Origin of the sequence: Nocardiopsis eucommiae (assembly GCF_965344335.1) — a bacterium.
Taxonomy (GTDB): Bacteria; Actinomycetota; Actinomycetes; order Streptosporangiales; family Streptosporangiaceae; genus Nocardiopsis; species Nocardiopsis eucommiae.
This window is the reverse complement of record NZ_CBDRIY010000002.1, coordinates 112,240-167,397: the sequence shown is the minus strand read 5'-3', so window position 1 is coordinate 167,397 and position 55,158 is coordinate 112,240. Positions and strand designations below refer to the sequence as shown.

Genomic DNA, 55,158 nt, shown 5'->3' with positions numbered 1-55,158 from the left:
TCCGAGGGTGTACCTCTCGGACGGACGGGTGGTGCACGACCACCCGCTGGCCGGAGTGCTCTCCGAGGCGGGAGGGCTCGGCGCCTCGCAGCCCGCCGAGAGCGCGGGATCCCGCCCCGACCCCCGGCCCGACGGTGACGGGCGACTCCTCACCGACCTCGGGGTGACCGAGGACGAGCTCGCGGACCTGTCCGTGGGCGGCGGTGTCCTGCCCGGTGACGTGATCGCGATCATCGCGGAACGTTCGGGGTTCGCCGACGTCCTCGACCCGATGAGGCTGTGACCGGGTGACCGGCCTGCCCGAACTCGACCGGCACGTGGTCGACGAGGCGATGCTGGCCGCCCTGGCCGAGGCCGAGCTGGCCCTGGCCACCGACGACGTCCCGGTCGGCGCCGTGGTGCTCGGGCCCGACGGCGCCGTGCTCGGTCGGGGCCACAACGAACGCGAGGCCACCGGAGACCCGACCGGCCACGCCGAGGTGCTCGCGCTGCGCGCGGCAGCCGAGGCGCACGGCGAGTGGCGCCTGTCCGGGTGCACCCTCGTGGTCACCCTGGAGCCCTGCGTGATGTGCGCCGGGGCCACGGTGCTCTCCCGGGTGGACCGGTTGGTCTACGGCGCGCGCGACGCGAAGGCGGGCGCGGTGGGATCGATGTGGGACCTGGTCCGGGACCCGCGCCAGAACCACCGTCCCGAAGTCGTTCCACCCGATCTGATCAGCCGCGACATCGCTGACCGGTGCTCGGATCTGCTGATCGGGTTTTTCGCACGGCGCCGCGTCCGGTAGAGTACCTCTCGGTGGATTCGCCTAGTGGCCGATGGCGCCCGCCTCGAAAGCGGGTAAGGGGCAACCCTTCGAGGGTTCAAATCCCTCATCCACCGCCACCAGCCGCCCCCGGCACAGCCGGGGGCGGCTTTTTGGTGCGCCCGTCCTTCGCGCACACCGGACGGCTCGTGCGCCCTGCGCTTCGTGCGGGCGCTCGCCTAGGGGACCGGATCGCCCTCGGGGCCGGGGCCGGTCAGGTCCGCGATGGCCCCGTCCAGCCAGGTCACCCAGAAGAGCTCCAGGTCGATGCCGCCCCGGAGCACCAGCCCCTGGACCCGGTCCCGTTCGGTCCCGTGCCCGCGCGCGGCGTCGCGCCGCTGGAACTCCCGGTACTCCGCCAGACGGGCGGCGTGCAGCGCACGGTGGCGGCGCAGCTCCTCGACCAGGTCGGCGCCGACCCCCACGACCCCCGCCGCGCGCAGGCGCAGCATCAGCGGGTCGCGGAGGGCGCGCGGCTCCTCCTGCTCGCCGACCCAGCGCCCCAGCTCCTCCCGGCCCGGGACCAGCACCTCGTACTCCTTGCGCTGGCCCCGGGTGGGCGAGTCCGTCGGCAGCGCCCGGATGAACCCCGCCTTCTCCAGCTTGCCCAGCTCCCGGTAGATCTGCTGGTGGGTGGCGGACCAGAAGTACCCGATGGAGCGGTCGAAGCGCCGGGTGAGTTCCAGTCCGGAGGAGGGTTTCTCCAGCAGGGCGGTCAGGATCGCGTGGGGCAGGGACATGAGCGCATTCTAGGTAGGGGGCTACAGGGCGGCGGCCAGCTCGGTGCCCTGCTTGATGGCGCGCTTGGCGTCCAGTTCGGCGGCCACGTCGGCGCCGCCGATCAGGTGCACGGCGCGACCGGCGGCGGTGAGCTCGTCGGCCAGGTCGCGGCGCGGGTCCTGACCGGCGCACAGCACCACGGTGTCGACGGCGAGCACGCGCTCCTCACCGTCCACGGTCACGTGCAGGCCCTCGTCGTCGATGCGTCGGTAGTCGACGCCCGCGACCATCTCCACGCCCCTGTGGCGCAGCTCCAGGCGGTGGATCCAGCCGGTGGTCTTTCCCAGGCCCTTGCCGACCTTCGAGGTCTTGCGCTGGAGCAGGTGCACGGTGCGCGGCGGGGCGGTCCGCTGGGCCGTGCCCAGGCCGCCGCGCTCCCGGTACTCGGTGTCCACGCCCCACTGGCGGAAGAACGTCTCGGGGTCCTGGCTCGCGCCCTCCCCGCCGTCGGTGAGGAACTCCGCCACATCGAAGCCGATGCCGCCCGCGCCGATGATCGCGACCCGTTCACCGACCTCGGCGCCGCCGCGCAGCACGTCCACGTAGCTCACCACGCTGGGGTGGTCCGCGCCCGGGATGGCGGGGGTGCGCGGGGTGACGCCGGTGGCGATCACGACCTCGTCGTACCCGTCGAGGTCGGCGGCGGTCACGGTGGTGTCCAGGTGCACGTCCACGCCGTGCTTGTCCAGCTGGACGCGGAAGTAGCGGAGGGTCTCGTCGAACTCCTCCTTGCCGGGCACGCGGCGGGCCATGTTGAGCTGGCCGCCGATCCGCGAGGCGGCGTCGAAGAGGGTGACGGTGTGGCCGACCTCGGCCGCGGAGACGGAGAAGGCGAGGCCGGCGGGGCCGGCGCCGACCACGGCCACGTTCCTGCGGGTCCGGGTGGGGGAGAGGACCAGCTCCGTCTCGTGGCAGGCGCGCGGGTTGACCAGGCACGAGGTGATCTTCAGGTTGAACGTGTGGTCCAGGCAGGCCTGGTTGCAGCCGATGCAGGTGTTGATCTCCTCGGCCCGGCCCGCCTCGGCCTTGGCCACGAAGGCGGCGTCGGCGAGCATCGGGCGGGCCAGCGAGACCATGTCGGCCTGGCCCTCCGCGATGATCCGTTCCGCGACCTCGGGGGTGTTGATGCGGTTGACCGCCACCAGCGGGACGGTCAGCTCCTTCTTGAGGCGCTGCGTGATCCACGTGTAGGCGCCGCGCGGCACGGAGGTGGCGATGGTGGGGACCCGGGCCTCGTGCCAGCCGATGCCGGTGTTGATGATGTCGGCGCCCGCGGTCTCGATCCGCCTGCCGAGTTCGACCACCTCGTCGTAGGTGGAGCCGTCGGGGACGAGGTCGAGCATGGACAGCCGGTAGACGAGGACGAACTCCGCGCCCACCCGCTCGCGGACCCGGCGGACGATCTCCAGGGGGAGGCGGACGCGGTTGTCGAAGGAGCCGCCCCAGCGGTCCTCGCGCTTGTTGGTGGCGGGCGCGATGAACTGGTTGATGAGGTAGCCCTCGGAGCCCATGACCTCGACGCCGTCGTACCCGGCGCGTTGGGCGAGCTCGGCGCAGCGGGCGAAGTCCTCGATGGTGCGCTCGATCTCGTCCTCGGTGAGGGCGTGCGGCACGAAGGGGCTGATGGGGGCCTGGAGGGCGCTGGCGGAGACGGACTCCTCGCTGAAGGCGTAGCGGCCGGTGTGGAGGATCTGCATGGCGATCCGGCCGCCCTCGCGGTGCACGGCCTCGGTGATGAGGCGGTGCTGGGCGACCTCGTCGTCGTTGGTGAGTTTGGCGCTGCCGGTGAAGGTGGCGCCCTCGGGGTTGGGGGCGATGCCGCCGGTGACGATGAGGCCGACGCCGCCGCGCGCGCGTTCGGCGTAGAAGGCGGCCATCCTCTCGAAGCCGTGGGGGGCCTCCTCCAGGCCGACGTGCATGGAGCCCATGATCACGCGGTTCCTGAGGGTGGTGAAGCCCAGGTCCAGGGGTTCCAGAAGGTGGGGGTACTCGCTCATGACCTCTCCTCGCGGCGTGCCTCCGGCCGGTGTCCTGCCGGCCCGCCTTTATTATGCAACAAGTTGCACAAAGAAGCGCGAGGCACCCCGGGCCACCGCCGCCCGGGGCTCAGACCACCACGGGCAGGGGGACCGGGCGCTTTGCGGTGCGGCCGTCCCCGGAGGAGCGCCCCCGCAGCCGACGCACGACCCACGGGCCGAGGAACGACCCCAGCCACCGCACCTCCGACGCGGCCGAGCGGAACACGCCGGGAACCGAACGCTCCGGCAGCGGGTCGGCCCAGCTCTCGTCGCTCCCCGGGATGCCGAGCGCGTGCGCCACCGCCCCGGCGATCCTCCGGTGCCCCTCGGGGGAGCAGTGCAGCCGGTCGACCCCCCACAGGCGGCGGTCCGTGGCCACCTCGTACGCGGCGGTGTCCGCCACCGCGACCCCGTGCCGACCAGCAGCCTCCCGGACCCGCTCGTTGAAGTCCAGCACCCGCGGCACCAGGGGTCGGGCGAGCGGGGCGATGCGGGCGATGTCCGGGAAGGTCAGCGTGGCCACCCGCGCGCCGACCCCGGTGAGCTCCGCGAACATCGTCTCCAGGTGGCCCACCACCTCGTCCGCGTCGTACCCGGGCCGGATGAGGTCGTTGACCCCGGCGAAGACCGTCGCCACGTCCGGACGCAGCTCCAGGGCGTCCTTCAGCTGGCCCTCGTGCACCTGCCGGGCCAGACGGCCGCGCACCGCGAGGTTGGCGTAGTCCACCCGCGCCCCGGTCGCGGCCAGGTGCTCGGCGAACCGGTCCGCCCACCCCCGGTACCCGGACTCCTCGTCGCCGTCCCCGATCCCCTCGGTCTGGCTGTCCCCGAGGGCGACGTACCGCAGATTCCCGTCCAACCTCATGTCCCGCACCTTTCCTGGGTGTCAGCGAACAATACTCAACAAAGCGACTATTCACCTTGTTCACCACCCGGCTTCGGGTCAACCCCTCGAACCGGTCCGGATTCGGCATGGCCGCGACCACGAGCGTGGCGGTCCGGCACTTCCGGCCGGGGCGCTCCTAGCGTGGGCCGGGGGCGACACGTCCGGCCCCCGGTCGCGCCGTGCCCCGGGAGGGTCCCTTGAGCAGGAACACCGTCGCCGAACAGCTGGTCCGCACCCTGGTCGCGGCGGGGGTGACCCGCATCTACGGCGTCGTGGGCGACAGCCTCAACCCGGTGGTGGACGCCGTCCACACCACCGACGGCATCGAGTGGGTGCACGTCCGCAACGAGGAGGCGGCGGCGTTCGCGGCGGCGGCCCAGGCCCAGATCGACGGGAAGCTGGCCGTCTGCGCGGGGTCCTGCGGCCCCGGCAACACCCACCTCGTGCAGGGCCTCTACGACGCCCAGCGCAGCGGAGCCCCCGTGCTCGCGCTGGCCTCCCACATCCCCTCGCGCCAGATCGGCACCGGCTTCTTCCAGGAGACCCACCCCGAGCGGCTCTTCGGTGACGTCACCGAGTTCCGCGAACTGGTCTCCCACCCGGACCAGATGCCCCGGCTGGCCCGGATCGCCGTCCAGCACGCCCTGGGCACCCCCGGCGTGGCCGTGCTCGTCCTGCCCGGCGACATCGCCGGACGCAGGGCGACGGGCCCCGCCGACACCAGCCCCGTCGCCGCCGGACGGGCCACCGCCTGGCCCAGTGAGGACGACGTCCGCGAACTGGCCCGGCGGATCAACGAGGCGGACACGGTCGCCCTGTTCTGCGGCGCCGGGGTACGCGACGCCCACGAGGAGGTCATGGCGCTCGCCCGGCGGGTCAACGCGCCGGTGGGCCACACACTGCGCGGCAAGGAGTGGATCCAGTACGACAACCCGTACGACGTCGGCATGATCGGCCTCCTCGGCTACGGGGCCTGCTACGACGCCCTCCAGGAAGCCGACCTCACGGTGCTGCTCGGGTGCGACTTCCCCTACGACGACTTCCTGCCCAAGGACAACGTGGTCCAGGTGGACCACGACCCGCGCAGGCTCGGCCGCCGTGTCCCGCTCCGACTCGGCGTGCAGGGGGACGTCGCGGCGACCCTGCGGGCGGTGCGCCCCTCGGTCCGGTCCAAGGAGGACGACACCTTCCTCAGGGACGTCCTCCGTCGCCACGAGCGCGCCCTGACCAAGGTCGTGGACGCCTACACGAAGAACATCGAGCACCACACCCCGATCCACCCCGAGTACGTGGCGAGCGTCCTCGACGCCCTGGCCCCGGACGACACCGTCTTCACCGTCGACACCGGCATGAACAACGTGTGGGCCGCCCGGTACCTCACCCCGAACGGCCGCCGCAGGGTGATCGGCTCCTTCACCCACGGCACCATGGCCAACGCCCTGCCGCACGCCGTCGGCGCCGCCTACGCCGCGCCCGACCGCAAGGTGGTGTCACTGTCCGGGGACGGCGGCCTGAGCATGCTCCTCGGCGAGCTCATCACCGTCCATCAGCACGACCTCCCGATCACGACGGTGGTGTTCAACAACTCCTCGCTCGGCATGGTCCGGCTGGAGATGATGGTGGACGGGATGCCCGCCTTCGAGACCGACCACGCGCCCGTCGACTACTCGCGGATCGCGGAGGCCATCGGTATGCGGGCGATCCGGGTCGAGGACCCCCGGGACGTCCACGACGCCCTGCGGGACGCGCTGGCCGCCCACGTGCCCGTGCTGGTGGACGTGGTCACCGACCCCAACGCGCTGTCGATGCCCTCCCGGATCACCGCCGACCAGGTCACCGGCTTCGCCCTCTCGGCGGGCCGCACGGTCCTGCGCGGCGGGGTGGGGTCGATGATCGACCTCGCCCGCTCCAACCTGCGCAACATCCCCCGGCCCTAGCCGATCCGTCGACTCGTCGACGCATCGCCCTGTCGACATGGCGCCGAGTCAACCGTCCCGGCTCTGGAAGGCCCTCCGGTAGGCCTGGGGGCTCGTGCCCACCACCGCGCGGAACCGCTCGCGGAACGCGGTGGGGGAGCCGAACCCCGCCTGGGCGGCGATCCGGTCCACCGAGTGGCGGGTGGACTCCAACAGGAACTGGGCCCGACGCACCCGGGCCCGGTACAGCCACCGCAGCGGCGTGGTCCCGGTCTGCTCACGGAACCGGCGGCTCAGGGTCCGGGTGCTCACCCCGGCGTGCGCGGCGACGTCCGCCAGGGTGAGATCGCGCCCCGAGTTCTCCTCCAACCACCGCAGCAGCGGCTCCCAGGCGGCGCCGTCCGGGACGGGCGGGGTCTCGTGGACGACGAACTGCGCCTGGCCGCCCTCGCGTTCCAAGGGCGTCACCGAGAGCCGTGCCGTGTCCGCCGCCACCGCCGACCCGTGGTCGGAGCGGACCATGTGCAGACACAGGTCCAGCCCCGCCGCCGCCCCGGCCGAGGTGAGGAACTGCCCGTTGTCCACGTAGAGGACGCCGGGGTCGACGGTCACCTCCGGATGGCGCTCGGCCAGGGCGTCCGCGCCGCGCCAGTGCGTGGTGGCCCGCAGTCCGTCCAGCAGACCGGTGGAGGCCAGCACGAAGGCTCCCGTGCAGATGGAGGCGATCCTGGTCCCGTTCGCGGCGGCGGCGCGCAGGGCGTCCAGCAGGGCGGGCGACGGGGCCGCGAGGGGGTCCTCCGTTCCGGGCACGACCACGGTGTCCGCCTCGGCCAGCGCCTCCAGGCCCCGGTCCGCGCGCAGGCGGAAGGGACCGGCGCCGACCTCCGGCTCGGGCGCGCAGACCAGGACCCGGTAGGCGGGCCCGCCTCCGGGCAGACGGGTGCGCGAGAACACCTCGACGGGCGTGGTCAGGTCGAAGCCGATCACTCCGTCGAAGGCGGTGACCACCACGGTGTGCATGCCAGGGAGCCTACTGGCTGGAATCCGTTGGAAGGTGTCCGTCCAGCCACTGTCACCGCGCCCCGGCCTTCCGTAGCTTCGTGCCGACGGCCTCCGAAAGGGGGAGGCCCGACCACACGAGGGGAGGACGATGCTGGCCCAGGTCGTGCTGTTCGACGGGTTCGACCCGCTGGACGTGATCGCGCCGTTCGAGGTCCTGTACGCGGGCGGGGCCGCCAGCGGCGGCGCGCTGACGGTGGAACTGGTCTCCGCCGAGGGCGCTCGGGAGGTACCGAGCGGGAACGGAGTGTCGCTCCGGGCCACCGCGCGCCTGGACCCCGGGCGTGCCGACGTGATCGTGGTGCCGGGAGCGGTGGGGAGCGTTCCCGACCCGGACACGGTGGACGACGAGCCCGACCCGGACTCGATTCCGGTACTCCTCGGAAACGCCCTCACCACCGAACTCCCGGTGCTGCTCGGTGCCGCCGTGGCACGGGAGGACACGCTCGTGACGGCCGTGTGCGGTGGCTCCCTGCTGCTGGCCATGGCCGGGCTGACCGAGGGCCGCGCGGCCACCACCCACCACCTGGGCCTGGACCTGTTGGACGCCACCGGCACCACGGCGGTGGACGCCAGGGTCGTGGACGACGGGGACCTGGTCACCGCCGCCGGGGTCACCTCGGGGCTGGACCTGGGCATCCACCTCCTCGAACGCGAGCTGGGACCCCGGATCGCCCACGCGGTGGAGAGGCTCTTCTCCCACGAACGACGCGGCGTGGTCTGGCGGGCCGAGGGGCCCGTCCCCGTGTCCTGACCGGCCCGCGCACCACCCATCACCACCGGAAGGAAGAACAGTGTCGGTTGCCGGAACCTGGGACCTGACCATCAGCACGCCGATCGGGCGGATCAGCCCGAGGATGCGCCTCACCGAAAGGGGAGGGGAGCTCAGCGGGGTCGCTTGGAACGAGGGGGAGGAGCCGGGCGAGCTGGTCGGCCTCACTCTGGAAGGTGACCTGCTCACGTGGCGGCAGGCGGTCACCCGGCCCCTGCGGCTCGATCTCGTCTTCGCGCTGACCGTCGACGGCGACCGGATGACGGGTACCTCGAAGGCGGGGCGTCTGCCCGCGTCGAGGGTCGTCGCCCGGCGTGTGGGCTGAGCCGGGGAGCGTGGAAACGACGAAGGCCCCGACCGGTCTCCCGGTCGGGGCCCTCGCTCCTGTGGCGGAGGATAGGGGATTCGAACCCCTGAGAGGTTGCCCTCAACACGCTTTCCAAGCGTGCGCCCTAGGCCACTAGGCGAATCCTCCGTGGACAACTCTACAGGCTTCGCGACACTGCTTCGAACGGCTTTCGGGCCGCCCGGAGGAGGGGCCCGGCGCGGGTTGCGGGGGTCCCGGGTTCGGATACACTCGGGGCAGACCCCTCGTGCGGCGTCACCCTACGAACCTCCCCAGGGCCGGAAGGCAGCAAGGATAAGTGGGCTCTGGCGGGTGCGCGGGGGGTCCTTTCTTGTTTCCGGGGGTACCTCGCCCCAGCGCCGCCCCCTTCCCGGTTTCCCCGACCAGGTGCGAGTTGTCTCCGCCAGCGGGTTGAATGGGACCGAGGCAGGGACACAGGGGAGTGATCACACCGTGAGCATCGCGCTGTACCGCAAGTACCGTCCCGCGACGTTCGGTGAGGTGCGCGGTCAGGAACACGTGACCGACCCGCTGCGCCAGGCGTTGCGCAGCGGACGTATCAACCACGCCTATCTCTTCAGCGGCCCGCGCGGCTGCGGCAAGACCACCAGCGCGCGCATCCTGGCCCGCTCCCTCAACTGTGAGCAGGGTCCGACCCCCGACCCGTGCGGCACCTGCGACTCCTGCGTGGCGCTCGCTCCCGACGGCGGCGGCAGCATCGACGTGATCGAGATCGACGCCGCCTCCCACGGTGGTGTCGACGACGCCCGCGACCTGCGGGAACGCGCGTTCTTCTCGCCGGTCAACTCGCGCTACAAGATCTACATCATCGACGAGGCGCACATGGTGACCCGCGAGGGTTTCAACGCGCTCCTCAAGCTGGTGGAGGAACCCCCGCCGCACCTGAAGTTCGTGTTCGCCACGACCGAACCCGAGAAGGTCATCGGCACGATCCGCTCGCGGACCCACCACTACCCCTTCCGGCTCATCCCGCCGAGCACCCTCAGGGAGCTCATGGAGGACCTCCTCAAGCAGGAGGAGGTCGCCTACGACCCGTCCGCGCTGCCGCTGGTCGTGCGCGCGGGCGCCGGTTCGGCCCGTGACACCCTCTCGGTCCTGGACCAGCTCATCGCCGGTTCGGACGAGGGCGGCATCACCCGTGAGGGCGCCGTCTCCCTGCTCGGCTACACGGACTCCAGCCTGCTCGGGGAGATGGTCGACGCCCTGGGCGCCCGCGACGGGGCCGCCGCGTTCGGTCTGGTGGACCGGGTCGTGGAGGGCGGGCACGACCCGCGTCGTTTCACCACGGACCTGCTGGAGCGCTTCCGTGACCTCGTGGTCCTGGCGGCCGTGCCGGACGCCCTGGACAAGGGCCTGGTGAACGTCTCGCCGGAGTCCGTGGAGCAGATGAAGGACCAGGCCGCCAGGTTGGGCCCGGCCACGCTGTCCCGGTCCGCCGAGATCCTCAACCAGGGGCTGACCGAGATGCGCGGCGCGACCGCGCCTCGGCTGCTGCTGGAGCTCATGTGCTCCCGCATCCTGCTGCCCGCCACCGACGGTGACCAGGGCACGGCGCTGCTGGCCCGTGTGGAGCAGATGGAGCGTCGGCTGGCCTCCGGTGCGGTGGCCCCGGCCGCTCCCGCGCCGGTGGCACCCGCGCCCGCACCCACGCCAGCGCCAGTGCCGCAGGCAGCTCCGGCCCCCGCGCCGCAGGCCGCACCCGAACCCGCTCCCGAGGCACCCGCGCGCGCCAGTACTCCCGAACCCGCTCCCGAGGCACCCGCGCGCGCCAGTACTCCCGAACCCGCTCCGAGCCCGGCGCCGCAGGCCCCCCGGACCTCCCGGGCCGCGACCGGCGAGCCCGCTGGCTGGGACGCCCCGCCGCGCGGCGCCCCCCAACCGGCCCCGCAGCGTCAGGCCCCCGCCGGTGGCGGCGGGCTCGACCTGGGCCGGGTCCAGGGCGCCTGGCCCCAGATCCTGGAGGCGGTCAAGGGTCGCCGCCGGTTCACCTGGATGGTGCTGGCCGGCGGCGACGTCCAGCCGGTCGGGGTCGAGGGCAACAGCGTGCTGCTGCGCTTCAACAAGCCCAACGAGGCCAAGGGGTTCAGCAACAGCGGCAGCGACCAGGTGGTGGCCGGTGCCATTCAGCAGGTCCTCGGGATCGAGGTCCGGGTGGCCCCCGCCAGTGGTGGGGCGGCGCAGGCCTCCCCCCAGCGTCGGGCCGAACCCGCACCGGCCCCGGCGCCCTCCCCGAAGGCGGAGGGCGAGCCCCCCGGTTGGGACGCGCCGCCCCCGGTCTCCCGGCCCGAACCGGCCCCCGCACCGGAGGCCCCGCGACCCGACGTGGCGGCTGGACCGCCGCCGGACCGTATCGTCACCGGTCTCCAGGAGCCGCCGCCCGACCCCTACGAGGACGGTGCCTCGGCCCCGCCGCCGGACGACGGCGGCTTCGGCCGCCCCGCCCAGCGTGCTCCGGAGCGGGCGCCCGAGCCGAGCCGTCCGGCGCCCGCCGGTCCCGCCCCGAAGCCCCAGGGGAACACGGGAGGTTCCGCCGGTGCCTCGGTTTCCCCAGGTGGTGGTGCCGCGCTCATCGAGACCGAGCTCGGCGGCAAGCTGCTCGAGGAGATCGAGCACGGCGGCGAGAGCTAGGCCGGGGGCTGGTCAGGGGCGCAGTCCCCGCAGGACGGTGTCCACGAGCCGGTCCGCGTACTCGTGGGTGATCGGCGCGGTGCGCAGCAGCCACCGGTGGTTGACGGGGCCGTTGAGCAGCTCCACGACGAGGTCGAGGTCGACGTCCGTGGCGAGCTGCCCGGCGGCCTGTCCGGAGCGCAGCCGTTCCTTGACCGCCTCTCCGTTGGGACGGACGAGCTGTTCGGTGACGGCTCGGGCGAACTCCTCGTCGTGTTGGACCTCCGCGGTGAAGGCCCGGGTGGTCCGGTCCATCGCGGGGTCGTTGAACTCGTCGATGGTGGCGCGGAGTACGGTCTTGAGGTCGGCGGCGAGGTCGCCGGTGTCGGGCAGCGGTTGCCCGGCCTCGGCTCCGGTCAGCCGGGTGAAGACCTCGAAGACGACGGCGGCCTTGGACGGCCACCAGCGGTAGATGGTCTGCTTGCCCACCCGGGCGCGGGCGGCGATGGCCTCCATGGTGAGTCTGGAGTAGCCGACCTCACCCAGCAGCTCCTCGGCGGCGTCGACGATGGCGTTCTGCGCGCGCTGGCTGCGGCGGCGGGGGTCCGGGGCCCGTCGGCTCTGTTCATCGGTGTTGTCGGCCATGTCTCCACGGTAACGCTCCAAAATGACGAGACGTATCGTCTTGGCACGGGTAGCATCAGGGGTGACGGCTAAGACGAGACGATGCGTCTCGCTGCCTGATGACGAGAGGAGTCAACGGCATGGCCAAGAACAGTGACAACCTCCTCGGGATGGGTGGTCAGCGCACCACCGTCTCCCGTTCCACGCTCCGTGGCGGCCAGGGCGGGGGCAAGGGCGGGCCCAGCGCCACCGCGCGTGAGCAGAAGCAGGAACTCCTGCGCAGGCTCCGCGAGAAGCACTCCACCCCCGAGACCGGGGACGCCGAAGGCCAGGCGTGACCGCTCGGCGTCGGCCCCCCGCCTGAGGGAACGGCGGAGGGCCGACCCGGCTCAGGTCGGACCGGCCGGCCAGGACCGCCCGTCCGGTGTGTCCAACCACACCCGCTGCCCGCCGTCGGCTCCCACCACGAGGCCGAACCGGTCCGGCCCGGGTTTCCCCAGGTCGGACCAGGTGGCGAGGGCCTCCTCCACCTCGTCCCAGATGCTCCTGGGGCCACCCTGCTCGATCATCCACGAGGTGCCGTAGGGGTAGACCCGCACCCACGAGTCCCCCCGCACGTCGCACAGCCACATGCCCGAGCCCGTGCCGATCCACCGCCGCCGCATCCGCCAGTCGGGGACCATCACCGAGACCGCGAAGGCCGAGGCGAAGGCGAGCATCGGTGCGACGGGGTCGACCTGGGTGAGCCGGTACTCGTCCGGCTGCTGACCGGCGTCCCGGGCCGGGCGGGGAGACGTGTACGGGGTGCGCAGCGGCACGAAACCCACGCCCCCGTGGAACCGGCCCACCGCCCTGGCCCCGGACGTCCCCGCCACCGTCTCGGTCCGTTCGAGGCGCATGAGCACCCCGGCGCTCTCCAACAGTCCCCACGGGCACACGACCAGTCCGTCGTCGGTGAGCTGCTCCAGCCAGGCGCCGGGCACGCGGCGCACCCCGCACGCGCTGACGATCCGGTCGAAGGGCGCCGCCTCCGCGTACCCGCCGTACCCGTCGGCCAGGCGTGTGTCGGGGGAGAGGCCCGCGTCGTGGAGCGCGCCCCGGGCCGCGCCGAGCAGTCGTTCGTCGATCTCCAGCGAGGTCACCGCGCCGTCACCGAGCCGGTGGGCGAGCAGCGCCGTGTTCCATCCCGTCCCCGTGCCGACCTCCAGCACCCGCTGCCCGTTCGCGAGCCCGGCCAGCTCCAGCATGCGCGCGAGCACCGTGGGCGCGGAACTGCACGAGGTGGCCGGGCCCCGGCCGTCTCCGTGCCGTGCCGCCACCTCCGGACCCTCGACCCGGGTGACGATGGCGTCGTCCGCGTAGACGGCGGCCAACCAGCGGTCCGGGTTCCCGGAGGCGTCCAGGGCGCTGCCGTTCGCCGCGAGCGCGCCGTGCTCCGGGATGAACAGGTGGCGGGGCACGGAGCGGAAGGCGTCGACGAGTGCGGCGTCGGTCAGCGTGCCGTCCGCGATTATCGCCTCGATCAGAGCCGAGTTGCGCTCTCTGGCGGTCAACACGTCCTCAGTCCCCTGGTGGTCCGGCTGTCTCGGTCGGGGCGCGGCCGCCGGAGCGGCCGACCAGCCCCGTCGAACATCCTTTCAACCCAGAGTGACTCGTGCGCTACTCTTCGCTCCCTTGCCTGGTGAAATCAGGTCAACGGTGCGACCAAGCGCGCGTTGTCCCGACGCGTGTCCGCCTGGTCGTGCGTGGGGTAGTCCACGTAGCCCCGGGGACCGGACGTGTAGTGGAAGTTCCTCTCCCTGATCACCGACCACGGCGCCCCGGCCGCGAGCCGCTCCACCACGTCCGGGTTGGAGATGTAGGGGCGGCCCACCGACACGAGGTCGGCGCGCCCTCCGGCCACGAGCGCGGCGGCGCTCTCCGGGGTGGTCGCCTCGTGCTCCCCGGTGTTGCCCACCAGCGTTCCGGGCCAGTCCCGCCGAGCCTCTGCCAGCGCGGGGTGCACCGGGTCGGCGGTGACGTGCAGGTAGGCGAGGCCGAGCGGAGCCACCTGGCGCAGCAGCTCCCGGTAGACCGGGGCGGGGTCGCGTTCCACCATCTCGAACTGGCTGTTGCCGGGGGAGAGCCGCAGCCCCACCCTGTCCGCGCCGACGGCGTCCGCGACCGCCTCGGTGACCTCCACGGGGAACCGGATCCGCCCGGTGACCCCGCCGCCGTACGCGTCCATGCGCTGGTTGGTGTTGTCAGCCAGGAACTGGTGCGGCAGGTACCCGTTGGCCCCGTGGATCTCGACCCCGTCGAACCCGGCCCGCACCGCCGCGCGCGCCGCCTCGGCGTACGCGGCCACGGTACGGCCGATCTCCCGGAGGGTCAGCGCGCGTGGGGCGACCGGAGCCACCTTGCCGTCCAGCGTGTGGACGGGGTCCGTTCGCGGAACGACCGAGGGGGCGCCCGGGGTCCCGCCGTCGGGGCGGTTGGCCGGGTGGCCGCCTCGCCCGGCGTGCATGATCTGGGCGAAGACGCGTCCGCCCGAGGCGTGCACGGCGTCGGTGACCCGCCGCCACCCCTCGACCTGCGCCTCCGAGTACAGGCCCGGTTCGGTGAGGTACTGCTGGCCGTCGACGCTGGGCGAGATCCCCTCGGAGACGATCAGGCCCGCGCTGGCCCGCTGGGCGTAGTAGGTGGCCATGAGGTCGCCGGGCACGCCGTTCCGGTCGGCGCGCAGACGGGTCATCGGGGCCATGACCACCCGGTTGGGCAGGTGCAGCGACCCGAGGTCGTAGGGGTCCAGGAGCGGGTTTCCGTGGGTCTTCGCGGTGTCCATGCGAGGAGCGTAGAATCTGACACCCGTGTGAGGTTCAAGCGTTCGTGGCCAGGGTCACAGGAGACGACGGGAGGCGCCCGTGCGCATCGGAGAGCTGTCCGCGCGGAGCGGGGTGAGCCCCCGTTCGCTGCGCTACTACGAGGAGCGTGGCCTGCTCGCCTCGACACGCACCGCGGGCGGGCACCGCGAGTACGGCGAGGACGCCGTGGAGCGGGTGGACCGCGTCCAGTGCCTGCTCGGGGCCGGGCTCTCGACCGAGGTGATCCGTGAGCTGCTGCCCTGCGTGTACGCGCGGGAGCGCGGCGAGCCCGCCCCGGACCTGCTCGACTGGCTCCGGCGCGAACGGGACCGGGTCACCGGGGCGATCCGGGGGCTGGAGCGCACCCGCGAGGCCCTGGACCAGGTGATCGAGGACTCCCGCGTCTCCCCGCCCGACGTCCGGGCGAACGGCTCCGGGGCCGCCGCGGGTGACCGGGCCGCCGGTGCGCGCGGCGGGGGCGCCGACGGACGTGGCCGGGGTGCCCCGGTCGGACCGGTTACCCTCACAGGCAAGTGACACGAAGCTATGAACAGCACCACGTGTGTGGCGAGGAGACGGCCGTGAACCCTGGCGGAATGGACATGCAGGCCCTGCTCCAGCAGGCCCAGCAGATGCAGCAGCAGCTGGCACAGGCCCAGCAGGCCCTGGAGGAGGCCGAGGTCGTGGGCACCTCCGGCGGCGGCCTGGTCAAGGTCAAGCTGAGCGGGCGGGGCCAGGTCGAGGACATCACCGTCGACCCGAAGGCGGTGGACCCCACCGACGCGGAGGAGACCGCGCAGACCGTCGCGGACCTGGTCCTGGCGGCCATCCGTGACGCCGAGGCCCAGGTCGAGCGCCTCCAGCAGGAGAAGATGGGCCCGCTGGCCGAGGGCCTGGGCGGCGGCGGGATGCCCGGCGGGATGCCCGGCCTCCCCGGCTTCTAGCCTCAGGTGCCTCCGGGGCCCGCGGGTTCCCGGAGACCTCACGGTCGCCGTGCCGCCGCTCCGGTACCGCCCTTCGGTACGGGAGCGGCGACGGACCGCCGCGCGGCTTTTCGGCGACGCGGTCGGGGGACGGTCGCGAGAGGTCACCGCCCCCCGATACGGTGGGGGGAGGGGCAGGAGTGGCCCCACCGGGCCCCTGCCCGGTTCCGACCGAGTGGGTAGGCATGTACGAGGGCGCGGTTCAGAATCTGATCGACGAGCTGGGGCGACTGCCCGGCGTCGGTCCGAAGAGCGCGCAACGCATCGCCTTCCACCTGCTGTCCGCGGAACACGCGGACGTCAAGCGCCTGGTCAACTCACTCGTCGAGGTCAAGGAGCGGGTGCGCTTCTGCTCGATCTGCGGCAACGTCGCAGAGGAGACCGAGTGCCGCATCTGCCGTGACGCCCGCCGCGACGCCGCCGTCATCTGTGTCGTCGAGGAGTCCAAGGACGTCGTCGCCATCGAACGCACCCGCGAGTTCCGCGGGCGCTACCACGTGCTCGGGGGCGCCATCAGCCCCATCGAGGGAGTGGGCCCCGACGACCTCCGGGTCAAGGAGCTCATGACCCGTCTGGCCGACGGCCAGATCACCGAGCTGATCCTGGCGACCGACCCGAACCTGGAAGGGGAGGCCACCGCGACCTACCTGGCGCGGCTGGTCAAACCCATGGGCCTGAAAGTCACCCGGCTCGCCAGCGGACTCCCCGTCGGCGGCGACCTCGAGTACGCCGACGAGGTCACTCTGGGGCGTGCCTTCGAGGGCCGCCGCAGCCTCGAGTTCTAGCTCACACTTCGCCGTAATCGGGCGGAAATATGAGTAACCTCCGCTCTGGCGGGTAACCCGATCGCCGGTGTGTCAAGACGCCACGCCCTCCCCTCCGCAGGTCGGAAGGGGTGCCTTGGTCGTCGCTGGCTACACTTTGTTGTTCATTGTCTTGATCCCAACTCCTCAGGAGCATCGATCGTGGCCCTAATCGTGCAGAAGTACGGTGGGTCTTCCGTGGCTGACGCGGAAGCCATCAAGCGAGTAGCCCAAAGGATCGTGGCTCAGAAAAAGGCGGGACATGACGTCGTGGTCGTGGTCTCGGCCATGGGCGACACGACCGACGAACTGCTGGACCTGGCCGAACAGGTCTCCCCGATGCCCCCCGCCCGCGAGCTCGACATGCTCGTCACCGCGGGTGAGCGCATGTCGATGGCCCTCGTGGCGATGGCCATCGAGAACCTGGGCTACGAGGCCCGTTCCTTCACCGGCTCCCAGGCCGGGGTCATCACCACGTCGTTGCACGGCAACGCCAAGATCATCGACGTGACCCCCGGCCGTATCCAGGAGGCCATCGGCGAGGGCTCGATCTGCATCGTGGCCGGGTTCCAGGGCGTCTCCCAGGACACCAAGGACATCACCTCCCTGGGCCGTGGCGGTTCCGACACCACCGCCGTCGCTCTCGCTGGCGCGCTGAACGCCGACGCCTGCGAGATCTACAGCGACGTGGACGGCGTGTTCACCGCCGATCCGCGCGTCGTTCCCTCCGCGCAGCGCATCCCGCAGATCTCCTACGAGGAGATGCTGGAGATGGCCGCCAGCGGCACGAAGATCCTGCACCTGCGCTGCGTCGAGTACGCGCGCCAGTACAACATTCCCCTGCACGTCCGTTCGTCGTTCAGCCAGAAGCCCGGGACGTGGATCGTCTCGGAAGTCGAGGAAAGCGAAGGCATGGAACAGCCGATCATCTCCGGGGTCTCCCACGACCGGAGCGAAGCCAAGATCACCGTCGTCGGCGTCCCCGACAAGGTCGGTGAGGCCGCGACGATCTTCAAGTCGCTCGCGGACGCCGAGATCAACATCGACATGATCGTGCAGAACGTGTCGGCGGTCTCCACCTCCCGCACGGACATCTCGTTCACCGTCCCCAAGGACTTCGGCAAGGAGGCGGTCGGCGCCCTGAAGAAGGTCCAGGAGAAGGTCGGCTACGACTCCCTGCGCTACGACGACAAGATCGGCAAGGTCTCCCTGATCGGTGCGGGCATGCGCTCGTACCCGGGCGTCACCGCGCGGTTCTTCGACGCGATCGCCTCCTCCGGCACCAACGTCGAGATGATCTCCACCTCGGAGATCCGCATCTCGGTCATCGTCGAGGAGGACCAGGTCGACGCGGCGGTCCAGGCCGCGCACAGCGAGTTCCAGCTCGACGCCGACCAGGTCGAGGCTGTCGTCTACGGAGGTACCGGCCGATGAGCAACCGTCTTCCCACCCTGGCCATCGTCGGTGCCACCGGCGCCGTCGGCACCGTCATGCTCGACATCCTCACCCAGCGTGAGAACGTGTGGGGCGAGATCCGGCTGGTCGCCTCCGCGCGCAGCGCGGGCAAGGTCCTGAGCGTGCGCGGCGAGGACGTCGTCGTGCAGGCGCTGGCCCCCGAGGTCTTCGACGGCGTGGACGTCGCCATGTTCGACGTGCCGGACGAGGTGTCCAAGGAGTGGGCGCCGATCGCCGCGGCCCGTGGCGCGGTGGCCGTCGACAACTCCGGCGCGTTCCGCCTGGACTCCGACGTCCCGCTGGTGGTTCCCGAGGTCAACGCGGACCAGGTGCGCAACCGCCCGCGCGGCATCATCTCGAACCCGAACTGCACCACCCTCTCGATGATCGTGGCGATCGGTGCGCTGCACCGGACCTACGGCGTCAGGGAGCTGGTGGTCTCCTCCTACCAGGCCGCCTCCGGAGCCGGCCAGGAGGGCATCGACGTCCTGCGCGACCAGATGGCCAAGGCGGGCGGTGACCGCACCCTTGGTGACAGCTCGGGTGACATGCGCGCGGCCGTCGACGAGCTCGGCCCCTTCCCGGCGCCGCTGGCCTACAACGTCGTGCCGTGGGCGGGTTCGCTCAAGGACGACGGCTGGTCGTCCGAGGAGCTGAAGGTCCGCAACGAGTCCCGCAAGATCCTGGGGCTGCCGGACCTGAAGGTCTCCGCGACCTGCGTGCGCGTGCCGGTCATCACCACCCACTCGCTGGTGGTCCACGCGTCCTTCGACAGCGAGGTCGCCGCCGACGACGCCCGCAAGCTGCTGGCCGGCGCCGAGGGCGTCAAGGTCGTGGACGACCCCGCCAAGGGCGAGTTCCCGACCCCGAACGACGTCGTGGGCACCGACCCGACCTGGGTCGGCCGCATCCGGCAGTCGATCGACGACCCGAAGTCGCTCGACCTCTTCCTGTGCGGGGACAACCTGCGCAAGGGCGCGGCGCTGAACACCGCGCAGATCGCGGAGGTCGTCGCCAAGGAGTTCACCCAGGCCTGAGGCCGCACCGAGGGCGGTGGCCCGTTCCCCTGCGGAACGGGCCACCGCCCTTCGGCGTGCCTACCGGCGGCTCCGTGGCCGGGCCAGGGACAACTTGTAGAGAAGTCGACACTGCTCGACCGAGCCGATGAGGTCGGAGGTCTCGACCGGGCGGTCGCCGCAGTAGTGGGTGCGTTCGACCACCAGGACCGGTACGCCCGGGGCGGAGTCCAGGAGTACGGCCTCGGAGTCGCGCAGCGCGCGGACCCCCACCTCCTCCACGACCCGGTCCACGGGGAACCCCGCGGCGCCCAGCCGTTCCAGGGTGCCGGTCTCGGTGGCGTCGAAGGGGGTGCGCAGGGTTCCGGCGGTGAGGATCGCCGGTTCCCAGGACCGGTGCAGGGTGACCGGGCGGTCGGAGGAGAGCCCCCGCGAGGTGGTGCGGTACACCGGGTCGCCGTCGCGCAGCCGGAGTCTGGTGCTCAGCGGGGCCGTGCACCGCTCCTGCTCGGTGCTGACCCGCTCACGGCTGAGTTGTCCCAGGCCGGAGCCGGAGGTGGCGTCGGTCCGGGAGAGCCGGAAGGTCTCCGGGACGGTCCGCACGAAGTACCCGGAGCCGGGCCTGGCCTCGACCAGGCCCTCGGTGACCAGGAGGCGCAGAGCGGTGCGGGAGATCTGTTCGCTGACCCGGTAGGAGCGGGCCAGGCGGGTGCGGGACGGAAGTCGGGTGCCCGGGGTGATCTCGCCGTTGAGGATCGGTTCTCGGAGTTGTTCGGCCAGCCACAGGTAGCGGGGTTGCCTGGACACCGCTCACCCGGCCTCTGCCGCGCCCCTGCTCGGAGGGGTGGCTCTGGCCGGACGCGCGGATCGCTGGTCACGGGTGGCCGTGCGGGCACCGTCGCCGGTGCCGGCCCCGGGCCGGAGGGAGGGAGTGGACCTGCCAGTTCGCCGAAGCTCGCCCATGTTTCCAGTAAAGCAGTGGGGAAGCCCGGTGGGGGGCGCTACCCGAAAGTAGTCGGCTCGGAACCCTGCGAAACCACGGATTCGGAGGTGCGTGGGCCGATGAGGGGAAACGCCCGAAAGCGTCGGAATGTGCGTGACTGGCCGCCACGAAATACTACGCTATGTGACTAGGGAGTCACTTCTTGCTTGGGGGAGACATGATCACGAACCTGTCGGAGCTCGCTGATCGAGTGAGCCTGTCGCAGATGGACAGCGGCGAACGCACCTTCGCCTGGTTGAGCGGCATCACCGGTGTCCTCTTCCTCCTCCTGTTCCTCGCCATCGCCGTGCTGGTGATCGCCGCCGTCATCTCGACCCTGGCCAACGGGGACACCACCGGCGGGGGCAAGCTCCTCTGGGTCATCTTCATCCTGTGGTTTCCCCTGTTCGGCGCGGTCGCCTGGTTCGTGGTCGGCAGGAAGGGGCACCTCAACCGCTTCCTCGGCATCGACAAGGGCCGGGCTCGGCACACCGTCCCGGGGAGCGTCGGGCAGCACAGCAACATCCCTCCCGACCAGACCGGACTCGGCAACGCCTGACCGCACGACGAAGGGCCCCGGGTGATCCCGGGGCCCTTCGCGTTGTCCACAGCCTGTGGACAAGTTCCCATGTCGACGCGTCGACGTGGGATCAGCCCTGGAAACAGGGGCCGGGCTCCATCACCGTCTCCAGCGCCGTGTACCGCCCCTCCGGGTTCCGGACCAGACGGCGCAGTCCCGTCACCGCCGGTCGGGGGATCGGTCCGTACACATGGGGGAAGAGCACGTCCGCGTCGACCCCGGGCGGCGGGACGGGCGCCGCCGCCTCCCACCGCACCTCGGCGTCCACCTTCTCGGTGTTCACCACGAGTACGACCAGCGCCTCCGCGGGATCGGAGTAGAAGGCGTTGGCCACCGCCAGCATGGTGGCCTCGTCGGGCGAGGCGTGCAGGAACCCCTCGGTGCCCAGGGAGTCGGCCTCGACGTCCCCGTCGGCGCGCCAGCGTGAGAGTTCGGTCAGGTGCAGTACGTGAGCCATGCAGCGGACGCTACCGCGTCACCCCCGGAGGCGCGGGGACCAGGGGTTCCCGGACGTGCCGTGGGAACGACGGACGCCCCGGCCGGGGACTCGGGCCGGGGCGTCGCGTACGGGGGTGCTACAGGATGATCCGCATGGGCTCTTCCAGGATCTCCGCGAGCTCCTTGAGGAAGGCGGCGCCCACGGCACCGTCGACCGCGCGGTGGTCCACGGACAGCTCCAGGGCGATGCGGTTGCGCACCGCCACCTCACCGTCCACGACCACGGCCTCCGGACGCATGGCGCCGACCGCGAGGATGGCGGCCTCCGGCGGGTTGATCACGGCGGAGAAGCTGTCGATACCGAACATGCCCAGGTTGGACACGCTGAAGGTACCGCCGCTCATCTCCTGCGGCTTCAGCTTGTTGTCCCGGGCCTTGCCCGCGAGCTCACGCGTGCGCGTGGAGATCTCGGACAGAGTCGCCTTGTCGGTGTCGTGCAGCACCGGCACGACCAGCCCGGCGTCCACGGCGACGGCCACGCCGACGTTGGTCCGGTGGTGCTGGACCAGGGTGTCGTTGATCCAGGAGGTGTTGACCTCCGGGTGCAGCTTGAGCGCGGTGGCGCACGCCTTCACGATCAGGTCGTTGAAGCTGACCTTCACGCCCGTGCTGGACAGCTGCTCGTTGATCTGGCCCCGGAAGGCCTTGAGGGCCTCGGCGTCGATCGAGCGGCGCAGGTAGAAGTGCGGGACCGTCTGCTTGCTCTCGGTCAGACGGCGCGCGATCACCTTGCGCACGTTGCTGGTCTTGACCTCCTCGGAACCCCGGACCTCGTCCTGGGTCGGGGCGGCCTGGGCGGCGGGCGCCGGGGCGCTCGGCGCGGGGGCGGCCGGGGTCGCCTGGGCGGCGGACCCGTCCTTGGCGGCCTCGATGTCGGCGCGCACGATCCGACCCTTGGGGCCGGAGCCCTGGATCTTCGTGATGTCCAGGCCGTACTCCTTGGCCAGCCTGCGGGCCAGGGGAGAGGTCCGGGGGCGCTCACCGGCGGGCTCGTCGGCGACGGGGGCGGGCGCGGCGGCGGCCTCCTCCTGCGGCGGCTCCTCCTTGGGGGCCTCGGTGGCCGGGGCGGCGGGCGCGGCCGCTTCCTCGGGCACCGCGTCCGGGGAGTCCGCGATGAAACCGATGACCTCACCGATGGGGACGGTGTCGCCCTCGGAGAAGTTCTGCTTGACGAGGAAACCGTCCTCGTAGGCCTCGAACTCCATGACGGCCTTGTCGGTCTCGATCTCGACCAGCACGTCACCGGAGGCGACCTTGTCCCCCACCTTCTTGACCCAGGTGGAGATGACGCCCTCCTCCATGGTGTCGGAGAGGCGGGGCATGTGGATCTCGCTCATTGACTACTCCCTCTACCCGACCCGTTTGCCGACGGCGCTCAGGGTTTCCTTGATCGCGGTGCTGATCGACTCGACCGACGGCAGGGCGGCGGTCTCCAGCGGCTTGGCGTACGGCATGGGGACCTCGGCCATGGCCACCCGGCGCACGGGGGCGTCCAGGTAGTCGAAGGCCCCCTCCTGGATCGACGCGGCGATCTCCGCGCCGATGCCGTAGGTGAGCCAGTCGTCCTCACAGATCACCGCGGCACCGGTCTTCTTGACCGAGTCCACGAAGGTCTGCCGGTCGAGGGGACGCAGGCTGCGCAGGTTCACGACCTCGACGCTGATGTCCTCCTCGGCCAGCTTCTCGGCCACCTGGGTGGCGACCATCGCCATCCGGGAGTAGCCGATCAGCGTGATGTCGCTGCCCTCGCGGGTCACGGCGGCACGGCCGATGGTGGCGACGTTGTCGTTCTCCGGCTCCGCGTAGTCCTCGGGTACCTCACCCTTGGAGTTGTACAGGCCCAGGTTCTCCAGGAACAGGACCGGGTCGTCGTCGCGGATCGCGGCGCGCAGCATCGAGGAGGCCTCGGCCGGGGTGCTGGGAGCCATCACCTTGAGGCCGGGGATGAAGGAGTAGAACAGCTCGATGTTCTGCGAGTGCGTCGCGCCGAGCTGCTGACCGCCGCCGCCGGGGGTGCGGATGACCAGCGGGACGCTGGTCTGGCCGCCGAACATCCCGTAGATCTTGGCGGCGTGGTTGATGATCTGGTCGATGGCGATCAGCGAGAAGTTGATCGTCATGAGCTCCACGACCGGGCGCAGGCCCAGCATGGCGGCGCCGACGGCGGCGCCGACGAAGCCCTCCTCGGCGATGGGGGTGTCCTTGACCCGACGGGGGCCGAACTCCTTGAGGAGCCCCTCGGTGATCTTGTAGGAGCCCTCGAAGACGCCGATCTCCTCGCCGATCACGAGGACGTTCTCGTCACGCACCATCTCGGCGCGCAGGGTGTCGCGCAGGGCCTGGCGATAGGTGATCACGGACATGTGAGTGGTTCCTTCCTATTCCGCGAACACCGGGTCGGCGGGCATACGCCGCGACTCGTTCGGCACCGGGGTGGCGTAGGTGTAGTCGAAGAGCGTGGACACGTCCGGCTTCGGGCTGTTCTCCGCGAAGTCGGCGGCCTCGGTGACCTCGGCCTTGACCGAGGCGGCGATCTCGTCGCGCAGGTCGTCGGTGAGGATCCCGGCCTTGGCCAGCTGGGCGTCGAAGATCACGATCGGGTCGTTCTCCTCGGCCCGGGCCGACTCGCGCTGCTCGTCGGTGCGGTACTTGGCCGGGTCCACGACGGAGTGGCCCTTCTGCCGGTAGCTCCAGGCCTCCAGCAGGAACGGGGTCTGCTCCTCGCGGGCGCGCTCGACCAGGCGGGTGGCGGTGTCGCGGACGGCCAGGACGTCGCGGCCGTCGACGCGCTCACCCTCGATGCGGAAGGCGGCGCCGCGCTTGTAGAGCTCGGGCTCGGCGGAGGACATCTCCACGGTGGTGCCCATGCCGGTGAAGTTGTTGATCACCACGAAGACGACCGGCAGGTTCCACAGCTTGGCGATGTTGAGGGACTCGTGCCAGGCGCCGATGTTGGTGGTGCCGTCGCCCATCTGGCACATGACGACCTCGTCGCCGCCGCGGTAGGTGACGGCGAGCGCCGCACCGGTGGCCAGGGGGAGCTGGCCGCCGACGATGCCGTAGCCGCCGAGCATGCGGGTCTCGGTGTCGTACATGTGCATGGAGCCGCCCCAGCCCTTGGACACGCCGTCGACGCGTCCGTAGAGCTCGGCCATGACCCGCTTGGGGTCCATGCCCTTGCCGATCGCGTACCCGTGGTCACGGTAGTTCGTGAACAGGTAGTCGCGCTCCTGGAGGGCGGTCATCAGACCGACGACGGTGGCTTCCTCGCCGAGGTTGAGGTGGCAGTAACCGCCGACGCGGGCCTGGGTGTAGGCCTGTCCGGTGCGCTCCTCGAAGCGTCGGATGAAGAGCATCTGGCGGTAGTAGTCGAGGAGGGTCTCCGGCTTCTCGTTGCCGATGCCGGAGTCCTTCCGGGTCCGGCGCCGGGACGCGGAGGCCCGGGCGGTGCCGCCCTTCGGCTTGGCCGTGTCAGCCATGGTGTGCCTTTCTACGTGCGCGGAGGCCGCGCGCATCCGTCCTGTGGGTCGGAGACGCGGCCCGCCCGGACCCCGCTGTCAGGCGTGGTCCCGGCGCGTGCCGCCGCCGGGCTCATCGGCGGCGACACTGTGGCTGTTGCGGGGCGCGTCCGGTCGGGCCTGGCGGGGCCCGGGTGCGGACGCGAAGCGAATCGGGGTCACGTGTGCAGTTGTCGCGCCGCGACCCTTGACGGCATTGCTTCCCGGTCTGGGGTGCGGTAAGCATCCGCCGGGAGGTCGGCCGAGTTCGTTCACCGGCCGGATGAACAACCCCGTGCCACCAGGGGGCACGCGCGTGTGTGGTGTGACGTGCGTCGCGCACACTCTACGGTCTGATCGATGATCGATCAATACAACTTTAGGACAGAAACCCGGAGTTCGGTGCAAACCACCAGGTGACGGCAGGAGCCGCCCAGGTGGGAAGGGAGGGGAGGGGCGTGGAAGCCCCGCCTCCCGGGGCCTAGCGACTGCCCTCGTGGGTCCGGAGCGCCGCCTCGACGTAGTTCATGACGTGGTCGCTGAGCATCTGCCCCACGGCGGGATCGCCCTCGCGGAAGGCCCGTGTGATCTGCGCGTGGTCGGCGGCCTTGGCGTGCAGCTCCATGTTGAGCCAGCGCACCGACAGCGCCGTCCACACCTCGACCCCCAGGGACTCCCAGGTGTGCAGCAGCACGCTGTTGTCCGCCGCCCGCACGACCTCGCGGTGGAACTCCACACTGTGCCGGATCTGCTCGGTGACGTTCCCCTCGGCCGTGGCGCGCTGGAGCGCCTCCACCTCGCGTTCCAGGACGGAGGGGTCCTCGGCGAGGCGCGGCGCGGCCAACTGTGCGGCGACCAGCTCTAGACCGGCGCGGACGGGGTAGATCTCCGCCATGTCCTGGACTCCGAAGGCCCTGACCCGGGCCCCCTTGTTCGGCACGGTCTCGATGAGGCGCAGCGTCTCCAGCTCGCGGAGCGCCTCGCGGACCGGCGCCTGGCTGACCTTCAGCTCCGTGGCGATCCTGCGTTCCACGATGCGTTCTCCGGGCTGCCAGCGGCCGGACAGCAGACCCTCGACCAGTACCTGCCGGATCTGTTCCCTCAGCGGCTCACGGGCCAGCTTCGAGGGGTCCTCCGGCAACTGTGGGAGGTCGACCATCCAGGGCCCTTCCGTCTTCCGACCCGTGCGCGACCAGCACACGTGCCGACACACTCCAGCGTCTGACAAGCTCCTTGAAGGGTGCCACACGCGCACGTGTCCGCCGGACGGTCGGCCTCGAAGTGCTAACGGAACCCTCACGAACCGGTCGCGTGCGGGTGAAGCGCGCCGGTCGTCGACGTGGGCTTCCGGCAAAGTCCGAGGTGGAAGGGTCACACTTGGCCCGGGAAACCACCAATGAGGGCGACTGTCCGGGTAGGCTCGCGTGTTGGCAATATCCACCCAAAGCCGTACGGAGAGTTACCCACGTCACGGTGATGGCCCGACGAGAGCGCCCTGACCTGCGCTGACCGAAGCAATCGCGGTAACGAGCGCCCACACAGACGCCACTGTCGACCAGTTCCGTTCCCTGGACGTCGAGCCTGCCCGGCGACCGGTCACGACCACCGTGAACCAGTCCGAAGGTTCGACCGTCGAACGGGGTGTGAGGGGTAAGCCCCCGGTACGTCCCACACTCCGTGTCGGCCCCCGGGGACGTCAGGATCAGTCCCAACAACCGCGGCTAGCCCGTCCCCCACGCCTCAAGCAGTGCCACAGGCGAGCCCACGACGTGTGAGACAGCACTGAGCACATGACGCAACCTTCGCGGACCCGGCACGCGCGGTCCAGACAGTCCACGACGCCACACGAACCGGAGCGGCGCAAGCCGGAACCCGGACCCTACAGCGGCCCGATCCCCGTGGTGCCGAGCAAGGAGCTCGCGCCGGGGCCGCCCGTCGTGCGCGCGGTCAGGTGGCCGAGTGTGAGCGAGATCGCGTGGGGGCTGGCCTCCGACCGCATCGCGATCATGCTCTTCGTGGCGCTCATCGTCATGACGATGCTGGCCGCGGGGCCGCTGCACCCGGTCGACAACCTCCTCAACGAGCTGCCCCGGCCCTACTGGGACACGCTGCGCGAGCCGCTGATCTTCTGGCCGGACAACGTGGCCTCGCGTTACGTGGCCCTGCCGGTCCTCGGCGTCACCACGCTCCAGCTGGCCTACTGGCACCGCAGCTGGCGGCCGATCATCCTGGGGGCGGGCGGCGTCTTCGGGATGATGTCCCTGGTCTCCGTGATGAAGCTGCTGTTCAACCGGGGTCACGCCAAGTACTACGACCCGGACTTCTTCGCGGGGGCGGGCAACGTCGCCTTCCCCTCCGGGCACGGGGCCAACGCGATCCTCATCTACGGCCTGGTGCTGTTCCTCATCATCCGGTTCGGCGCGGCGCGCCCCCACATCATCAGGCGGTTGGCCTACTGCATCGTGGGCATCGCGCTCCTCCAGTCGACCGTCTCGATCTACCTGCACTTCCACTGGTTCACGGACCTGCTGGCCGGGATGATCGCGGGCGGGTTCGCGCTCAGACTCACGATCCGCCTGGACCGGATGATCCCGCACGGCCACACCGTGCAGTGGTGGCCCTGGTACGGCCGGGAGACCGAGACCGCCACCTAGGCCGTGTTTTTTGGATCATTCCTCCCACCCGTCGCCCGCCACCACCCTCAACGGACGCCTTCGGCGCTGTGTCTTCGCGTTACTGCCAGGCTGCCTCTCGCGGCGCCGATGAAGCTCGGACAGCCAAACCCGGGCGGGCCCCCGCTCCGCGAGGCTGCGGAGCTTGCGTAGCAGCGCACAGTAGGGGCAGCTTCACTCATCGTCTTGCGAGAGATTGCCTGGCGGCCGCTCGCATCGATGGCGGCTCCGCCAGCCACCGGCGAAAGCATCCACAAAAACACGGCCTAGCCCGCTCCGGCCCGCAGGGGTCCGGCAGGAACACCCGTCGAGACGCTCGGCGGGTGTTCTTCGTGTTCGGACCCGCTTCGGAATACCCCCATGGGGTATATGCGTTGGTGCGAGACGCGCGTACGACGCGGACCTCCGTGGTTCGGAGGCCCCGGGCGTGCAGGGTCGGATCAGGAGAGGGGTCGACATGACGACAGGTCAGCAAGGCGACGACGACGGCGGGGCGCACGAGGGGCGCGCCGACCACGGTGAGCACCGTGACCACGGGGACCGTGCGCGTCACGGTAGCCACGCGGATCACACCGGTCACGGGGACCACGGCGCCGCCAAGGACCATGGTGACCACGGTGGTCACGGGGGCCACAGTGGTCACAGTGGTCACGGGGGCCACGGGGGCCACGGGGGCCACAGTGGTCACGGCGGACACGGGGACCACGCCGCGATGTTCCGCGCCCGGTTCTGGTGGAGCCTGCTCCTGAGTGTGCCCGTGGTGTTCACCAGCCACATGATCTCCGGGTGGCTCGGCTACGACGTCCCGCAGGCCCTCACCTGGGTGCCGCCACTCCTGGGCACCGTGGTCTTCCTCTACGGCGGCTGGCCGTTCCTCACCGGTGTCCCCGGTGAGCTGCGCGAACGCAGGCCCGGGATGATGACCCTGGTCGCGATGGCGATCTCCGTCGCCTTCGTCGCGAGCCTGCTCTCCACCTTCGGGGTGGTTGGCATGGAGCTCGACTTCTGGTGGGAGCTGGTCCTGCTGGTCGTGGTGATGCTCCTCGGCCACTGGCTGGAGATGCGCGCCCTCGGGCAGGCCTCCGGGGCGTTGGAGGCCCTGGCCGCCCTGCTGCCGGACCGCGCCGAACGGGTCGGCTCCGACGGCGGGGTCGAGGAGGTCCCCGCCGCCGATCTTCGCACCGGCGACACCGTCCTGGTCCGCTCCGGTGGGCGGGTCCCCGCCGACGGCACGGTCGTCCAGGGATCCGCCGCCGTGGACGAGTCCATGATCACCGGCGAGTCCCGTACCGTCACCCGTGCCGAGGACGACCGGGTGGTCGCCGGGACGGTCGCCACCGACTCCTCCCTGCGGGTCAGGGTGGACGCGGTCGGTGACGACACCACCCTCGCGGGGATCCAACGCCTGGTCAGCGAGGCCCAGGAGTCGAAGTCGCGGTCGCAGGCGCTGGCCGACCGCGCGGCCGCGCTGCTGTTCTGGTTCGCCCTCGCCGCCGCCGTGGTCACCGCGGCCGTGTGGGGAGTGGTCCTCGGGGAGGGCAGCCAGGCCGTCGAACGGACCGTCACCGTGCTGGTCATCGCCTGCCCCCACGCGCTGGGGCTGGCGATCCCGCTGGTCATCGCGATCTCCACGACCCTGTCGGCGCGCAACGGCATCCTCGTCAAGGACCGGCTGTCACTGGAGCGCACCCGGCTCGTGGACACCGTGCTCTTCGACAAGACCGGAACCCTGACCAGGGGCGCCCCGGCGGTCGGTGACTCCGCCGCCGTCGACGGGTGGACCGACGAACGGGTCCTGGCCCTGGCCGGGGCGGTCGAGGCCGACTCCGAGCACCCGCTGGCCAGGGCGATCGTCCGGGCCGCCCGGGAGCGGGGGCCGGTGCCCGGGGCCACGGACTTCCGTTCCCTGACCGGACACGGCGTCCGGGCGGTCGTGGACGGTGCCGAGGCCCAGGTGGGCGGGCCCGCGCTCCTGGAGTCCCTGGGCGTCACGGAACCCGACGACCTGGCCGAACGCACCGGGTTCTGGCGCGACCGGGGCGCCACCGTCCTGCACCTGGTGGTGGACGGCTCCGTGGTCGGGGCGCTCTCCTTGGCCGACGAGGTACGCCCCGAGTCCGCCTCGGCCGTCCGTCAGCTCCAGGAGCAGGGGGTACGTGTGGCGATGGTGACCGGTGACGCCCGCAACGTCGCCGACGCCGTCGCCACCGAGCTCGGCCTGGACGAAGTGTTCGCGCAGGTGCTGCCGGACCAGAAGGACGCGGTGGTCCGGGACCTCCAGGAGCGGGGCCACCGGGTCGCCATGGTCGGTGACGGGGTGAACGACGCCCCCGCCCTGGCCCGGGCGGACGTGGGTGTCGCCATCGGCGCCGGGACCGACGTGGCCATCGAGTCCGCCGGAGTGGTGTTGGCCTCCGACGACCCGCGCGGTGTGGTGTCGGTCCGGAAGCTGTCCCGGGCGGGGTACCGGAAGATGGTCCAGAACCTGGTCTGGGCCGCCGGGTACAACGTGGCGGCGGTCCCGCTGGCCGCCGGGGTGCTGGCCCCGGTCGGCATCGTGCTCGCCCCGGCGGTGGGTGCGGTGCTGATGAGCCTGTCCACGATCATCGTGGCGCTCAACGCCCAGCTCCTCCGGCGTCTGGACCTGCGTCCCGCGGACTGACCGGGAGCGGTCGGAACGGCCCCGTCCGAAGAGTGGAACCCCTGCCGGTCTGGACCTGCGGGGAACCGGGTGTCACCATTGTGGGTGCCGCGGACTCCCTCTTGTAGCGGGAGAGGGCCCGCGCAACCAGACCGCCGCCCCGACCGGTTACGGGGCGGCGGTCGCTCCGCGCGACCGGTCGGGGCGGGTGCGAGACGGGGGCCCGCTGTTTCACGTGAAACACCCGGTACCGGTCGGTCAGTCGCCCGCCACCGCGTCCTTCGGGTGCCGCACGCGGGAGGGGTGGTCCATGCAGTGGCCCATCGCCCGGTGCCAGCGGTTGCCGCGCAGGTCCGGTTCGAGGGCGGCCAGCGCGGCCGCGTACTTGCTGAACCGGGCCTCCCGCACCCCGAGCGCGTGCAGCCGCCGCTCGGTGGTGGTCAGCCCGCCCCGGGTCTTGACCTCCAGCAGCACCACGTTCGGGCGCATCCGCACCTCCCAGTCGCCCCGGTAACCCACCAGGCCGTGGTCGATCGTCACCCGCTCCTCGCAGGACAGGGCCACGACGGTGGTCCGCCGGTAGTCGGTCACGGCGGAGGGCCGCAGGACGTCCGGGGGAGCGAGCCGACACCGGCTCAGCGAGCGGTCGAGGAAGTCACGGGTCCGCCAGGTCAGACGGTCCACGGGGGAGCCCGGGGGCAGTTCGACGCGCACCTTGTCGGTGATCCCGCGCGCCCCCTTCAGCTTCACCTCGAACATCGTCGTGCCGGTGTCCACGTAGGAGCGGGTGCGCACCTTGTAGCGCAGCCGCCGCCCCTGGCGGTGGTCGTGAAAGGTCCGCAGATCCGGGGTGTCCAGATAGGTGGACGAGTACAGGAACGACGTCCGTCCGTCGATCTCCAGGACCCCGAACGCGTCCTCCGCGCCGTCGAAGAGGGCGGGCACCAGGTCGGCGGGGAGCAGGTACTTGCGGCAGGTGCGGGTGACGAGGGCGGCGCGGTCGTTGATCTCCGCCAGGGAGACCGGGTGCAGCCGGTCCAGCCCGGACGGCGCCGTGGCGGGGGAGAGGACGGGGGTGGGGGAGGGGGTTCTCAACGCCCACCCCACATGGAGGCCAGCGGCTGGCGTCCGGCGGGCCGCCCCGGGACCTCGGTCAGCTTCGGTTCCTGGAAGCGCACGTCCACCACCATGAGGTCGCGTACGTAGTCCACCTCGGTGACGTCCACGTGCCGCACCCGGCCGCGCAGTCGCCGCTCCAGGTCCTGCCGGAGCGCCGTCGGGTCCTCGTGCACCACGTCCAGGGTCATGACCCGGCGCTGGGTGCGGGCCAGCAGCTTCGGGTGCCCGGCCACGTACAGGGAGGACAGCAGGAGGGCGTTCAGTCCCAGCAGCAGCCACGGTGCCGGAGCGGCCACCGCGTTCACCAGGCCGAGGGCGATCGCGATGAAGTAGTAGCCGATCTCCCCCTGGCTGATGAGGTCCGAGCGCAGGCGCAGGATCGACAGGACGCCGAAGAGCCCGAAGCCGACCGCCAGGCCGACCTCCTGCTGGGCCAGCATCGACACGACCGCGAAGATGCCGACGTTGAGCGCCACGTAGGCGAGCACCAGGTCCCGCCGGCCGTGCCTGCGGAAGTAGAGGACGTAGGACAACAACGTGATCGCGGTCAGGTCGACCGCAAGTGCGAACCAGAACATGTCGACCATGGTGGGCAGCCGCGGTGAGGCGATCATGAGCGCCGCATGAGGGAACCCTCATGTTTCGGAGGCGGCCGCCGCACGGGCGTCCGGTCCCGGACACGCGGGGGCCGACCGGCCCAGGTGCTCGGGCGGTCGGCCCCCGGGGACGGCGCCTCGACTGGTCAGCCGGTCAGCCGGTACCCCATGCCCCGCACCGTGAGGATGCGTTCCGGGCCCACCTTGCGGCGCAGCGCGCGCACGAACACGTCCACCACGTTCGACCCGGGGTCGTAGTCGTAACCCCACACGTGCGACAGCATCTGCTGGCGGGTCATCACCTGTCCCTGGTGCCGCATGAGCAGCTCCAGCAGCGCGAACTCGCGGGCCGTGAGGTCCACCGAGTCCTCGCCCACCGCCACCCGGCGGGTCCGCAGGTCCAGGCGGAGCCCGCCCGCGTGCAGCACCGTCAGGTCCGGGGCGCGCTCCGTGCGCATCCGCAGCCGGACCCTCGCCAGCAGCTCCTCGAACCGGAACGGCTTGGTGACGTAGTCGTCCGCACCGATCTCCAGGCCCGTCACGGTGTCCCGGACGCCGTCCCGGGCGGTCAGGATCACCACGGGCACGTCCACTCCCAGGGCGCGCACCCTGCGGAGGACGTCGAACCCGTCGGTGTCCGGCAGCCCGAGGTCCAGCAGCATGAGGTCGAAGCCACCGGTGACGGCGTAGTCGACCGCCTCCGCCCCGGTGCCCACCACCGTGGTGGTGAACCCGCTGGCGGTCAGCCCCTTCTGGACGAAGGAGGCGATCCGCTCCTCGTCCTCGACGATGAGTACTCGGCTCACAGGTGTTCCCTTCCGACGCGGCCGGGGGTCAGGGGGATGACGAGGGTGAAGGTGGAGCCCGCCCCGGGCGCCGAGACCAGGTCCACCCGGCCGTGGTGCGCCTCCGCGATGGCGCGGACGATGGCCAGGCCGAGCCCGGCGCCCCGGTCGCCGCGCTCGGTGCGGCCGCCCCGGGAGAAGCGCTCGAAGATCCGGCCGTGCTCCACGGCGGGGATGCCGGGGCCCTGGTCGGCCACCCACAGGCGCACCTCGGAGTCGCTGACCCGCGAACCGGTGCGCAGGGTGGACCCGGGGGCGGTGTGCCGCACGGCGTTGGCCGCCAGCTGCACCATCGCCTGGGTGACGCGCTGGGGGTCCAGGCGCACGGTCTCCTCCGCCAGCGACTCCAGCCGCCAGTCGCGGTCTCCGAGCTGGCGCACCTTGGCGTCGATGTCGCTGGTGAGCTCGGCCAGGGAGACGGGCTCGGAGCGGACGAAGTCGGGCTGCTGGGCCTTGGCGAGCAGCAGCAGGTCCTCCACGATGCGGCCCATCCGGTCGAGCTCGTCGGTGACCAGCCGGACCACCTCTCGGCGCTCCTCGGGGTCGTCGCCCATGAGCTCCAGGTGGCCGCGCACGATCGTGATGGGGGTGCGCAGCTCGTGCCCGGCGTCGTCGACGAACCTGCGCTGCTCGGTGAAGGCGCCCTCCAACCGGTCCAGCATGCTGTTGAACTGCTCGGCGAGGGCCGCGATGTCGTCCCGCCCGGACACCTCGATCCGCTGGGAGAGGTCCTCCTCGGAGATCTGCGCGGCGGTCTGCCGGACCAGCCGCACGGGGGCCAGGATGCGGCCCGCCACCCACCAGGCGGCGGTGGCGGCGGCGAGCAGCCCGACCGCGCTGACCAGGGCGAGGGTGCCCATGGTCCCGGCGGAGGTGTCGTCGTCGTACGCGGTGAAGTAGCCGATCACGAACCAGCCCGCCGGGCCCCCGTCGCCCTCCGGGGGCAGCGCGCGGATCTTCTCCCACTCGACCGGACCGGCGGGGGTGTCCAGGACCCCTCGGGCGTCGGGGGTGCCCAGGACCGCCTCGACCATCGCGGGGTCCGCGGAGAGATCGTACGGGGGCTCCTGCCCCTGCCGGATGCGGCCGGTGACGGTCTCGGCCGAGCCCCGGTTCCCGCGTGAGGCCGTTCCCTCGGCGCCCGTGGCGCCCGACTCGGGCTCGTCGACCCAGCCGAAGAGGATCTCGGAGTCCTCGGGGAACTGGCGCTCCAGGTGGACCCGGATGAGGGTGGAGACGTCGGTGAAGGCGGTGCCGGTGCCGGGGTCGACCCCGACCGCCGCGAACTCCTGGAACTCCGCGATCTCCTGGTCCAGGGCGCGGTCGACCCGCTCGTCGGTCCGGGCGGTCAGCGCGCTCCACGTGACCACGTTGACCAGCACGAGGACGGCGGCCATGAGCAGGACCACCCAGGCCATGATGAGCAGCCGGGCGGGGACCCGGCGCCGCTGGGGAAGCTCGGGCTGGGGGCCGCGCAGCACGAGGGTCGGGAACACGGAGGTGCCGCCCGAGGAGGGGGCTCCCGGGGGCGGCGCGTCGTACGCCGGGTCCTCGGGTCTGGACCGGCCCGGCGGGACGTGGACGGTGGTGGCGTCGGGGTCGGCGGCGGGTCCGGGGTCGGTCCCCTCACCGTCCGCCCCCCGCTGGCGGTCAGTCGTCATCGTCGTCGTCCCCGTTCTCGTACCGCGTGTCCATGCAGGACTCCCACCAGAGCTCCCACTGTTCCTCACCCCAGGTCTCGTGGCCGGAACCCCCGTCGAGACAGTCGAAGGGGAAGCCGGTCGGCGGCTCGGGTGAGGGACTGGGCGAGGGCTCGGTCGAGGGCTCCGGAGAGGGGTCCTCGGAGCCGTCCCCGTCCCGGTCGGTGACCGGGGGAGGAGGGCTGACCACGCCGTCGTCGGGGTCGGCGGAGGCGGCGGCCTCGGGGGACTCGCCGAGCACCACCTCGGAGGCGAGCCCGGGGTCGGGGTCGCGCAGGAACAGCGCCCACAGCAGGGCGGCGACCGAGACGGCGACGACTGTCAGCGCCCCGACCGCCAGCGGCACCAGAGGTGATCTCATGACACGAGCTTCCCCTGTGAAGGAGGCGTCCGCATGAAACGGACGTGAGGAGATCTTCATGATCCCAGGTCGGCGGGCGACGAGGGGCGGGCCCCTCCGCACCGGAGGGGCCCGCCCGGGGCCCGGAGGCCGAGCCGTGCCCCTGGGGGCCTCCGCTTCGCCTCGGCCCGTCCCGTCGCGGTCAGGAACGGCCCTCCAGGTAGTGCACGGCGAGGCGGGCGAAGTTGTCGCCGCCGTGGCCCGCGTCCACGACCGCCCGCGCGAACGGGAGGACGGCCCCGAGCGGGCCCGGGTCCATCGACCGTTCCCGGGCGGCGTGGACGATGTGCTTCATCGTGGTCGTGTTGGAGAGGACGCCGGAGCCGTCCGCCGGGAACGAGCCCCGGTCGAGCTTGCCCGCCATGTCGGTCACGGACTCGGGCAGGATCCCGATGATGCCCTGGGCGAAGGGGGCGAAGTCCGCCGCCTCCACCCCTTCAGCCTTCGCCAGCGCGAACGCGTGCGCGAGCCCCGACATCGAGGTCCAGAAGATGTCGAGCAGCGCCAGGTCGTAGCCGGCGGCGCGGCCGTGGTCCGCGCCCAGGTGGGTGTGCGAACCGTTGATCGCGGCCAGGGTTCCCTCGTGGGCGCGGTAGACCTCCTCGGATCCGCTGTAGAGCACGACGGCGGAGGGGGTGCCGATGGTGAAGGTGGGCGACATCACCGCGCCGTCGACGTAGTCGATGCCGTGCTGGGCGGCCCAGGCGGAGGCGGCGCGGGAGCGGTCCGGGGTGTCGGCGGTGAGGTTGACGAGGGTGCGCCCCCTCAACGTGTCCGCGATCGGCAGGAGGATCGCGTCCGAAGCGTCGTAGTCGAGGACGCAGACGACCACCAGCGGGCTGGCTGCGACGGCCTCGGCGGGGGACGCCGCGAGGACGGCGCCCTTCGCGACGACCGCGTCGGCCTTGGACGCGGTGCGGTTCCAGACGGTCGTGGGGTGTCCGGCCTCCACGAACGCGCTGGCCAGCGACTCGCCCATCGGGCCGAGGCCGATCACGGTGACGGGGGACTGGGTGGTGCTCATGGGTGTTCCTCTCGTCGTGCGGTGGTTCCCACGGTGCCCGGGGGCGCTGTCGGTCGGCCGTCGGTCCGCTGCCGGTCGGCCGCCACCCGGGCGGGACCCGCGCGCCGCCCCGAGGGCGCCCGCCCGCCCTCCGCCGGTCGGCCGGTTAGTCTGCGTGAATGCGTTTCGGGGTGCTCGGTCCGCTCACGGTGTGGACCCACGACCAGCGGCCCGTCCGGGTGGCCGAGGCGAAGGTCCGCGCCCTCCTGGCGGACCTGCTGGTTCATCGCGGTCGACCGGTCTCGGCCGACCGGCTCGTCGACGACCTCTGGGGGGAGCACCTTCCGGCCGATCCCGCCGGGGCGTTGCAGGGGAAGGTGTCGCGGCTGCGGCGCGCGCTGGGTGACACGGACGCCGTGCTGTTCGGCCCGTTCGGGTACCGGCTGAGGGTCGGCGCGGACGAGGTGGACGCGGACCGGTTCGAGGCGACGGTGGCGCACGCGCGGAAGCTGACCGACCGTGAGCGCGCGGAGGGGCTGGCCGACGCCCTGGCGCTCTGGCGCGGGGAGGCGTTCTCCGGCTTCGAGGACGCGGGGTTCGCCCTCGCGGAGGCCCGTCGGCTGGCGGAGCTGCGGCTGGTCGCGGCGGAGGAGCTGGCCGAGACGCGCCTCGACCTCGGGGAGCACGGGCTGGTGGCGGGCGAACTGTCCGAACTGGTCGCGGCGCACCCGCTCCGGGAACGGCTCCGCGCCGCCCACATCCGCGCGCTGTACGGCTCCGGAAGGCAGAGCGAGGCCCTGGAGGGCTACGGCGACGTCCGCGCGCGGCTGCGCGACGAACTCGGCGTCGACCCCGGCCCGGAACTCACCGCCGTGCACGCGGCCGTCCTCCGGCAGGACCCCGCGTTGCGTGCGGCGCCGCGCCGCACGGCGGAACGCGGCAACCTCCCGGCCCGTCTCACGGAGCTGGTCGGCCGGGCGGAGGCGGTGACGCAGATCCGCGCGTTGCTGGGCACCGGTCGGATGGTGACGCTCACCGGACCGGGCGGGGTGGGCAAGACCCGGCTGGCGGTGGAGGTGGCCCGCACCCTCGGTGGGCGGTTCACGGACGGGGTGTGGCTGGTCGAGCTGGCCGGTCTGCCGTCCGGGAGCGGGCCCGAGGAGGTGGCCGACACGGTGGCGGCGACCCTGGGAGTACGGCAGGACGGGGACTCCGCGTCCGAGCCGGGGACCGCCCGGCTGGCGGCCGCGCTGCGCGGCGGGCGGACGCTGGTCGTGCTGGACAACTGCGAACACGTGGTGGGCGCGGCGGCGGAGGTGGCCGCCGGTCTCCTCGGCGCGGTGCCCGGCCTGCACGTGTTGGCGACCAGCCAGGAACGCCTCGCCACCGCCGGAGAGCTGCTGTGGACCGTCCCGCCGCTCGACGCGGACGGCGCGTCGCGGATGTTCGTCGAGCGCGCGGCGGCGGCCGAACCCCGGTTCACCCTCACCGAGGAGAACCGGGCCCACGTGGAGGCGATCTGCCGACGGCTGGACGGCGTGCCGCTCGCCCTGGAACTGGCCGCCACCCGGGTCCGGTCCGTGGACGTGGCCGAACTCGCCGCGCGCCTGGACGACCGGTTCCGGCTCCTGACCTCGGGCAGGCGGGACGCGCCCGCGCGACAGCGGACCCTGCGCGCGATGATCGAGTGGAGCTGGGAGCCCCTGACCGACCCCGAACGCGTGGTGCTGCGGCGTCTGGCGGCACACGCCGACGGCTGCACGCTGAGCGCCGCCGAGGAGCTGTGCTCCGGGGCGGGCGTGGACCCGGCCGACGTCCTGGAGCTGCTGGGAAGACTGGTGGACCGCTCGCTGGTCGTGCACCGGGACGGGCGCTACCGGCTGCTGGAGTCGGTGGCGGCCTACTGCGTCGAGCGCATGGTGGCCGCAGGGGAGCTGGAGCGCGTGCGCGACCGGCACCTCGCCCACTACCTCGGCCTCGCGGAACGCGCCGACCTGCGGGGGCGCGACCAGCGCGACTGGCTGGCGCGGCTGGACGCGGAGGCGGGCAACCTCCGTGCCGCCCTCCAGCACGCGGGTGGCTCGCGCGACGGCCTGAGGCTGGCCAACGCCCTGGTCTGGTACTGGTTCCTCCGGGGCCGTCTCGGTGAGGCGCGGAGGTCGCTGACCCTCGCGCTCTCCCACGGGCGCGGCGGCTCCGAGGTGCGCGACGACGACCCGCTCAGGGTGGAGACGACGGCCTGGCGGACCGGCATCGGGATGCTGCTCGGTGACGACGTGGACCCCGTCGGCCGCTCCCGCGAGGTGCTGGAACGGTTCGACGCCCACGGGGTGCGGGCCGCGCGGGCGAGGTGGTTCATGGCCTACGCCCAGTACGGCTACGGGGAGCAGCGCATCCGTGAGGAACGGGTGCTGGCGGCGCTGGCCGAGTCCCGCGCCGAGGACGACCGCTGGGGAGTGGCGGCCGCGCTCGTCACGCTGGCCTCGCCCGCGCTCCTGCGCGGGGACATCGAGGCCGCCCGGAGGGCCGGTACGCGGAGCCTGGCACTGTTCGAGGAGATCGGTGACGGCTGGGGACGGCTGCGGAGCACCGCGGTCCTGGCCGACCTGGCCGAGATCGCCGGAGACTACACCGAGGCCGCCCGGCTGCGGCGGGACGGGCTCCGCGACGCCGAGGAACTCGGGCTCTGGCCCGAGGTCTCCTACCGGCTGGCGGCCCTGGGGCGGTTGGCCCTGCTCGCCGGGGACCTGGAGGAGGCCGACGAGCTGCACGAACGGGCACGGCGGATCGCGGCGGAGCGGACCAGCAGACAGGAGGAGCAGTTCGCGGAGATGGGCCTGGCCTTCGCGGCGCGGCGGCGGGGGCGGCTCGACGACGCCGAACGGCACCTCGACCACTGGCTGGAGTGGAACCGCAGCAGGGAGGGGGAACCGGGGGTGGCGCTGATCCTCGCGGAACTCGGCTTCGTGGCCGAGCTGCGCGGTGACGCCGAGACCGCCCTCACCCTGCACCGGCAGGGGGAGGCCAGCGCGCGGACCATGGGAGACCCGAGGTCGGTGGCGCTCGCCCTGGAGGGACTGGCGGGCGCGTACGCCCTCGCCGGGGAGCACGTACGCGCGGCGACCCTGCTGGGGAACGCGGCCGCGCTCCGCGCGTCGGTGGGCGCCCCGCTGCCCCCGGGAGAGCGGGGCGACGTCGACCGCGCCACCGCCAGGGCGCGTTCGGCGCTCGGTGAGCGGGGGTTCGCGGCGGCCTTCGCCGCCGGGCGGAACGGCTGAGTCAGTAGCGGCGGCCGCGCAGCTCCGCGACGAGCACCGCCGCCTGGGTCCGCCGCTTGAGGTCCAGCTTCGCCAGCAGCGCCGAGACGTAGTTCTTGACGGTCTTCTCGGCCAGGTACAGCCGCTCACCGATCTGCCGGTTGGTCATGCCCTCACCGATGAGGTCGAGGATCTGACGCTCCTGCGGGGTCAGCTCCGCCAGCGGGTCCGGCTCGGCCTGGGCGCCGCGCAGCCGCTCCAGCATCGCGCCGGTGCTGCCCGAGTCCAGCAGGGAGCCGCCCGCGGCGACCGTGCGCACCGCGCCGACCAGGTCGGCGCCGTGGATCTGCTTGAGCACGTACCCGGCGGCCCCGGCCATGACGGCGTCGTACAGGGCGTCCTCGTCCGCGAAGGACGTGAGCATCAGGCAGGCGATCTGGGGGTGGTCGGACCGGATCTCCCGGCACACCTGCACCCCGGAGCCGCCCGGCAGACGCACGTCGAGCACGGCGACGTCGGGCAGGACCACGGGGATACGCGACAGCGCCTGTTCGGCGGTCCCGGCCTCACCCACGACGGTCATGTCGTCCTCGGTCTCCAGCAGCGAGGCCACACCGCGCCGGACCACCTCGTGGTCGTCGACGAGGAAGACCCTGATCGGCTTCCGGGCACCCTCGGCTCCACCGTCGATCATCGCGGACCTCCCTCGTCTCGTGTCCGTACGCGCATGACACCACTCCGAGGAAGACGTTAACGCCTGCGGGGGGTGCGGCGGGGGTCTTAAGGCACCGAACTCCCCGGGCGAAGGTCCCGGAAACGGACAAAGGACTGACCCTGGGGGCAAAGCGCCAGATCACGGCCGGTGCTGGTGTGGCCACCGTCGCCGCATCGTCACCATCTCGTCACCCGGCTCCGGGCCCCGGGCCCCCGCGCCCGGGGCCCGGAGCCCGCACGTCACGGCCGTCGACCCGCCCAGGGGCGCGCGAGCTCGAAGGCGCGGCAGGCCCGGAGCACGCGCTCGTCGGAGTGCCGGGGGCCCACCACCTGGAGGCCGATCGGCAGCCCGGACCCGCTGAACCCGCAGGGGATGCTCGCGGCGGGCTGCTGGGTCATGTTGAACGGGTAGCTGAACCCGGCCCAGGAGGTCCACCGCTTCCCGGACAGCTCCGGCGGCGACTCCAGCCCGGCCTCGAAGGCCACGATCGGCATGGTGGGCGTCAGCAGGAGGTCGTAGGTCTCGTGGAAGCGCCCCATCCGGGCACCCATCGCCATCCGCAGCGCCATGGCCGTCAGGTAGTCCTGCGCCGAGTAGGTATTGCCCTCCTCGATGATCTCCCGCAGCCCCGGGTCCTGGAGGTCCCGGTCCCGGTCGCTGAGCCGGTCGGTGGCCTTGGCGGCGCCCGAGTACCAGAGCACGTGGAACTCCTCCAGGGAGTCCGGAAGGTCGGGGTCGGCCTCCTCCACGTCGGCGCCCAGCGACGCGAACACGCGCACCGCCTCAGCGACCGCGCGGGCCACCTCCGGATCCACGCTCTGCCCGCCCAGGGTGGGGCTGTAGGCGATCCGCAGCCCCCGGACCAGCTCCTCCGGGTCGGTGCCGCGCCCCGCCTCGGCGAGGCCGGGACCCGGCGTGGGCATGGCCATCCAGTCCCGGGAGTCGAACCCGGAGACGACGTCCAGCATGAGCGCCATGTCGCCCACGGTCCTGGTCATCGGGCCGGTGTGCGCCAGCGACCCGAACGGGCTCGCCGGGAAGTGCGGCACCAGGCCCCAGGTGGGCTTGATCCCGCAGATGCCGGTGAAGCTCGCCGGGATGCGGATGGAACCGCCCCCGTCCGTCCCGGTGGACAACGGGCCCATCCCGGCCGCCACCGCCGCCGCCGAACCCCCGCTGGAGCCGCCGGGCGTGGTGGACAGGTCCCACGGGTTGCGCGTGATGCCGGTGAGCGGGTTGTCGGTGACGCCCTTCCAGGCCAGCTCGGGGGTGGTGGTCTTGCCGACGAACACCGCCCCCTGCTCGCGCATCCGCGCCACCACCGGGGAGTCCTCGTCCCACGGACCCTCCTGCGAGGAGGTGACCGACCCCTTGAGGGTGGGCCACCCCTTGGTCAGGTGGATGTCCTTGACCGAGGCGGGCACCCCGTCCAACCGGCCCTCGGGTTCTCCGCGCCGCCACCGCTCGGCGGAGGCGCGTGCCGCCTCGCGCGCCTCCTCGGGGCGGACCAGGCAGAACGCGTTCAGAGCGGGGTTGTCCTGCTCGATGCGTTCGAGGACCGAGTCCACCGCCTCCACCGGGGAGAGCTCCCCGCTGGAGTAGGCGCGGAGGAGCTCCTCGGCGGACAGGTCGGCCGGTGTCACGGGCTGACCCGCGCGCGCCGTCGGGACGCCGCGCGCGGCCCCCGGGGCGGCCCCGGCGGAGCCTTCGGCCGCACCGGCGGCCGCACCAGCGTCATCGGTCCCGGCCCGGTCGGAACGGATCGTCACATCAGCCTCCCAAGTCACGCGGGGGTCAGCCGGGTACGTAGCCCCGGCTCTTGTCCACGGCGTTGCGCGGTCCCCGCCCGTCCAGGTAACGGGCGAGGTTGTCCAGGAACAGCTCCACCAGGTCCTCCCGCCAGCCGACGACGTCACCGGACATGTGCGGCGACACGACGGAGCCGGGCAGCCCCCAGAGCGGGTTGATGGCCTTGAGCGGTTCCCGTTCGAAGACGTCCAGTGCCGCGCCGGCGATCACGCCCCGGTCCAGGGCGACGACCAGGTCGGACTGGACGACGATGGGGCCGCGCGCGATGTTGATCAGCCGCGCGGTGGGTTTCATCAGGTCGAGGAAGGTCCGGTCGACCAGGCCCCGGGTGGACTCGGTGAGCGGCGCGGCGACGATCACGTAGTCGGCCTCGGTGAGCTCGCCGAACAGGGTGCGTCCGCCGTCGGTGCCGCGTTCGGCCAGGCTGGACTCCACCACGGACCCGAAGTCGGGGTCGCCGTCGCGTGCGTGGCTGCCCGAGCCGTGGACCTCCATGCCCATCGCCGTGAGCTTGCGGGCGATCGCGCGGCCGATGGGTCCGGTGCCGACGACGAGGGCGCGCCGACCCGCCACCCGCTCTGTCTCGCGGTGCCGCCACCGGCGTTCGCGCTGGAGGTCCCAGGTGCCGTGGAAGTCCTTGGCGAAGGAGATGACCAGGCCCAGCACGTACTCCGCGATGTGCTCGTCGAACACGCCGCGCGAGTTGGTGACGAGGACGTCGCTCTCGACCAGCCCGGGGAACATCAGGTTGTCCACTCCGGTGGTGGCCGCGTGCACCCACTTCAGGGAGTCGGCCTTGGACCAGGAGTCGGACAGCGCCTCGGTGAACAGGTCCCACACGAGCAGGACGTCCGCGCCGGGCAGGCTGGCCGGGAGTTCGTCGGCGGTGGCGTAGACGACCTCGCCGAGTCCCGGGTGGTCGTCGATGCGCTCGTGTCCGGGTGGAAGGTCCGCACCGCGGAGCACGACGAGTCGGGGACGTTCGGGCACGGACGGGTGGGTGGTGGAACTGTTCACGGGCGCGCTTTCCGGTTGCGACGGTGTTCTGACGTGCCGATCCTGTCGTCGGAGGGGTGTTTCCGCCCTGCACGGGAAACGCTAGGGAGCCGACATAGGATTGTCAACAATCCACAAAACGGCTGTTTCGGGCCTATGGGGCGTGTCTCGCGGAGTCCCCCAGCGCCCGTCCGGAGTGTCGTCCACCCGCACCGACGCTCCCGACATACCCGCACGTCCCGGTGCCTATTGCCGATCTTGGTAGGTAGATCGTAAGATTGTCGACAATCAACAGTTCACAACGGACCGAAGGGCACCGAACGAGGTACACCGCGAAAGCACCGTCGGAGGGACACCACTTGCCCAGACTCATGACCGTCACCCTTGCCAGCCGCGGGGTCTCCTGCGTGGCGGAACTGCTCGACCAGGACGCGCCCCGCACCTGCGAGGCGGTGTGGAACGCCCTCCCGCAGGGGGACGCCGTCCAGCACGCCAAGTACGCGCGCAACGAGGTCTACACGATGGTGCCGAGGTTCGCCGACCCCGAACCGGGCCAGGAGAACCCCACCGTCACACCGATCCCCGGTGACCTCGTCTACTTCTCCTTCGACGAGGGCATGCTCGACCGCACCTTCAAGGAGGACAAGGGCATCGAGCACCTGCCCGGCGTCATCGACCTCGCCCTCTTCTACGGGCGCAACAACCTGCTGCTCAACGGAGACGTGGGCTGGGTCCCCGGCAACGTGTTCGCCACCGTCGTGGAGAACCTGCCCGCCATGGCCGAGGCCTGCAACGACGTCTGGCGCTCCGGCAGCGTCGGTGAGCGCCTCCTGTTCGAACGGCTCGAACGCTGACCCGCCCGGACGGAGAAGCCCGTCCCGAGGGGACGGGACCGGGGCGGCACCGGCCGCGCCCGGCGGAAACGGGACCAGCACTGGGAGGTGAGTGACCGATGCGGACCGAGGGAAACCGACCGGACCACGAGGACGGCCCCGAACCCGAGATCCCCGCCACGGGCGGCCTGTTCCTGGGACATCCGGCCCTGCCCGAGCAACCCGCGGCGCACGACGTCGTCGAACTGTCGGCGGCCACACTGACCCCCTGGCAGGCCGGGGTCGGCGTCGTCGCGCCCTACGACTTCGCGCTCGACCGCGAACTGTGGCGCTGGACGCCGGACGACGTCTCGTTGCTCATCACCCGCCTGCCGTTCGTACGCATCCCGGTGACGGTCCACCAGGCCGCCGCCCTCAGCAAGAGGAAGGGCGTGACCAAGGCGGTCCGCGCCCTGATGGCCCCCGAACCCCTCGCGGTCGGCTACGCCTGCGCCTCGGGCAGCTTCGTCCACGGCGCGGAGGGCGAGCGTGAGCTCCGAAGAACCATGCGGGACGCGGGAGCCCCCGCCGCCGTCACCACCTCGGGCGCGCTGATCCGCGCGCTGCGAGCCCTGGACGTCGGCCGGATCGCGGTGGTCACCCCGTACGTGGACACCGTCACCGACCGGCTCCTCGACTACCTGGAGGAGCACGACGTGGGGGTCACCTCCAGCGTGGGCCTCGGCCTGCTCAGCCACATCTGGAGGGTCACCTACGCCGAGGTCGCCCGCGCGGTGCACGAGGTGGACCGTCCCGACGCGCAGGCGGTGTTCATCAGCTGCACCAACGTCCTCACCTACGACATCATCGCGCCCCTCGAACGTGAGCTGGGCAAACCGGTGATCGCGGCCAACCAGGTCACCATGTGGGACCTGCTCCGGACCGCCGACCACCGGGCCGTGGCCCACGGACAACGGCTGATCGACGCGACGGCCCCCAGCGCCGTGTGACCACCGCCCGGAGGGCGCCCGAGAGCCAAGGAGAACCATGACCCGAGTAGGAATCCTCTATCCCGGTCACAGCGCCGAGGACGACTACGGAACCTTCGCCGGCCTGCTCGGCGGGGGGATCGAGCTCCCCGTGGTGCACACGCTCATGCGCGAGGACGCCCACCGTGTGGACGCCCTGCTGGACGTGGGCAGCGAGGGCGTCCTCGCCAAGGGCGCGCAGGAGCTCACCACGATGGGAGTCGACTCCGCCGTCTGGGCCTGCACGAGCGGCAGCTTCGTGTTCGGCTGGGAGGGCGCGCGGCGCCAGGTGCAGGGGGTGCGGGAGGTGACGGGGGTCCCGACCTCCAGCACGTCCTTCGCGTTCGTGCACGCCCTGAGCCAGCTGCGCGCGTCCCGGGTCGCCATCGCCGCCACCTACCCCGACGACGTCGCCCTGCGCTTCGTGGAGTTCCTGAACGACGCGGGGGTGACCGTGATGTCCATGGCCAGCCACGGCATCGCCACGGCCGCGGAGGTCGGCCACCTCGACCCCGACGACGCACTCGACTTCGTCATCTCCAACGACCACCCCAGGGCCGAGGCGGTCCTGGTCCCGGACACCGCCCTGCACAGCGCCGACCTCATCGAACCGATGGAGGCGCTGCTGGGCAAGACGGTGCTCACCGCCAACCAGGTCAGCATCTGGGAGGGCATCCGGCTCGCCGGTCAGTGTGAGGCGCGGTCCGGTCCGGGGACGCTCTTCCGGTCCGGGGCCTCCGTGGTCCGGAGCGCCTTCGAGGCCGAATAGCCTCGGGGGCCTACCCACGCCCGTTTCGTCACCTTTGAAAGGAATGCCATGCCAGCCCCCGGCCAGCTCAGACCCGTACCCAGGCGGTCCACCGCCGAGCTGATCGCCGACCAGCTGAGATCAGCGATCATGTACGGCTCCCTCGCGCCCGGGGACCAGCTCGGTGAGGCCGAGCTGGCGGGGCGGCTGGGCGTGAGCCGGGGGCCCCTCCGCGAGGCCATGCAGCGCCTGGTCCAGGAGGGTCTGCTCCGCAGTGAACGGCACAGGGGCCTGTTCGTGCGCGAGCTGACCCCGGACGACGTCCGGGACGTCTACGTGGCCCGGCTCGCGGTGGAGCGGACCGCCTGCGAGTTGATCATGCGGGGCAACCGGGGGGAGGCCCTGGCCCGCCTCACCCCGGCCGTGGACCGGCTGGCCGAGGCCGCCGCCAGCGCCGACCGGACCGCGATGAGCGACGCCGACCAGGAGTTCCACCGGACCCTGGTCAGCTGCTCGGGGAACTCGCGCCTGGAACGCATGGCCCAGACCCTCCTGGTGGAGACCCGCATGTGCCTGACCGTGATGCAGGCCGTCTACCCCGAACCCCAGGAGCTCCTGGACGAGCACCGCCGCATCCTGGACGCGATCGTGGACGGCGAGGAGGAACGGCTCCTCACGCTCATCGAGTCGCACATGACCGACACCGTCGCGCGGATCAACGCGGAGACCGGCACCTGATCGGAGACCGCCCCGGGCGGCGTTCCCGCCACCCGAGGCGCCTCCGCCGGGATCAGTCGAGCCCGCCGATCCCCACGTACTTGGTGTCCAGGAACTCGTCGATGCCCACGCGGCCGCCCTCGCGGCCCAGGCCCGAGTGCTTGACCCCGCCGAACGGCGCCGCCGGGTTGGACACCACGCCCTGGTTGAGGCCGACCATGCCGGTCTCCAGGGCCTCACTGACCCGCATGGCCCGGTTCAGGTCCCGGGTGTACAAGTAGCTGACCAGGCCGAACTCGGTGTCGTTGGCGGCTCGGACCGCCTCCTCCTCCGTCTCGAAGGTCAGCACCGGAGCCACCGGGCCGAAGATCTCCGTGGTGGACAGCTCGGCCGCGAACGGGACGTCGGCCAGCACGGTCGGCTGGTAGAAGTGTCCCGGCCCCTCACCGGCGCCGCCGCCGACCAGCACGCGCGCGCCCCGCCGCACGGCGTCGTCCACGAGCCCCTGGACCTTGTCCCGCGCCTTGTCGTCGATCAGCGGGCCCACGTCCGCGCCGTCGTCCAGGCCCCGGCCCAGCCGGAGCGCGCCCATGCGCTCGCTCAGGCGCCGGGAGAACTCCTCCGCGATCCCGGACTGCGCGTAGATCCGGTTGGCCGCGGTGCAGGCCTCCCCGATGTTGCGCATCTTCGCGAGCATCGCCCCGTCCACGGCCGCGTCCAGGTCGGCGTCGTCGAACACCAGGAAGGGCGCGTTCCCGCCCAGCTCCATGGAGGTGCGCAGAACCTGCGGCGCGCTCTGCTCCAGGAGCTTGCGGCCCACGGCGGTGGACCCGGTGAACGACAGCTTGCGGATGCGGCCGTCCGCCAGCAGGGGCTCGGTGATCGCCCCGGGGTTCGTGGTGGGCAGCACGCTCAGCACGCCCTCCGGCAGCCCCGCCTCCGTGAGGATCCCGGCCAGCGCGAGCGCGGAGAGCGGCGTCTGGTGCGCGGGCTTGAGGATCATGGTGCACCCGGAGGCGATGGCCGGCCCGATCTTGCGGGTGCCCATCGCCATGGGGAAGTTCCAGGGGGTGATGAGCATGCAGGGGCCCACCGGCTGGCGCATGATCAGGAAGCGGGACTTCCCGTCCGGCGAGGTGGCGAACCCGCCCTCGATCCGCACGGCCTCCTCGGAGAACCAGCGGAAGAACTCGGCGGCGTAGGCGATCTCCCCGCGCGCCTCGGCCAGCGGCTTGCCCATCTCCAGGGTCATGAGGACGGCGAGCTCCTCCTGCCGCTCCATGAGCAGCTGGAAGCTCCTGTGGAGGATCTCGCCGCGCTCGCGGGGCGCCACCCTGGCCCACCCCGGCTGTGCCCGCTCGGCCGCGTCCAGGGCCTCCATGGCGTCCTCGCGGCCCGCGTCGGCGACGTCGCACAGCACCTTGCGGGTGGACGGGTCCTCGACCGGGAAGGTCGCGCCGGAGGAGGCGTCCCGCCACTTTCCGCCGAGGTGGAGCCTCTTGTCCACCTGTGCGACGACCCGTGCTTCGCGATCCGACATGTTCTCTCCTCCGTCGACGGGCCGACCCGGCTTGGGGCGGCCTGTGGTCAGAACTGCCCGACGTGCGTCCGCTGGACACCGCCGCGCCCCGGATGTTTCCATAGCAGCGTCGATTGTCAACAATCCTACGGAACTCGACACAAGGAATTGAGGCCACCGCATGGCGGAGCTCTCCCCGGTTCTCAAGCAGGCGACCCCGGTCGTCGCGGCGCGAGGCGAGGGTGTCTACATCTACGACGAGGACGACCGTCGTTTCCTCGACTTCACCGCCGGGATCGGCGTGACCAGCACCGGGCACTGCCACCCCAAGGTGGTCGCCGCCGCCCAGGAGCAGGTCGCGACACTGATCCACGGCCAGTACACCACCGTGATGCACCGGCCCCTGCTGCGACTCACCGAACGCCTCGGGGAGGTCCTGCCCGAGGGCATCGACCGCCTGTTCTACGTGAACTCCGGGAGCGAGGCCGTGGAGGCCGCGCTGCGCCTGGCCCGCCAGGCCACCGGCCGTCAGAACGCCGTGGTCTTCCAGGGCTCCTTCCACGGGCGCACCATGGGTGCCGCCTCCCTCACCACGTCCGGGGTGAAGATCCGCGCGGGCATCGGTCCGCTGGCCCCCGGTGTGGTGGTCTCGCCCTTCCCGTACGCGTACCGCCTCGGCCTGTCCGAGGAGGACGCGGTCGCCCACGCTCTGCGGGAGCTCGACTACCAGTTCGCGACGGTGACGTCCCCCCAGGACACCGCCGCCGTGTTCATCGAGCCCGTCCTCGGTGAGGGGGGCTACGTGCCCGTCCCGGACGCCTTCCTCCAGGGGCTGCGGGAGCGCGCCGACAAGCACGGGTTCCTCCTGGTCGTGGACGAGGTCCAGACCGGTTTCGGTCGTACGGGCACGTTCTGGGGCCACGAGCCCTCGGGGATCCGCCCGGACATCGTCATCACCGCGAAGGGCCTGGCCAGCGGCTTCCCGCTGTCCGCGATCGCCGCCCCGGCCGCGATCATGCAGAGGGCCTGGCCGGGCTCCCAGGGCGGCACCTACGGCGGCAACGCGGTCTCCTGCGCGGCCGCCCTGGCCACCCTGGACGTCATCCAGGAGGAGAACCTGGTGGAGAACGCCGCCCGCCAGGGCGAGCGGCTCCAGCAGGGCCTGGTCAAGATCGCGGAGGCGCACCCGGGCATCGGTGACGTCCGTGGCCGCGGCCTGATGCGGGCCAACGAGTTCGTCAAGGAGGACGGCAGCCCGGACGGCGCCGCCGCGCAGCGCGCCCAGCAGGCCGCCGCCCAGAACGGCCTGCTGCTGCTCACCTGCGGCCCGGCGGGCAACGTGGTCCGGTTCATCCCGGCCCTGGTGGTCAACGGCGAGCAGATCGACACGGCCCTCGAGCTGTGGGCCGCCTCCGTGGAGGAGAGCGTCTAGGCCCTGTGGGGCGCCGACCGCCGCGTCGGCGCCCCATGGCCCGCGTCACACCGGAAAACGGCGCGAACGCACTCCAACACCGTGATAGAGTCGGAGACGTCGCAAGGGAGAGCCCAGCTCAACCGGGCGACACACAACTGAAGACCTGCACTCGTAGCTCAATGGATAGAGCATCTGACTACGGATCAGAAGGTTGGGGGTTCGAGTCCTCCCGAGTGCACCACCTTGAGACAGTGGAGAAGCCGCCCGAACTGGTAAAACAGCTCGGGCGGCTTCTTTTGTGGCAGGGGTCGGAGAGCCCTCGTGCGGGCCGCGATGCACATTCAGTGCACATGCCCGGGGCCGAGCCCGGGGTTCGTCCCCGGTAGCGGTCTCAGGCGGCGAGCACCCGCAGACGTGCGGCGTCCATCGCTTCGGCCACCTCGTCCAGACGGTCCGGGAACAGGTGCCCGTACCGGTCCAGGGTCATCGTGGCAGTCGCGTGCCCGAGCATCGATTGCACCACCTTCACGTCGGCCCCGGCGGCGATCGCCAGTGACGCGGCGGTGTGCCGGAGCTTGTGCGGAGTGAGTCCCCGTCCGTCGAGCCCGACTGCCTTCACTGCCTTGCCGAACTCCCGGTTCCGCCAATTGCGCAGCCGCAGTGGAGCGTTTCGGCGCGTGGTGAACAGGAGTTCGCCCTCCCCGCGCCCTTGGACGAACGGGCGGAGTTCATCCACCAGGAACGGCAGCAGGGGCACCGTGCGGAACTTCCCCGATTTGGGAAGCTGTTCGATGAGTTCCCCCTCCACCTCAGCGAAAGCTGTCACCACCCGGATACGCCGTCCGACCAGGTCCACCCGACCCACGCGCAACGCGGCGGCCTCGTTCCAGCGCAGCCCCGTGTAGGCGAGGAGCATGATCAACTGCCGGTTGACGTGCGCGGTCGCCGTGGCCTGGTCGTAGCGGGTGCGCAGTGAACCGGCCGCGTTGGCCAGTGCCTCCACCTGGGCGTGGTCGAGGTAGACGTGTTCGGCTTCGGAGGACTTCGGGAGGGGAACGCCCCGCGCCGGATTGGCGGACAGCCGCCGGGGCACGCACCACTGCAAGACCATCGACAGCACCCCGTGCGCCCGTCTGGTCTGCGAGGCCCCGAGGTTCGCGCCGCCCTGTTCCCGCGGCTTCTGGAGCCCGGCCACCCACACGGCGACGTCCTCCCCGTGGATTGCCGAGAGCGGGAGATCCGCCCAGCGGGGGAGGACGTGCGAGTCAAGCAGAGAACGGTACTTCCACCAGGTGGACCGTTTGATGTCGGTCCGGGTGCTCAGCCACTTCTCAGCCATCTGCCCGAGGGTGACCTTCGCGGCCGAGGGGTCGCGGTAGGAGCCTTCGTGCAGGCTGTTCTCGATCTCGGTCTGCTTCTTCTCGGCGTCCGGCTTCTTCTTGAAGGTCCCGGCGCTCTTCATGCGGCCGGCCGGATCGTAGTAACGGACCATCCACCGGGCGGGAGGGGTCCGCTTGGCCTCCTTGGCCTTCTCCACCGCTTGGACGTACGCCTTGTCCTTGGTGCGGTCGTAGACCCATGCACGAGCCATCGGGGGTTGCCTTTCCAGGTAGGGGAGCGGTCAGCGGGAGGTGACCCACGCCAGGACTTCTGAGGGCACGTAGCGGACGTAGCGGCCGATGCGGTGGGACGGGGGCCCGTCGCCCTTGTAGCGCCACTCGTAGAGGGTCTTGGCGGGCACCCGGAGGTAGGACGCGGTGTCGGTGACCGACCACAGGCCCGTCTCCGAGGTGGAGCGGGGTCCGGTGGGGGTGGTCGCGGTGCTCATGCGGCCCTCGTTTCGTCAGTTGCCGAAGAGTCGTGTTGGCGTGCGGCGTCGAGTTGGGTTCGGCGTTTGAGCGCTTCGCCCACGGCGCGCAGGAGGCGTTGTTCTCGGGGCGCGACGTCGGGGTCGGTGGGGCGTGCGAGTTCCCAGGCGAAGTCTCCGGAGTTGACCGAGGCCAGCACCGGAGGACGCGGGCGTTCGTTCTCGCCCTGGTCCTCGTTGGTGGGGTCGACTCCGAGGGTGTCCAGGACCCAGGCCAACCGGTCCGCCTTGTGATCGGCGAGGGTCTTGCCGGACCACTTCCGGGAGACCAGGACGCGGCGTCCGGCGTATCCGAGGTGTTCGCGTCGGTGGGCTTTGGAGCGGCAGAACCCGGGGCGCTGACCGGCTTTGGGGTCTTGGGGTTGGATGCCGTAGCGCAGCCAGTTCGAGCACCGAGGCGAACAGGGTTCAAAGCGGAGGGTTTCCATGAGCCGGTCCACGTGCTGTTCCTGCCGGGTCGTCTCGGCCGCGTGGCAGTCCGCGATGTCCTTGGTCAGGTACTTGGCCAGGTAGCGCACACACCGAGCGGCGTCCTCGGTCCCAGCCACGACCCCCTTGGCGTCGACCTGCTTTCCGAACCGCACCACGTGGAAGGGTTCCGGATCGGGGTCGGTGTCGATCTCGTCCAGCGCTTCATCCCAGGTCGGGAGGACTTCCCCGGTCGTCATGTCGACATAGCCACCTATGGATTCCTCCCACACCGGCAGGTGTTCGCCCTCGTATCGGACGGTGTCTGCGGCGGGCCACCAGACTTGGTGGTAGGTCGCGGCGGCGATCTGACGTAGCTCAGCCCGGGGCAGAGTTCCACGGGTGGCCATGTGTAGATGTGGAGCCAGGCGCCGTTGGGGTTCGACGGCGGCGAAGTACTGGACGTCGAATCCGGCGACCCGGCGGAGGTTCTGCACGAAGCGGTCCACGAGCTTGGAGAAGTGCAGGGTGTCCCGGGCGGCTCGCCGGTAGTCGTAGGTCGAGAAGTCGACAGGGGTGCCATCGGAACGCACTCGCCCGTAGGAGTCCAGCGTCAGGGTCAGGAACAGCGAGGGGCGGAACACCTTCCCGGAGCCGGGGTCGGTGAACGCACGGCCGACCGTCTTCCTGGTCATGGGTCGCTTGGGCAGGTCGGGGGCGTCTTGGCGGCGTTTGGTGGAGCGGACCCGACGCGGCCCCGACTCGGAAGAAGCGGAGCGGGTGACCGATCCTCGTAGCCCGGAGGCGGTGATCTCTTCGTCCAGGTCCGCGATGGCAGCGTCCAGGGCGGAGAGTTGTTCGGGTTCAGCGGCCCCGGTCGCGGCGAGCCTGTCGCGTTCGGCTGCGACCATGGCCCGCTGTTCCACCCAGCCTTGCTGCTGTTCTGTGGGTGGGTCAGGCTCTACGACGGGTTCGGTGGTCAGGTGCCAGCCCTCTTCGCACTGGGACCGGCGCAGGGAGCGTTTCCTCTTTGCGCAGGCCGGACACCGCGATTCCAGGGTGGAGCCGCAGGGGACGTCGATCACCTCGGTGGCACCGGTCGCGATGTTCATGCGTCGAAGAGAGACCGGTCGGATGCACACGCCGTGGTCGGCGGCGACCTGTTCGGCCACCTCACGGGCCAGGGGTTGCGCGAGCCGTTCGGCGCGGGTGGACTTACCGGTAGGAGTCGGCATCAGCGCCACCCCCACAACCACAGAGCGGGAGCCCCCACCTCATGCAGCTCAAGAGACCACGGGTGCGGTACCTCGTCCTGACCATCAGCATGGTCGCGCTCTACGTGGCGCTGATCCTGGTCGAACCCGCCTTCACGAACCGCACCATGTCGGGGACGTCCTTGATGGTGTGGTCGGTGTGCCTGGTCATGGCCATCGTGATCTACCGGTTCGATCGAAAGCGGTATAGCGTGCATCAGGCCGTCCCACCGCCCGAGGAAGAGCCCACCGCGTAGCTCTCAGCCATGGTGGTGATGTCGTCATCGCAGACGAACGCGGCCCGTACCCGTACCGGGGATGGCGAGGTCTCCAGGCGGACGTAGGCCACTCCGGGAAGGGTGGGGTCGATCAGGTGCGCCTCAGCCCCGCGTTCCCTGGCCCCTTCTCCGAGGACCATGTCCACCTGTGATGCCTCATCCAGGCGAAGGGCGATCTTGTCGGGGAAGAGGTTGCGCAGGTTCAGGACCTCCTTGCGGGGGTCTTGGAGGGCGGCCAGGACGCAGAAGCCGACCGAGCGTCCTTGTGAGGTCAGGGTGGCGATGGCGTTCTCCGAGCGGCGGCGGACGTCACGGTCGGGGTGGTAGGCGGTCAGGAACGCGACTTCGTCCAGGACCACGACCACGAACGGATCAGCCGTGGTCGGAGTGTGCGAGCGCTGCTTACCCGCATACCGTTCGGCGCGTTCCTGCATCTGCGCCACCGCGAGTTCGAGCAGAGCCACCGCGGATTCCCCCGTGTCGGCGTAGCGGGAGAACAACTCTCTCCCGTAGGCGAGTTCCATGCGTTTGGGGTCGATCCCCCACACCTGCGCGGACCCGTCAGCGATGGCGGGGAGCATGGCCCGGATAGCGGACCACAGCACGGAACCCTTCCCGGCACCGGTGACGCCGACGACCAAGACGTGGGTTCCGTGCAGGCGGAGTTTCCACAGGGTGCCGTCCTCACGCTTGCCCACCGGGAGCGCCGCCAGGTCGGGGCACTCGGGGACTGGGAGTGCGTCGAGGGGTTCGGCGAGGGTGTCGTGTCGAGGGAACTCCAAGGTGATGTCGCGAGGCCCGTTGACGGTGACGCGGCAGGAGGGTGCGGCGAACCCGTGCGCCAACTCGATGACACGGTGTTCGAAGTCGGTCGGGGAGGTTCCGGCGACCAGGGAGACGCGGACGTGGTCGGCCCGGTCGTTGCAGCGCACCGAGCGGATGCGGGGCAGGTAGCGGCGTTCCTGGTAGGACTCCGCCAACCCGGAGATCACCAGCACGGGTTGCCAGTGCCTGCGGTACACGACCAGGTGTCGCCACCAGGCCAGCAGCCGCCACGTGACGCAGTACCGGTACGAGGTCGGCCAGGTACGCCACCACACCAACGAGACGACAGCCAGGCCCCCGGCCAGGGCAGCGAGGCCGACCCATCCGAAGAACCACCAGGACGCGGCCACGAAGGTGGACGAGGTGACCATGACGGGGAAGCGGAACGGCAGCGACACCACCAGGCGCACCAGCAGGTAGATCCAGGAGCCCAACACGACGATGCCGGGAGTCTCCACGATCGGAGTCGTCCACCGAACCCCCTGAGCCGGGGTCGGCAACGTGGGGGAGGACTGAGAGGCCCCGATCTTGGGTTGGCGCATCATCACCGGCCACCCCAGTTCAGAGCCTCAGCAGCGGCGATCTCCGCCCAGAGCAGGTCGGAGTCAGCACGAGCGCAGGCAGCGAACCGGGCCGCGTCGGGGTTGCCGTCCCGCTCAGCGATGGCGGCGAAGATCCGGGACTTGAAGTCGAAGAACTCCGCCCGCTCCGCCTTGGTCGTGCGCGGCTTGTCGTAGGCGGCCAGGAACACCCGCACCAGCTCAGGGCCGGACAGGCAGGACAGGTCTTCGGGAATCTGGGACATACTGGGGGCACCTCTTCTGAGATTTCGCAGTCCAGCAGGGGGTTAAAGGGGCGGCCGAGGTGTTCCAGCACCAGGCCGCCCCGTCATGTGTCCAGGTCAGGCAGCGTCCTTCACCTGCGACTTGGCACGGCCAGCAGAACCGGGGGTCTTCACGCCCCGAGCCCGCAGGGAGTAGGCCACCCGGGGACGACGACCCGAGTCGTCCACGTAGGGCATGACCGCCATCGCTTCGAACTCGATCGGGCGAAACGGCAGACCGGGAACCTCGTCCGGCAAAGTGGGGCACACGTTCGCGGCGACCTTGACCTTCACCGACTTGGCCTTGCCCCGCGCTTCGGGGTCAGCGTCGATCACGTCCACCGCCCACAACGGCAGCCCCGAGTCCTTGTCCATCTGCGGACGCTTGGTCTCAAAGTCCGTGATCGCTTCCACCCCCAGCGCGAACGCACCAGCGGGGAAGACCACGTCGAACGCGACCGGCAACGCACCCTGAATAGCCATCTGATCAGCCTCTTCTCATAGTTCATGCAGGTCAGAGTCTCGGTTGGGATCACTCTCGATCCCTCAAGCCAAGGAATCGATACATGTATAGCATGTATCGAAGGTGGTGGCCAGGGATCACCGGACACCGTGGTCTGCTGTTGTCCTCCTCGCCCCACTGGGGAGGGTTGTCGGTACGGTTCCACTGTGCCCCGCAGGGCCGGGACGGGATCACTACATGGCTGGACGTGTTCAGGACGTCTCGATACTGTGAGCGCGTCCCCACCCGTCCGAACGAACTCCGAGGTCCATGGCGAACGAGAGGTTGCGAGCCGCGCTGCTCCAGCGTGCTGCCACCCCCGCCGATCTCGCCCGCCACATCGGGGTGGACGCCAAGAGCGTGGAGCGCTGGATCACCCAGGGACGCACCCCCTACCGCAAGCACCGATTCGCGGCGGCGACGTACCTGGGTGTCGAGGAGAACTACCTGTGGCCGGAGGCCCTGCCACCCGAGCAGCACAAGGCCGCTTCCCAAAGCGAGATCGTCGAGATCTATCCACACCGGTGGACCGTGCCCACGGACCTGTGGAAGCGCTTGTTCACCGAGGCAGAGCAGGAGATCTCCGTCTTGGTGTTCAGTGGGTTCTTCATGGCTGACGATCCGAGCATGATCAAGCTGTTGGCCGACAAGGCCAAAGCCGGTGTTCGGGTGCGGATCATGCTGGGTGACCCCGACAGTGAGGCGGTTGCCCAACGGGGCCG

Annotated in this window: 52 protein-coding genes, 3 tRNA genes and 1 other RNA gene (2 of these 56 cut by a window edge); 26 read left to right on the top strand and 30 right to left on the bottom strand. The window is 71.4% G+C overall.

What is annotated here, in order from left to right:
- From ACRWK8_RS02295 to ACRWK8_RS02285, 3 genes are all read left to right on the top strand, one after another.
- Nucleotides 1-283, top strand: the 3' portion of a protein-coding gene (locus tag ACRWK8_RS02295; protein WP_378735471.1) for a tRNA adenosine deaminase-associated protein. The gene continues 206 nt to the left of window position 1, outside the view; the window shows 283 of its 489 coding nt (coding positions 207-489); the start codon falls outside the window, past its left edge; the stop codon is at nt 281-283.
- A 49-nt stretch (nt 284-332) separates the two neighbouring features.
- Nucleotides 333-785: a nucleoside deaminase gene (locus ACRWK8_RS02290; RefSeq protein ID WP_378736162.1), complete on the top strand. Its 453-nt coding sequence runs from the start codon at nt 333-335 to the stop codon at nt 783-785.
- A gap of 10 nt (nt 786-795) precedes the next feature.
- Nucleotides 796-883 (top strand) — tRNA-Ser (locus ACRWK8_RS02285).
- A 99-nt stretch (nt 884-982) separates the two neighbouring features.
- Here ACRWK8_RS02285 and ACRWK8_RS02280 read toward each other — a convergent pair.
- The 3 genes from ACRWK8_RS02280 to ACRWK8_RS02270 all read right to left on the bottom strand — a co-directional run bounded on the left by ACRWK8_RS02280 (nt 983) and on the right by ACRWK8_RS02270 (nt 4,466).
- On the bottom strand, nt 983-1,543 hold the full coding sequence (locus tag ACRWK8_RS02280) for a PadR family transcriptional regulator (RefSeq protein ID WP_378735473.1): 561 nt from the start codon (nt 1,541-1,543) through the stop codon (nt 983-985).
- 21 nt (nt 1,544-1,564) lie between these two features.
- The gene (locus tag ACRWK8_RS02275) at nt 1,565-3,580 is read right to left on the bottom strand and encodes an oxidoreductase (protein ID WP_431868008.1); all 2,016 of its coding nucleotides are present in this window, start codon (nt 3,578-3,580) and stop codon (nt 1,565-1,567) included.
- Between the two features lie 109 nt (nt 3,581-3,689).
- The gene (locus ACRWK8_RS02270; protein ID WP_431868006.1) at nt 3,690-4,466 is read right to left on the bottom strand and encodes an SGNH/GDSL hydrolase family protein; all 777 of its coding nucleotides are present in this window, start codon (nt 4,464-4,466) and stop codon (nt 3,690-3,692) included.
- 218 nt (nt 4,467-4,684) lie between these two features.
- Between ACRWK8_RS02270 and ACRWK8_RS02265 the strand changes: the two genes are divergently transcribed.
- Entirely contained in the window at nt 4,685-6,424 is a 1,740-nt protein-coding gene (locus ACRWK8_RS02265; RefSeq protein WP_378735481.1) for a pyruvate dehydrogenase, read from the top strand.
- 48 nt (nt 6,425-6,472) lie between these two features.
- On the opposite strand, the gene ACRWK8_RS02260 is transcribed toward ACRWK8_RS02265, so the two are convergent.
- On the bottom strand, nt 6,473-7,423 hold the full coding sequence (locus tag ACRWK8_RS02260) for a GlxA family transcriptional regulator (RefSeq protein WP_378735483.1): 951 nt from the start codon (nt 7,421-7,423) through the stop codon (nt 6,473-6,475).
- 130 nt (nt 7,424-7,553) lie between these two features.
- On the opposite strand from ACRWK8_RS02260, the gene ACRWK8_RS02255 reads away from it, so the two are divergent.
- Nucleotides 7,554-8,216 carry a DJ-1/PfpI family protein gene (locus ACRWK8_RS02255; protein WP_431868003.1) on the top strand — a complete coding sequence of 221 codons (663 nt, stop codon included), beginning with the start codon at nt 7,554-7,556 and terminating at the stop codon, nt 8,214-8,216.
- Between the two features lie 40 nt (nt 8,217-8,256).
- A complete protein-coding gene (locus ACRWK8_RS02250; protein WP_378735488.1) occupies nt 8,257-8,559 on the top strand; it encodes a hypothetical protein in 303 nt (100 codons plus the stop codon).
- Nucleotides 8,560-8,621: 62 nt separating this feature from the next.
- Here ACRWK8_RS02250 and ACRWK8_RS02245 read toward each other — a convergent pair.
- A tRNA-Ser gene (locus tag ACRWK8_RS02245) sits at nt 8,622-8,709 on the bottom strand.
- 107 nt (nt 8,710-8,816) lie between these two features.
- Here ACRWK8_RS02245 and ffs point away from each other — a divergent pair.
- Nucleotides 8,817-8,912: signal recognition particle sRNA small type (gene ffs / locus ACRWK8_RS02240), an RNA gene on the top strand.
- Between the two features lie 121 nt (nt 8,913-9,033).
- Nucleotides 9,034-11,229, top strand: a complete 2,196-nt coding sequence (locus tag ACRWK8_RS02235; RefSeq protein WP_431868000.1) for a DNA polymerase III subunit gamma and tau — start codon at nt 9,034-9,036, stop codon at nt 11,227-11,229.
- A gap of 12 nt (nt 11,230-11,241) precedes the next feature.
- Here ACRWK8_RS02235 and ACRWK8_RS02230 read toward each other — a convergent pair whose 3' ends face one another.
- Nucleotides 11,242-11,853: a TetR/AcrR family transcriptional regulator gene (locus tag ACRWK8_RS02230; RefSeq protein WP_431867998.1), complete on the bottom strand. Its 612-nt coding sequence runs from the start codon at nt 11,851-11,853 to the stop codon at nt 11,242-11,244.
- 119 nt (nt 11,854-11,972) lie between these two features.
- Between ACRWK8_RS02230 and ACRWK8_RS02225 the strand changes: the two genes are divergently transcribed.
- Nucleotides 11,973-12,170, top strand: coding sequence for a DUF6243 family protein (locus ACRWK8_RS02225; RefSeq protein ID WP_378735494.1), 198 nt, complete (start codon nt 11,973-11,975; stop codon nt 12,168-12,170).
- Between the two features lie 51 nt (nt 12,171-12,221).
- Here the strand turns inward: ACRWK8_RS02225 and ACRWK8_RS02220 are convergent, their stop codons facing one another.
- Nucleotides 12,222-13,385 (bottom strand): methyltransferase domain-containing protein, encoded by a 1,164-nt coding sequence (locus tag ACRWK8_RS02220; RefSeq protein ID WP_431868077.1) that lies wholly within the window; start codon nt 13,383-13,385, stop codon nt 12,222-12,224.
- 134 nt (nt 13,386-13,519) lie between these two features.
- Entirely contained in the window at nt 13,520-14,656 is a 1,137-nt protein-coding gene (locus ACRWK8_RS02215; protein WP_431867995.1) for an alkene reductase, read from the bottom strand.
- Nucleotides 14,657-14,735: 79 nt separating this feature from the next.
- Between ACRWK8_RS02215 and ACRWK8_RS02210 the strand changes: the two genes are divergently transcribed.
- From ACRWK8_RS02210 to ACRWK8_RS02190, 5 genes are all read left to right on the top strand, one after another.
- Nucleotides 14,736-15,212: a MerR family transcriptional regulator gene (locus tag ACRWK8_RS02210; protein WP_378735498.1), complete on the top strand. Its 477-nt coding sequence runs from the start codon at nt 14,736-14,738 to the stop codon at nt 15,210-15,212.
- A gap of 59 nt (nt 15,213-15,271) precedes the next feature.
- Nucleotides 15,272-15,619, top strand: a complete 348-nt coding sequence (locus tag ACRWK8_RS02205) for a YbaB/EbfC family nucleoid-associated protein (RefSeq protein WP_378736166.1) — start codon at nt 15,272-15,274, stop codon at nt 15,617-15,619.
- A gap of 224 nt (nt 15,620-15,843) precedes the next feature.
- Nucleotides 15,844-16,443 (top strand): recombination mediator RecR, encoded by a 600-nt coding sequence (gene recR / locus ACRWK8_RS02200; RefSeq protein WP_378735500.1) that lies wholly within the window; start codon nt 15,844-15,846, stop codon nt 16,441-16,443.
- Between the two features lie 180 nt (nt 16,444-16,623).
- Nucleotides 16,624-17,895 carry an aspartate kinase gene (locus tag ACRWK8_RS02195; RefSeq protein ID WP_378735502.1) on the top strand — a complete coding sequence of 424 codons (1,272 nt, stop codon included), beginning with the start codon at nt 16,624-16,626 and terminating at the stop codon, nt 17,893-17,895.
- Nucleotides 17,892-18,953 carry an aspartate-semialdehyde dehydrogenase gene (locus ACRWK8_RS02190; RefSeq protein WP_378735504.1) on the top strand — a complete coding sequence of 354 codons (1,062 nt, stop codon included), beginning with the start codon at nt 17,892-17,894 and terminating at the stop codon, nt 18,951-18,953. Before ACRWK8_RS02195 ends, ACRWK8_RS02190 begins: the two co-directional genes overlap by 4 nt.
- Nucleotides 18,954-19,013: 60 nt before the next feature.
- Here ACRWK8_RS02190 and ACRWK8_RS02185 read toward each other — a convergent pair whose 3' ends face one another.
- Nucleotides 19,014-19,739 (bottom strand): GntR family transcriptional regulator, encoded by a 726-nt coding sequence (locus ACRWK8_RS02185; RefSeq protein ID WP_378735507.1) that lies wholly within the window; start codon nt 19,737-19,739, stop codon nt 19,014-19,016.
- Nucleotides 19,740-20,092: 353 nt separating this feature from the next.
- Here ACRWK8_RS02185 and ACRWK8_RS02180 point away from each other — a divergent pair, with 353 nt between their 5' ends.
- Complete coding sequence (locus ACRWK8_RS02180) at nt 20,093-20,473, top strand: PLD nuclease N-terminal domain-containing protein (RefSeq protein ID WP_378735509.1); 381 nt, start codon at nt 20,093-20,095, stop codon at nt 20,471-20,473.
- A gap of 91 nt (nt 20,474-20,564) precedes the next feature.
- On the opposite strand, the gene ACRWK8_RS02175 is transcribed toward ACRWK8_RS02180, so the two are convergent.
- The 5 genes from ACRWK8_RS02175 to ACRWK8_RS02155 all read right to left on the bottom strand — a co-directional run bounded on the left by ACRWK8_RS02175 (nt 20,565) and on the right by ACRWK8_RS02155 (nt 25,648).
- Entirely contained in the window at nt 20,565-20,951 is a 387-nt protein-coding gene (locus ACRWK8_RS02175; RefSeq protein WP_378735511.1) for a DUF952 domain-containing protein, read from the bottom strand.
- A 118-nt stretch (nt 20,952-21,069) separates the two neighbouring features.
- Nucleotides 21,070-22,329 (bottom strand): dihydrolipoamide acetyltransferase family protein, encoded by a 1,260-nt coding sequence (locus ACRWK8_RS02170; RefSeq protein ID WP_431867991.1) that lies wholly within the window; start codon nt 22,327-22,329, stop codon nt 21,070-21,072.
- 12 nt (nt 22,330-22,341) lie between these two features.
- Nucleotides 22,342-23,355 carry an alpha-ketoacid dehydrogenase subunit beta gene (locus ACRWK8_RS02165; RefSeq protein WP_378735515.1) on the bottom strand — a complete coding sequence of 338 codons (1,014 nt, stop codon included), beginning with the start codon at nt 23,353-23,355 and terminating at the stop codon, nt 22,342-22,344.
- A gap of 15 nt (nt 23,356-23,370) precedes the next feature.
- Entirely contained in the window at nt 23,371-24,471 is a 1,101-nt protein-coding gene (gene pdhA, locus ACRWK8_RS02160) for a pyruvate dehydrogenase (acetyl-transferring) E1 component subunit alpha (protein ID WP_378735517.1), read from the bottom strand.
- A 499-nt stretch (nt 24,472-24,970) separates the two neighbouring features.
- On the bottom strand, nt 24,971-25,648 hold the full coding sequence (locus ACRWK8_RS02155; protein WP_378735519.1) for a GntR family transcriptional regulator: 678 nt from the start codon (nt 25,646-25,648) through the stop codon (nt 24,971-24,973).
- Between the two features lie 778 nt (nt 25,649-26,426).
- On the opposite strand from ACRWK8_RS02155, the gene ACRWK8_RS02150 reads away from it, so the two are divergent.
- On the top strand, nt 26,427-27,143 hold the full coding sequence (locus ACRWK8_RS02150) for a phosphatase PAP2 family protein (protein WP_378736168.1): 717 nt from the start codon (nt 26,427-26,429) through the stop codon (nt 27,141-27,143).
- Between the two features lie 730 nt (nt 27,144-27,873).
- Nucleotides 27,874-29,823, top strand: a complete 1,950-nt coding sequence (locus ACRWK8_RS02145; protein ID WP_431868074.1) for a heavy metal translocating P-type ATPase — start codon at nt 27,874-27,876, stop codon at nt 29,821-29,823.
- A gap of 237 nt (nt 29,824-30,060) precedes the next feature.
- Here ACRWK8_RS02145 and ACRWK8_RS02140 read toward each other — a convergent pair whose 3' ends face one another.
- From ACRWK8_RS02140 to ACRWK8_RS02115, 6 genes are all read right to left on the bottom strand, one after another.
- The gene (locus ACRWK8_RS02140; protein ID WP_431867988.1) at nt 30,061-30,897 is read right to left on the bottom strand and encodes a polyphosphate polymerase domain-containing protein; all 837 of its coding nucleotides are present in this window, start codon (nt 30,895-30,897) and stop codon (nt 30,061-30,063) included.
- Nucleotides 30,894-31,499 carry a DUF4956 domain-containing protein gene (locus ACRWK8_RS02135; protein WP_431868072.1) on the bottom strand — a complete coding sequence of 202 codons (606 nt, stop codon included), beginning with the start codon at nt 31,497-31,499 and terminating at the stop codon, nt 30,894-30,896. Before ACRWK8_RS02135 ends, ACRWK8_RS02140 begins: the two co-directional genes overlap by 4 nt.
- 164 nt (nt 31,500-31,663) lie before the next feature.
- Nucleotides 31,664-32,323 carry a response regulator transcription factor gene (locus ACRWK8_RS02130; protein WP_378735522.1) on the bottom strand — a complete coding sequence of 220 codons (660 nt, stop codon included), beginning with the start codon at nt 32,321-32,323 and terminating at the stop codon, nt 31,664-31,666.
- Nucleotides 32,320-34,023, bottom strand: coding sequence for a sensor histidine kinase (locus ACRWK8_RS02125; RefSeq protein WP_378735524.1), 1,704 nt, complete (start codon nt 34,021-34,023; stop codon nt 32,320-32,322). The genes ACRWK8_RS02130 and ACRWK8_RS02125 overlap by 4 nt, the downstream gene beginning before the upstream one ends.
- Complete coding sequence (locus tag ACRWK8_RS02120) at nt 34,013-34,423, bottom strand: hypothetical protein (RefSeq protein ID WP_378735526.1); 411 nt, start codon at nt 34,421-34,423, stop codon at nt 34,013-34,015. The genes ACRWK8_RS02125 and ACRWK8_RS02120 overlap by 11 nt, the downstream gene beginning before the upstream one ends.
- A 181-nt stretch (nt 34,424-34,604) precedes the next feature.
- A complete protein-coding gene (locus ACRWK8_RS02115) occupies nt 34,605-35,486 on the bottom strand; it encodes an NAD(P)-dependent oxidoreductase (RefSeq protein ID WP_431867985.1) in 882 nt (293 codons plus the stop codon).
- Nucleotides 35,487-35,644: 158 nt separating this feature from the next.
- Between ACRWK8_RS02115 and ACRWK8_RS02110 the strand changes: the two genes are divergently transcribed.
- Nucleotides 35,645-38,743, top strand: a complete 3,099-nt coding sequence (locus ACRWK8_RS02110) for an ATP-binding protein (protein ID WP_431867983.1) — start codon at nt 35,645-35,647, stop codon at nt 38,741-38,743.
- A 1-nt stretch (nt 38,744) separates the two neighbouring features.
- On the opposite strand, the gene ACRWK8_RS02105 is transcribed toward ACRWK8_RS02110, so the two are convergent.
- From ACRWK8_RS02105 to ACRWK8_RS02095, 3 genes are all read right to left on the bottom strand, one after another.
- Nucleotides 38,745-39,416, bottom strand: a complete 672-nt coding sequence (locus ACRWK8_RS02105) for a response regulator (RefSeq protein ID WP_378735532.1) — start codon at nt 39,414-39,416, stop codon at nt 38,745-38,747.
- Between the two features lie 260 nt (nt 39,417-39,676).
- Entirely contained in the window at nt 39,677-41,206 is a 1,530-nt protein-coding gene (locus ACRWK8_RS02100; RefSeq protein ID WP_378735534.1) for an amidase, read from the bottom strand.
- Between the two features lie 25 nt (nt 41,207-41,231).
- On the bottom strand, nt 41,232-42,263 hold the full coding sequence (locus ACRWK8_RS02095; RefSeq protein WP_378735536.1) for a D-2-hydroxyacid dehydrogenase: 1,032 nt from the start codon (nt 42,261-42,263) through the stop codon (nt 41,232-41,234).
- Between the two features lie 350 nt (nt 42,264-42,613).
- Here ACRWK8_RS02095 and ACRWK8_RS02090 point away from each other — a divergent pair, with 350 nt between their 5' ends.
- The 4 genes from ACRWK8_RS02090 to ACRWK8_RS02075 all read left to right on the top strand — a co-directional run bounded on the left by ACRWK8_RS02090 (nt 42,614) and on the right by ACRWK8_RS02075 (nt 45,568).
- Complete coding sequence (locus ACRWK8_RS02090; RefSeq protein WP_378736174.1) at nt 42,614-43,096, top strand: DUF3830 family protein; 483 nt, start codon at nt 42,614-42,616, stop codon at nt 43,094-43,096.
- A gap of 98 nt (nt 43,097-43,194) precedes the next feature.
- Nucleotides 43,195-44,064: a maleate cis-trans isomerase family protein gene (locus ACRWK8_RS02085; protein WP_378735538.1), complete on the top strand. Its 870-nt coding sequence runs from the start codon at nt 43,195-43,197 to the stop codon at nt 44,062-44,064.
- 37 nt (nt 44,065-44,101) lie between these two features.
- Nucleotides 44,102-44,851: a maleate cis-trans isomerase family protein gene (locus tag ACRWK8_RS02080; protein WP_378735540.1), complete on the top strand. Its 750-nt coding sequence runs from the start codon at nt 44,102-44,104 to the stop codon at nt 44,849-44,851.
- 48 nt (nt 44,852-44,899) lie between these two features.
- The gene (locus tag ACRWK8_RS02075) at nt 44,900-45,568 is read left to right on the top strand and encodes a GntR family transcriptional regulator (protein WP_378735542.1); all 669 of its coding nucleotides are present in this window, start codon (nt 44,900-44,902) and stop codon (nt 45,566-45,568) included.
- A 52-nt stretch (nt 45,569-45,620) separates the two neighbouring features.
- Here the strand turns inward: ACRWK8_RS02075 and ACRWK8_RS02070 are convergent, their stop codons facing one another.
- The gene (locus ACRWK8_RS02070; protein ID WP_378735544.1) at nt 45,621-47,087 is read right to left on the bottom strand and encodes an NAD-dependent succinate-semialdehyde dehydrogenase; all 1,467 of its coding nucleotides are present in this window, start codon (nt 47,085-47,087) and stop codon (nt 45,621-45,623) included.
- A gap of 160 nt (nt 47,088-47,247) precedes the next feature.
- On the opposite strand from ACRWK8_RS02070, the gene ACRWK8_RS02065 reads away from it, so the two are divergent.
- Both ACRWK8_RS02065 and ACRWK8_RS02060 read left to right on the top strand, forming a co-directional pair.
- Nucleotides 47,248-48,498: an aspartate aminotransferase family protein gene (locus ACRWK8_RS02065; RefSeq protein WP_378735546.1), complete on the top strand. Its 1,251-nt coding sequence runs from the start codon at nt 47,248-47,250 to the stop codon at nt 48,496-48,498.
- 147 nt (nt 48,499-48,645) lie between these two features.
- Nucleotides 48,646-48,721, top strand: a tRNA-Arg gene (locus ACRWK8_RS02060).
- Nucleotides 48,722-48,871: 150 nt separating this feature from the next.
- Here ACRWK8_RS02060 and ACRWK8_RS02055 read toward each other — a convergent pair.
- Genes ACRWK8_RS02055 through ACRWK8_RS02045 form a run of 3 tightly spaced genes read right to left on the bottom strand, consistent with a single transcriptional unit; the run spans nt 48,872 to nt 51,990 of the window.
- A complete protein-coding gene (locus ACRWK8_RS02055) occupies nt 48,872-50,071 on the bottom strand; it encodes a tyrosine-type recombinase/integrase (protein WP_431867979.1) in 1,200 nt (399 codons plus the stop codon).
- A gap of 30 nt (nt 50,072-50,101) precedes the next feature.
- Nucleotides 50,102-50,308, bottom strand: coding sequence for a helix-turn-helix transcriptional regulator (locus ACRWK8_RS02050; protein ID WP_431867977.1), 207 nt, complete (start codon nt 50,306-50,308; stop codon nt 50,102-50,104).
- Nucleotides 50,305-51,990: a replication initiator gene (locus ACRWK8_RS02045; protein ID WP_431867975.1), complete on the bottom strand. Its 1,686-nt coding sequence runs from the start codon at nt 51,988-51,990 to the stop codon at nt 50,305-50,307. The genes ACRWK8_RS02050 and ACRWK8_RS02045 overlap by 4 nt, the downstream gene beginning before the upstream one ends.
- A 41-nt stretch (nt 51,991-52,031) precedes the next feature.
- Here ACRWK8_RS02045 and ACRWK8_RS02040 point away from each other — a divergent pair, with 41 nt between their 5' ends.
- Complete coding sequence (locus tag ACRWK8_RS02040; RefSeq protein WP_431867973.1) at nt 52,032-52,265, top strand: hypothetical protein; 234 nt, start codon at nt 52,032-52,034, stop codon at nt 52,263-52,265.
- On the opposite strand, the gene ACRWK8_RS02035 is transcribed toward ACRWK8_RS02040, so the two are convergent.
- From ACRWK8_RS02035 to ACRWK8_RS02025, 3 genes are all read right to left on the bottom strand, one after another.
- Nucleotides 52,226-53,656 (bottom strand): type IV secretory system conjugative DNA transfer family protein, encoded by a 1,431-nt coding sequence (locus ACRWK8_RS02035; protein WP_431867971.1) that lies wholly within the window; start codon nt 53,654-53,656, stop codon nt 52,226-52,228. The two genes, ACRWK8_RS02040 and ACRWK8_RS02035, sit on opposite strands and share 40 nt — an antisense overlap.
- Nucleotides 53,656-53,916, bottom strand: coding sequence for a hypothetical protein (locus ACRWK8_RS02030; RefSeq protein ID WP_431867969.1), 261 nt, complete (start codon nt 53,914-53,916; stop codon nt 53,656-53,658). Before ACRWK8_RS02030 ends, ACRWK8_RS02035 begins: the two co-directional genes overlap by 1 nt.
- 96 nt (nt 53,917-54,012) lie before the next feature.
- Entirely contained in the window at nt 54,013-54,417 is a 405-nt protein-coding gene (locus ACRWK8_RS02025; protein ID WP_431867967.1) for a plasmid replication, integration and excision activator, read from the bottom strand.
- 289 nt (nt 54,418-54,706) lie between these two features.
- On the opposite strand from ACRWK8_RS02025, the gene ACRWK8_RS02020 reads away from it, so the two are divergent.
- On the top strand, nt 54,707-55,158 hold the 5' portion of the coding sequence (locus tag ACRWK8_RS02020) for a DUF5919 domain-containing protein (RefSeq protein ID WP_431867965.1). Its footprint extends 286 nt past the window's final position; the window shows 452 of its 738 coding nt (coding positions 1-452); it begins with the start codon at nt 54,707-54,709; the stop codon falls past the right edge of the window.

Bases quoted from the DNA above. Each gene is read 5' to 3' on its own strand.
- ACRWK8_RS02290 (WP_378736162.1), top strand. From the start codon at position 333: ATGCTGGCCGCCCTGGCCGAGGCCGAGCTGGCCCTGGCCACCGACGAC.
- ACRWK8_RS02280 (WP_378735473.1), bottom strand. From the start codon at position 1,543: ATGTCCCTGCCCCACGCGATCCTGACCGCCCTGCTGGAGAAACCCTCC.
- ACRWK8_RS02275 (WP_431868008.1), bottom strand. From the start codon at position 3,580: ATGAGCGAGTACCCCCACCTTCTGGAACCCCTGGACCTGGGCTTCACC.
- ACRWK8_RS02270 (WP_431868006.1), bottom strand. From the start codon at position 4,466: ATGAGGTTGGACGGGAATCTGCGGTACGTCGCCCTCGGGGACAGCCAG.
- ACRWK8_RS02260 (WP_378735483.1), bottom strand. From the start codon at position 7,423: ATGCACACCGTGGTGGTCACCGCCTTCGACGGAGTGATCGGCTTCGAC.
- ACRWK8_RS02255 (WP_431868003.1), top strand. From the start codon at position 7,554: ATGCTGGCCCAGGTCGTGCTGTTCGACGGGTTCGACCCGCTGGACGTG.
- ACRWK8_RS02230 (WP_431867998.1), bottom strand. From the start codon at position 11,853: ATGGCCGACAACACCGATGAACAGAGCCGACGGGCCCCGGACCCCCGC.
- ACRWK8_RS02225 (WP_378735494.1), top strand. From the start codon at position 11,973: ATGGCCAAGAACAGTGACAACCTCCTCGGGATGGGTGGTCAGCGCACC.
- ACRWK8_RS02215 (WP_431867995.1), bottom strand. From the start codon at position 14,656: ATGGACACCGCGAAGACCCACGGAAACCCGCTCCTGGACCCCTACGAC.
- ACRWK8_RS02205 (WP_378736166.1), top strand. From the start codon at position 15,272: ATGGACATGCAGGCCCTGCTCCAGCAGGCCCAGCAGATGCAGCAGCAG.
- recR (WP_378735500.1), top strand. From the start codon at position 15,844: ATGTACGAGGGCGCGGTTCAGAATCTGATCGACGAGCTGGGGCGACTG.
- ACRWK8_RS02190 (WP_378735504.1), top strand. From the start codon at position 17,892: ATGAGCAACCGTCTTCCCACCCTGGCCATCGTCGGTGCCACCGGCGCC.
- ACRWK8_RS02180 (WP_378735509.1), top strand. From the start codon at position 20,093: ATGATCACGAACCTGTCGGAGCTCGCTGATCGAGTGAGCCTGTCGCAG.
- ACRWK8_RS02175 (WP_378735511.1), bottom strand. From the start codon at position 20,951: ATGGCTCACGTACTGCACCTGACCGAACTCTCACGCTGGCGCGCCGAC.
- ACRWK8_RS02170 (WP_431867991.1), bottom strand. From the start codon at position 22,329: ATGAGCGAGATCCACATGCCCCGCCTCTCCGACACCATGGAGGAGGGC.
- ACRWK8_RS02165 (WP_378735515.1), bottom strand. From the start codon at position 23,355: ATGTCCGTGATCACCTATCGCCAGGCCCTGCGCGACACCCTGCGCGCC.
- pdhA (WP_378735517.1), bottom strand. From the start codon at position 24,471: ATGGCTGACACGGCCAAGCCGAAGGGCGGCACCGCCCGGGCCTCCGCG.
- ACRWK8_RS02155 (WP_378735519.1), bottom strand. From the start codon at position 25,648: ATGGTCGACCTCCCACAGTTGCCGGAGGACCCCTCGAAGCTGGCCCGT.
- ACRWK8_RS02145 (WP_431868074.1), top strand. From the start codon at position 27,874: ATGTTCCGCGCCCGGTTCTGGTGGAGCCTGCTCCTGAGTGTGCCCGTG.
- ACRWK8_RS02135 (WP_431868072.1), bottom strand. From the start codon at position 31,499: ATGTTCTGGTTCGCACTTGCGGTCGACCTGACCGCGATCACGTTGTTG.
- ACRWK8_RS02125 (WP_378735524.1), bottom strand. From the start codon at position 34,023: ATGACGACTGACCGCCAGCGGGGGGCGGACGGTGAGGGGACCGACCCC.
- ACRWK8_RS02120 (WP_378735526.1), bottom strand. From the start codon at position 34,423: ATGAGATCACCTCTGGTGCCGCTGGCGGTCGGGGCGCTGACAGTCGTC.
- ACRWK8_RS02115 (WP_431867985.1), bottom strand. From the start codon at position 35,486: ATGAGCACCACCCAGTCCCCCGTCACCGTGATCGGCCTCGGCCCGATG.
- ACRWK8_RS02110 (WP_431867983.1), top strand. From the start codon at position 35,645: ATGCGTTTCGGGGTGCTCGGTCCGCTCACGGTGTGGACCCACGACCAG.
- ACRWK8_RS02105 (WP_378735532.1), bottom strand. From the start codon at position 39,416: ATGATCGACGGTGGAGCCGAGGGTGCCCGGAAGCCGATCAGGGTCTTC.
- ACRWK8_RS02090 (WP_378736174.1), top strand. From the start codon at position 42,614: ATGACCGTCACCCTTGCCAGCCGCGGGGTCTCCTGCGTGGCGGAACTG.
- ACRWK8_RS02085 (WP_378735538.1), top strand. From the start codon at position 43,195: ATGCGGACCGAGGGAAACCGACCGGACCACGAGGACGGCCCCGAACCC.
- ACRWK8_RS02080 (WP_378735540.1), top strand. From the start codon at position 44,102: ATGACCCGAGTAGGAATCCTCTATCCCGGTCACAGCGCCGAGGACGAC.
- ACRWK8_RS02075 (WP_378735542.1), top strand. From the start codon at position 44,900: ATGCCAGCCCCCGGCCAGCTCAGACCCGTACCCAGGCGGTCCACCGCC.
- ACRWK8_RS02070 (WP_378735544.1), bottom strand. From the start codon at position 47,087: ATGTCGGATCGCGAAGCACGGGTCGTCGCACAGGTGGACAAGAGGCTC.
- ACRWK8_RS02065 (WP_378735546.1), top strand. From the start codon at position 47,248: ATGGCGGAGCTCTCCCCGGTTCTCAAGCAGGCGACCCCGGTCGTCGCG.
- ACRWK8_RS02055 (WP_431867979.1), bottom strand. From the start codon at position 50,071: ATGGCTCGTGCATGGGTCTACGACCGCACCAAGGACAAGGCGTACGTC.
- ACRWK8_RS02050 (WP_431867977.1), bottom strand. From the start codon at position 50,308: ATGAGCACCGCGACCACCCCCACCGGACCCCGCTCCACCTCGGAGACG.
- ACRWK8_RS02045 (WP_431867975.1), bottom strand. From the start codon at position 51,990: ATGCCGACTCCTACCGGTAAGTCCACCCGCGCCGAACGGCTCGCGCAA.
- ACRWK8_RS02040 (WP_431867973.1), top strand. From the start codon at position 52,032: ATGCAGCTCAAGAGACCACGGGTGCGGTACCTCGTCCTGACCATCAGC.
- ACRWK8_RS02035 (WP_431867971.1), bottom strand. From the start codon at position 53,656: ATGATGCGCCAACCCAAGATCGGGGCCTCTCAGTCCTCCCCCACGTTG.
- ACRWK8_RS02030 (WP_431867969.1), bottom strand. From the start codon at position 53,916: ATGTCCCAGATTCCCGAAGACCTGTCCTGCCTGTCCGGCCCTGAGCTG.
- ACRWK8_RS02025 (WP_431867967.1), bottom strand. From the start codon at position 54,417: ATGGCTATTCAGGGTGCGTTGCCGGTCGCGTTCGACGTGGTCTTCCCC.